Here is a 55,927-nt window from a genome sequence, read left to right on the forward strand (position 1 = left end):
GCCCGTGGCCGCACGGACGTGCCGAAGATCGTCGACTGGTACATGGACGGCAAGATCGAGATCGATCCGATGATCACCCACACCATGCCGCTCGACGACATCAACAAGGCCTTCGACCTCATGCATGCCGGAGAATCCATCCGCTCCGTCATCGTTTACTGAGATCATGGCTGACCTCGTGATCCGTCCCTTCGCCCCATCCGATTCGGATGGGGTCTGGGACATGCTGCAGCCGGTGTTTTCCGCAGGGGAGACCTATGCGATCGACCCTGCTATCTCCCGCGAGGGGGCGCTGGCCTATTGGCTGACTGGCCACGAGGTCTTCGTGGTCGAGGAGGAAGGTGTCTTTCTGGGCACCTATTTCCTGTGCCCGAACCAGAAGGGCGGCGGCTCCCATGTTTGCAATTGCGGCTTTGTCACGGCTCAGGCCGCGACCGGCAAGGGCGTTGCCCGGCGAATGCTGGCACACTCTCTGGAAGCCGCGCCTCAGCGCGGCTTCCGGGCGATGCAGTTCAACTTCGTCGTTTCAACAAATTCCCGCGCTGTCGCCATCTGGCAAAGCCATGGCTTCGATATTGTCGGGCGCCTGCCGGGGGCCTTCAAACATCCGGTCCATGGCTATGTGGACGCGCTTGTGATGTACAGGGATCTGACCGGTCCAGCTCCGGAAGCAAAGTGAAGGACGTTTCGTGATGCAAACCATTTCCGAAAACCGCTGCTATGGCGGTGTTCAGGGCGTCTACTCCCATGCCTCCAAGGTTTGCGGTGTGGACATGACCTTTGCGGTCTACATGCCGCCTCAGGCCAAGGATGGCCCGGTGCCGGTGCTCTGGTACCTGTCCGGCCTGACATGCACCCATGAGAACGCCATGACCAAGGCTGGCCTTCAGGAGCATGCAGCCGAATTCGGCATTGCGGTCGTGTTCCCGGATACCAGCCCGCGCGGAGAGGGCGTCGCCAATGACGACGCCTATGATCTGGGGCAGGGCGCCGGCTTCTACGTCAACGCCACCCAGGCCCCCTGGGCACCGCATTTCCGCATGTATGACTACGTGACGAAGGAACTGCGCGATCTGGTGCAGAAGAATTTCGCCGTCAACAGCCGTCATGGCATCACTGGCCATTCCATGGGCGGTCACGGTGCCTTGACGCTGGCGATGAACGAGCCGGATCTCTATCAGTCCCTGTCCGCCTTCGCACCGATTGCGCATCCGAGCCAGTCCGACTGGGGCCGCAAGCAGTTGTCGGCCTATCTTGGCGACGATGAAAGCCTCTGGGCTGCGCATGATGCGACCCTGTTGGTCAAGTCCAAGGGTTGGAAGGGCGACATCCTGATCGATCAGGGGGCAAGCGACCAGTTTCTTGATCTCCTGAAACCGGAAGCCCTGGCCGGGGCGCTGGCAGAGGCCCGCATCCCCTCGACCTTCCGGATGCAGGAAGGCTATGACCACTCCTACTATTTCGTCTCCACGTTTGGCTGGGACCACATGGCCTGGCACGCGGAACGTCTTCTGGGGTGATCCTGTCTCAGTGCAAGTCCCGGCTCATGTGCCGGGGCTTGCTCTTCAAGGCCCAACTTTCAATTCAGCATCTTCTCCGCAATAGAATCTCGCGGTTGTCTTGATCCAGTTACAGCTGAACCCGTTCGCAAGTCTCTGGCAATGAGTGGGCCCCGGATCTCCGCTGCGCTGCGTCCGGGGTGACATCCCTAGCTGGCTCACCGGTCACCCCGGGCGAGCCTTGCGAGACCCGGGGCCCAATCATTGCCAGAGCCTTGCAGCACCTGCTGTTCCGGTACAGCGTCCCGCGCAAGTTTGATCTGTTTCCGCTGAATTGTAGCAGGGCGTCTGGGCGATGGGGCGTCCCTATCTCTCGTCCGCTCTTGCCCGCAGCCGGGCAATGTGATCCTGCCGGGCCTGATCGTTTTCAAACCCTTCTGGCAATCGCAGTTCGGAGAGCATGTACCAGTGCTCGATATCCCGGAGCACCACTGGTTCAAAGACATCGTTCAGCCGATGGAGCGTCTCTTCGACCGGATACCGGGTCTTGGCATCGCTGGAAGGCGCAAGCGGGGGCTCGATAATCAGGTCAAAGCGGGAGCCCTTGCGGCGCAGATAGACAGGCAGGATCGTGCCGCCCGCCGCATTGGCAAGCTTGATTGCCACGACCCCGTTTCCCGCGTCTGGAACCGGGCGGCCGAAGAGCGGCAGATAGATCTGATTGTCCCGCATTTCATCGATGAAGATCATCAGGTTGGCCGCACCGCCCGTCAGCAGCCTGTGCAGGCGAAAGGCGCTCTTTTGTCCGGGCGGGAACAGATACTGGTTCCGTTTCCTGCGCAGGTTATAGACGATGCGGTTCTTGAAGCGGCAGGGCTCGGGCTGGAACGGGCCGGTGCAGGGGGGAGCAAGATCCAGATGAAAGGCGGTGAAGGCTGCTTCCCAGGTTCCCAGATGCATGGAGACGATGACCAGCGGTCCGCCAAGGGCCTTGGCAGCCTCCAGATGCTCGCGGCCGTGAACGGTTATCCGGCCCCGTGTCCAGATCGTGTTGGCCTTGGCGAACTCGGCCAGGGTGCTGCTGATGTTCTGCCACCAGCGGACCAGCGACTTTCGCTGCTCAGCCGGATTGTTTTTCAGCTCTGGCTGAAGCGCGAAGAGATTGCGGGCAATCCGTTTTGCAAAAATCCGGTTCTGAAACCGGATCCGGGCTGCATGAGACAAATGACGGCCGAAGGCCGTCACGAAACCGAACGGGGATGCCGCAAGCAACTGGTGTGTGCCGGTGTTGATCAGGCCCTGAAGGCTTGAGGCACCCCAGTACTTCCAGGCTCCCTTGCGCTTGACCGGGGTCTTGCCGAAGAGGTCCGCCAGCGCAGGTGCAGGCGGTTCTTCCGGCAGGGTTTCCTCAAACGGGATGTCTTGAAATTGCAGGGGCTTTTTCAAGATATGTGCTCAGGACCTTGCGCGCAGGATCATGGGCAGATCGTTGCCGGGCCGCAGGGTCAGACGGCAAACCGGCTGGATGTCTTCGCCCGGCTTGAGTTCCAGCGAGAATTTCGAGGCAAGGGTCGCCAGCGACAGGATCGATTCCGTCATGCCGAACTGCAGGCCGGCACAGATGCGCGGTCCGATGGAGAAGGGCACATAGCCGTATTTGTTCGGCCGCTTGCTGTCTTCCAGGAATCGCTCCGGCCAGAAGGCGTCCGGCTTGTCCCAGAGGTTCGGGTTGCGGTGCATGAGCCATGGCACCACCATGACGATCGACCCCTTCGGCACATGGGTACCGGACAGGGTGGCGTCTTCCATGGCCTGGCGCGCAAGGATCGGAACCGGCGGATAAAGACGCAAGGCTTCTTCGATGATCGCCTTGGTGTAGGGCAGGTTGGCGACGTCCGAGAAGGTCGGGATCCGGCCATCATCCAGCACCCGGTCCAGCTCCTCATGGAGCTTTGCGGCAACGCGCGGCGACTTGGACAGCAGAAACCAGGTCCAGGCCAGGGTGTTGGCGGTGGTCTCGTGGCCTGCCATGAAGATCACGGCTGCCTCGCTGCGGATGGCTTCACGCGAAAGCGGACGGCCATCTTCGTCGCGTGCTTCCAGCAGGCCGCCGATCACCGAGGCCTCGCCGCTTTCCTTCTGGGCGTGATAGCTGTCGATGATCTCGTCGAGGACGGAGAGGATCCGGTTGACCGACTGCTTGATGGCGCTGCCCCGGAAACGGGGCATCCAGTCCGGCAGGCCCAGCATGGACTGAATGTCGATCTGGTCGATGTGGCGCTGATAATCCGAAAAGCCCTGAACCACTTCCGAGGCGTAGTTGCCACCGAGGTTCCGGCCAAAGATCGTCCGGCAGATGATCTCTGCGGTCAGATGCGCCATTTCCTCCAGCGCATCGACTTCCGCGCCATCGCCCTTTTGCTCCCAGGCGGTCCGCGTCTCGGCGATGGTGTCGACCATGATTGGCGCAAAGCCCGGAACCCGGGAGCCGTGAATGATCGGAGCGACCACCTTGCGGCGCTTGCGCCAGGTTTCCGTGTCGCTGATGAACAGGCCGTCGCCCAGAAGCGGTTCCAGCGCATGGCGCATTTGCGGGCTCTTGCGCTGGAATGCCTGATGGTTCGACTGGAAGGCCTCATGCACCACATCCGGCTGATTGCAGATGAAGAGATGGGTGCGCAGCACCCGCTGGCTCATGAACCTTCGGGCAAAGTCCCGCTGCGACCAGATGGAGAGGAAATTCTTCCGCGCCAGGCCGATCAGCTTGATGATCGATGGCTGGGTTTCATGCCGGAACGGATAGGGCGGAATGAAATCTTCTTCGTCCGTGGGAATGGTCGCGTGGGCGGTCAAGGCTGGCCTCGTCAATCAGTATTCAAAAACACCCTCTCATAGCGTTTCCCGGGTGTCTTTGCATCCTTTCAAATAATCAGGGCCCTTTTCAGATCAGCGGGGGCGGACCCAGAAGGCGCTTGAGAGCGTGGCCAGCCAGGACAGGATCATCAGGCTGCCACCTGTCGGGGCTGCCATGGAGAAGAGCCTGTCGCCGAGCATCGCCCGCGACGTGAGATCTCCGCAAAAGAGAATGAGGCCACAGGTCATCAGGATGGCTGCGACCGGCAGGAGTGGGGCCTTCCGCATCTGGGACAGGGCGCCGATCGCCAGAAGGGCCGGGGCATGGAAGAGTAGCATTTCTGCCGCCAGGCGCAGGAGGCCGGTGTCGTCGAGATGGGCGGAGGCGGCCATCAGGGCAACGCCTGCGGCACCGGCCAGTCCGCCGAGGAACAGGCCGGCCCGGAAGAGCGGAGCCGTGAAGGATGTGTCTTGAGTCATGGAAGGAGAACCTCGGGAAAGAATGGTCCATCCCGCTAGAATGGGATGGAGCTGAGCATGATTACAAACCCCTCATTTCGTCATCCCGGACGCAGCGAAGCGGAGATCCGGGACCGGCGGGCCGAGGTGTTGCGGTCGTCAACTATTTGTAACCGGTAACCTTCGGGCTCACCGGTCCCGGGTCGCGCTACGCTTGCCCGGGATGACTATCGAACGGTTTTACCTTTGTCAGCAGTCTGTGGCCCACCCCGGTCATCGGGATGGGCCCTGGATATGTCTCAGGCTGCGAGGCCGCGGCGCTCCAGAAGCGCGTCGATCTTGGGCGCCCGTCCGCGGAAAGCCTCATAGGCTTCTGCCGGATCCGGCTTGCCGCCTGCAGAGTAGATGTTGGTGTAGAGCCGTTCTGCGGCCGCCGGGTCGAAGACGTTGCCGACTTCCTCGAAGGCCCCGAAGGCATCCGCATCCATCACTTCCGACCACATATAGCTGTAGTAGCCGGCCGAGTAGCCTTCCCCTGCAAAGGCATGGGCAAAATGCGGGATCCGGTGGCGCATGGTGATGGAGGACGGCATGTCCAGTTCGTCCAGCGCCTTGCGTTCATACTCAGTCACATCAAGGCCTTCCGGCTTTTCGATGAGATGGAGATTCAGGTCGATCAGGGCGCAGGAAGTGTATTCCACCGTGGCAAAACCCTGATTGAAATTCTCTGCCGCCTTCAGCTTGTCGAGCAGCGCCTTGGGCATTGGCTCGCCGGTCTTGTAGTGGGTCGCAAAGCGCGACAGCACTTCCGGCTGGCCCAGCCAATGCTCATAGAGCTGGGAGGGAAGTTCCACGAAATCACGGGCAACGGAAGTGCCGGAGATCATCGGATAGGTCACATTCGACAAGAGCCCGTGCAGGCCATGGCCGAACTCATGGAAGAGGGTGCGGGCATCGTCAAAGGTCAAAAGGGTCGCTTCACCAGGCGCGCCCTTGGAGAAATTCATCACGTTGACGATGATCGGGGTCACGTTGCCTTTCAGCTTGTGCTGCGAGCGGAAGGCGCTCATCCATGCGCCGGAGCGCTTGGAGGGGCGGGCAAAGTAGTCGCCGAGGAAAAGCCCGGCGTGATTGCCGTCCCGGTCCTTCATTTCAAAGACGCGCACATCCGGATGGTAGACGGGAATGTCCTTGCGCTCTTCAAAGGTGACGCCGAACAGCTTCGTCGCCGTATCGAAGGCGGCGTCGATGATCCGGTCGAGCTGCAGATAGGGCTTCAGCTCAGCTTCATCGAGGTCGAACTCCGCCTTGCGGACCTTCTCCGCATAATGGCGCCAGTCCCAGGGGGCAATCTGGAAGTTGCCGCCTTCAGCGCGGGCTGCTTCCGTCAGCTTGGCTTCTTCTTCCCTGGCGCGGGCGAGGGCAGGCGTCCACACCTTGGTCAGAAGCTCGCGAACGGCTTCGGGCGTCTTGGCCATGGTGTCGTCGAGCTTGTAATGGGCATAGCTGGCAAAGCCCAGCAGATGGGCCTTTTCGTTGCGCAAGGAAAGCGTCTTTTCGACAGTCTCGCGGTTGTCCGTTTCCCCGCCGCCTTCGCCGCGCGCGCTCCAGGCCCGGAAAGCGGTCTCGCGCAAGGGGCGGTTGGTGGAGAACTGCAGGAAGGGTTCGATCAGGGATCGGGACAGGGTGATGACGTGTTTGCCGTCCAGTCCACGCTCGCGGGCGGCCTCCGCAGCGGCAGCAATCAGAAAGTCCGGCAGACCTGCAAGATCTGCTTCGCCTTCCAGAACCAGTTTGTAATCTGCTTCGTCCTTCAGGACGTTCTGGGCAAAGCTGGTGCCGAGGGTCGCCAGCTCCTGCGAGATCTCGGCAATCCGGGTCTTGCCGTCTGCATCGAGCCCTGCGCCAGCGCGTTGGAACATCTTGTGGTACCGCTCAAGCACCTTCAGGGCTTCTGTGTCGAGGCCAAGGGTCTCCCGGGCGTCCCAAAGCGCATCGACACGCTTGAACAGGGCTGCATTCAGCACGGTTTCCGATCCATGCTTGGCGAATTTCGGCGCCATTTCCCGCTCCAGAGCCTGTAGCTCCGGATTGGTGTGCGCACCGGTGAGATTGTAGAATGTCCGTGCCGCGCGGGACAGGCGCTCACCAGCGGTCTCCAATGCCAGGATCGTGTTCTCGAAGGTCGGTGCTTCAAGGCTGTCCGCGATTGCATCGATCTCTGCCCGGGACTCGGTCATGCCAATGTCGAAGGCTTCCTTGAAATGGGAAGGCGTGATCTCGGCGAAGGGGGGAACTTCGAAGGGCGTGGACCAGTCAGCGAGAAGCGGATTGTGAGACATGTGGTGTCTTTAGCCTTGTTCGTTCGGGCCCAAGGGAAAGGGCCGCGAGGGTTTGACGATGTCTTTGTCCGGTCGGAAAACCGGTCTGCCCATCAAGATAGAGGCTCGTGCCGGGCTCTCCAACTGCCTGTTTCGGTTTGCCGCAGTCTTTCAAGGGTTTCCATCACGAAAGCGACGCGCTCCGAGACGGGCGCTGCTGGAATGAGCTGTAAGCGGTAGCCGAGAGAGCTGTAGGCTGCGGTCAGGGCTTCGTATTCCCGGAGGGCTTCTGAAAAGTCCTTCTGCCTCTCGCCATCATCCTCGTAGATCTCGGGCCATGGTGGGGTCATCAGGACCACGGGGCAATACCTGTAGATCTCAAGCATCCTCAGAAGATGCGCCGGCGTCTCCAAACTCCGGTAGGCAAGGTAAGACACCACGTCGACCAGAGACCGGTCGAAAAGTACAGGCTGTCCGTTTGCGGGCAGGGTGTCCGGGGAAAGGCTGTTGAAGTGAAAGGCATAGCGGGAGGCCGCGAGTTCGACGAAACGCATGGGGTCGACCCAGGGCAGGCCGGTTCCGCCGATGGCCTCTTCTTCGCGGACGATCTGCCGGCCTGCTTCCGGTATGACATGGCAGCCAGCCTCGGACAGAGCCGACAGGAGTGTTGATTTTCCCGAGCCGGAACATCCTGACAAGACGACCATGCGGTTACTGCCGCTCAGGGAAGGATTGCCTGCAATATATTGATCTTCGTGCATGGGGTTCCGGGGGGATAAGGTTCGAAAGATGGGCCGCTTGCTTCAACAGGTCAGGCCGTGACCCAGCCATTTTCTGTTTTGCCCGAGGGCGACGGATCGCGCTTTCACGCTCCGAACAGCACCTGATGCATGATCCGGCCGGGCAGGAGCGTGAAGATCCCGGCGACGATCAGCGCCCAGAAATACAGGGAGCGCATGAGGGCCCGGTGAGTTGCGATCTTGCCGGACCGGGCAGCCAGGATGGCTCTGGGAACGGCTATAAGCGTTGCGATCGACAGTATGTGGATGGGGCTGAAAGGCCCGATCAGGCGGATTTCGTGAATGAACAGGCTGGATGCGGCTGTCCAGAACATCAAGACGATCCAGAGATAGCCCGAGGTCTTGTGAAGCAGTGTTCCCTTCGGCAAGGCGAGCTGAATGGCGCCGAAGAGGAGTGCTGCCACTGCTGCGGCCGCATGGGTTGCGATGACAGGGCCCGCCTCGAGCAAGGGTGTCAATGTCATCGCTGCCTCCTACCACATGGTCTTGGCGGCCCGGCCCGGCCATTCATCGTCATAAGACTTGCCGTTCACTTCACCGGAGGACATGTCTTCCAGGATCTGTCCGGGGGTGGGCAGAGTGGCAGGGTCGATATGTTTCGATGTGTCCCAGAGACCGGCTCGTAGAACGGCCCGTCCGCACTGGAAATAGATTTCTTCGACGGTGATGATGGTGACGCTGCGAGGGGATTTGCCGTCCATGGCGAGGCTTTCGAGCAAGTCCGGATCGGCTGAGAGCTTCGCCTTGCCGTTGATGCGCAGGGTCGAATGGGATCCGGGGATGAGCATCATCAGCGCGACCCGCGGGTCCCGCACGATGTTTCGCAAGGAATCGATCCGGTTGTTGCCGCGCCGGTCCGGCATCAGAAGTGTCTTCTCATCCTGGATCACGAGGCAGGTGCCGGCATCCCCGCGTGGAGAGCAATCGAGCCCTTCCGGTCCGCTGGTGGCAAGAGCGCAAAATGGCGAGGCTTCAATCATCCGGCGGTAGGCAGGAGTGACCCGGTCGGCCACCTTGGCTGTGGAGGCGATGCCTGGGTGGCCATAGAGAGCTTCGAGCTGGTCGAGAGAGTCGATCAAGACTGGGGAGGGCAATGTCATCTCCGGGATTCGGGAGGAAGTCAAGCAGGGCGTGAAGGGTATCCCCGTGACCGGGGCGTGCCAAGGTCGTGCCTATGTGAAGTCAGGACTGATTGTGAAGGGAAATCTGTCTCAACCTATAGAAGTTTAGTCTAATAGACTTTAGAATAATAAGAGAATTTTGCGTTGCGGAACTTATGTAGTTTGTATGTTGCGATGCGTTACGTGGTTGCTTGAAAGTCAATGTTTTATTCGGTTTTGAAAATTTTGCGCTGCGAAGATAGGTCTATTTATTTCATTCTCCATCTATTTTTTGAAGAAAATGCGACAAAAATCCGGATGAAGCACGTCGATAGTCGTATTGCGATGATGAAGTCCTCCTTTCTACAGTAATGGCAGCTTGCATTCCTTGTGGCTGAGGGACCGGTTTCCGGTTGGGAAAGTTGCCATGGGGTGCGCTGGCGGCCTGCGGATGTGCCGCAGGTATCCATGTAGGCTACGGGCCTTTCTGGGAGGAAAGCATGACCCTTATTCGTAAACCGCTTAGCCGTCGTTCCATTCTGCGTTCCGGCGCAGCTGGCGGCCTTGTTCTTGCCACCCCGACCATCTTTACCAGCCGCGCCTGGTCCGCTGGCTATTTGAACGAGCCGACGGGCGACACCGTGACTTTCGGCTTCAACGTGCCGCAGACCGGCGCCTATGCCGATGAAGGCGCAGACGAGCTGCGCGCCTATCAGCTGGCCGTCAAGCATCTGAACGGTGAAGGCGACGGCGGCATGCTGAGCACCTTCTCGTCCAAGGCCCTGGGCGGAAACGGCATCAACGGCAAGAAGGTCGCCTTTGTGACCGGTGATACCCAGACCAAGTCTGATGCTGCCCGTGCGTCTGCCAAGCGCATGATCGAGAAGGACGGCGCAGTGATGATCACCGGCGGGTCGTCCTCCGGCGTGGCAATCGCTGTTCAGTCCCTGTGCCAGGAAGCTGGCGTGATCTTCATGGCGGGTCTGACCCACTCCAACGACACCACCGGCAAGGACAAGCGGGCCAACGGTTTCCGTCACTTCTTCAACACGGAAATGACCGGCGCTGCACTGGCTCCGGTGCTCAAGAACGTCATGGGTGCCGACCGCCGTGCCTATCACCTGACCGCCGACTACACCTGGGGCTGGTCCCAGGAAGAGTCGATCAAGAAGTACACCGAACAGCTCGGCTGGGAGACGGTGGCTGCCGTCCGCACCCCGCTCGGCGCCGGCGACTTCTCCCAGTACATCACGCCGGTTCTCAACTCCGGTGCGGACGTGCTGGTCCTGAACCACTACGGCAAGGACATGGTCAACTCGCTGACCCAGGCGGTTCAGTTCGGTCTGCGCGACAAGATGGTGAACGGCAAGCAGTTCGAAATCGTTGTCCCGCTCTATTCCGAGCTGATGGCTCAGGGCGCCGGTGAGAACGTCAAGGGCATCCTTGGCTCTTCCAACTGGGACTGGAAGCTTTCCGACGCAGGCACCCAGGCCTTCACCAAGTCCTTCGGCCAGGAATATGGCTTCCCGCCGAGCCAGGCAGCTCACACCTGCTATGTGCAGACCCTGCTTTATGCAGACGCCTGCCAGCGGGCCGGCACCTTCATGCCGAGCGAAGTGGGCAAGGCGCTCGAGGGCTTCGAGTTCGATGGCCTGGGCAACGGCCCGACCCTCTACCGGGCTGCCGATCACCAGTGCTTCAAGGACGTTCTGGTGGTGAAGGGCAAGGAAAACCCGTCTTCCCAGTACGATCTGCTGGAAGTGGTGGAAGTCACGCCGCGCGCTCAGGTCGAGTATCCGGCCGAACTGCTGGGTGGTGAGCTGGGCTCCTACAACAACGGCGTCTGATCGCCCTTTTACCCTGACGGCCGCCCGGCAGGGCGGCCGTTCCTTATTCCCGGTGTGAAAGTGCCGGGGTGGTCTCTGGTCAGCAAATGGCGGCAGATCCGATGGATGTCTTTCTTCTTCAATTGCTAAACGGGCTGGACAAGGGCGGCGCCTATGCGCTGATCGCCCTCGGCCTCACTCTCATCTTCGGCACGCTCGGCGTGGTGAACTTCGCCCACGGGGCCTTGTTCATGCTGGGCGCCTTCTGCGCGGTCTCCTTCAACAAGCTGATCACGCTGCAGAAAATCATCATCGACCCGACAAAGACCACTGCCTGGGGGACGCCGCTGGAAGTGCGCACGCCTTATGCGGAAGCGATGTTCGGAGACTTCGGCCAATGGCTGGTGAACTATTCCGTTCCCGTGTCCATCGTTCTGGCAATTCCGGTCATGCTGATCATCGGTTTTGTCATGGAACGCGGCCTGATCAAACATTTCTACAACCGGCCCCATGCGGATCAGATCCTGGTGACTTTCGGGCTCGCGATCGTCCTGCAGGAGGTCATCAAGACCTTGTTCGGTGCAAATCCGATCCCGCAGTCCGCACCCGATGCGGTGCGCGGTGCAGCTGACATCGGTGCGATGCTTGGCTTCCAGGCCGGCGCGATCGTCTATCCCTGGTGGCGCATGGTCTATCTGCTGTTCTCCGCCGCGATCATTGCGGGCGTCTTCGCCTTCCTGCAGTTCACAACCTTCGGCATGGTGGTTCGTGCCGGCATGGCCGACCGTGAGACAGTTGGGCTGCTGGGCATCAACATCGAGCGCCGTTTCACCATCGTCTTTGCGATTGCCGCGGTCGTCGCAGGCCTTGCCGGGGTGATGTATACGCCGATCCTGCCGCCGGACTATCACATCGGCATGGAGTTCCTGGTGCTTTCCTTCGTCGTGGTCGTCGTCGGCGGGATGGGCTCGCTGCCGGGCGCGGTTGCCGCCGGGTTCCTTCTCGGCATCCTGCAGTCCTTTGCCTCCATGAATGAGGTCAAGGATGTCCTGCCGGGTATCGACCAGATCATCATCTATCTTGTTGCTGTGGTTATTCTTCTCGTGCGTCCGCGCGGGCTGATGGGCCGCAGGGGTGTCATGGAGAACTAAGAACAATGAGCGCGACACCAACTCCCACCCGCGATCTGCTGATGTTTGTGGTCTTTGCCGCAGCTGTGCTGACCATGCCGATGTGGCTTGCCCCGATTGGGGCAGGCTATCCGGATCTGCTGCAGAAGTTTGCGATCTACGGCCTGTTTGCCACCGGCTTCAACCTCCTCTTCGGCCTGACCGGCTACCTGTCCTTCGGCCACGCGGCCTTTCTCGGGGTCGGATCCTATACGGCGGTCTGGACGTTCAAGCTCCTGGGCATGAACCCAATTCCGGCAGCCATCATGGCTATTGCAGCTTCCGGTATTTTCGCAGTTGCCATCGGTTTCGTCTCGCTGCGCCGTTCGGGCATCTACTTCTCGATCCTGACGCTCGCCTTTGCGCAGATGTCCTATAACCTTGCCTATTCGGTGCTGACCCCGATCACCAACGGTGAAACGGGCCTCAGGGTTCTGCGCAGCGATCCGCGTCTGTTTGATGCGGCCGGGCAGGGCGATGGTCCGCTGGTTTCGACCCTCTTCGGCATCGAGATGAGCGGCTATCCGGGCTTCTACTTCTGCGCCGTTCTGCTGATCATCGGCTTCTTCATTGCACAGCGGATCTTCCGCTCGCCCTTCGGCACCATGCTCCGGGCCGTGAAGTCCAACCAGAACCGGATGAACTACACCGGCTTGAACCCGCGTCCCTACACCCTGGCCGCCTTCGTCATTTCCGGCATGTATGCCGGTCTGGCAGGCGCGCTGCTTTGCATCACCGATCCGCTGGCCGGTGCCGAGCGCATGCAGTGGACCGCGTCGGGTGAAGTGGTTCTGATGACCATCCTTGGCGGCATGGGCACCTTGCTTGGGCCCATCCTCGGCGCCGGCCTCATCAAGTATTTCGAGAACATCTTCTCCGCGTTCAACGAGCAGACCCTGCACAGAATCTTCGGCTTCCTTCCGGACTTTTTGGAAACGCCCGTGGTTGCGATCACCAGTCTGTTCGTTGGGGAAGGCTGGCAACTGACACTTGGCGTGCTCTTCATGCTGATCGTCATCTTCCTGCCGGGCGGCATCATGGAAGGCTTCAGCCGGATCGGGCGGATGTTCCGCCGGTCCTCCGGCGCGAAGGGCTCCCATCAGACTGCACCTGCCGAATAACGCCGGGAAAGGGAACGACAATGGAAATTCTCAAGGTCCAGGGCGTCAACAAGGCCTTCGGTGGTCTCAGAGCCCTCAACGACGTGAACCTCTCCGTGGAAGAGGGAACCGTTCACGCCATTATCGGCCCGAACGGGGCGGGCAAGTCTACCTTGCTCAACTGTTTCGTCGGCCGACTGATCCCGGATACCGGATCGGTCATGTTCGGCAACACCTCTCTCATCGGCCTCAAGGCGCATGAGATCAACCAGGCCGGTGTGTCGCGGGTGTTCCAGACGCCGGAGATCTTCGGCGATCTGACGCTTCTGGAAAACATCATGATCCCGACCATGGCCCGGCGGGATGGCGAGTTTGCGCTGAAGGCGTGGGGCAGAGTGGATCAGGATGCGGAGATCCGCGACCGTTCCATGCACATGCTGGAAGATGTCGGCCTTGCCTCCAAGAAGGATATGATCGCCGGCAGCCTGTCGCGTGGTGACAAGCGGCGGCTGGAACTGGCCATGTGCCTGGTCCAGGATCCAAAGCTGCTGCTTCTGGACGAGCCCACCGCCGGCATGTCCCGTGCCGACACCAACAACACCATCGATCTCCTGAAGCGGATCGGTGAGCGGGGCATCACCAAGATCGTGATCGAGCACGACATGCATGTGGTGTTCTCTCTGGCAAACAAGATCAGCGTTCTGGCTCAAGGCACTGTCATCGCTGAAGGAACACCACAGGAAATCAAGGGCGATCCGCGCGTTCAGGAAGCCTATCTCGGAGGAGCGCATCTATGACCCTATTGGATGACAAGCTGGCTGGCCGCTCCGCTCCGGGCGTGGCGCCGGTGAAGCCTCAGGGCGGCGCGCCCGCCTTCTTCTCTGCCTGGGATCTTCACGCCTATTACGGCGAGAGCTACATCGTTCAGGGCGTGCGTTTCGATGTCCGGGAAGGCGAGATCCTTGCGCTTCTTGGCCGCAACGGGGCAGGAAAGACCTCAACCCTGCGCACTATCGCGCGGATGGACAATCCGCGTCTGACCCATGGCGAGATCTGGCTGGATCATCAGCCGCTCCATGAGATGAAGAGCTTTCAGGCAGCCCGTTGCGGGGTTGGCCTGGTGCCTGAAGACCGGCGGATCATTCCGGGACTGACGGTGCAGGAAAATCTTGAACTGTCCCAGATTGCCGAGCCCAAGGGCTGGTCGATCGAGCGGATCTACGATCACTTTCCGCGACTGGCTGAACGGCGCAACCAGGAAGGCATCACCATGTCGGGCGGCGAGCAGCAGATGCTCGCCATTGCCCGGGTGCTGGCGCGGGACATCAAGCTGCTGCTGCTGGATGAACCTTATGAAGGTCTGGCTCCGGTCATCGTGCACGAGATCGAACGTATTCTCGAAGGGGTGAAGGAACTCGGCATCACCACCATCATCGTGGAGCAGAACGCCATCGCCGCCCTGCATCTGGCGGATCGTGCCGTCATTCTCGACATGGGCGAGGTCGTCTTTGACGGCGCTGCCCAGGAAGTGCTCGATAATGCGGAACTGCGCCAGGAGTATCTGGCGATCTGATCCGGCGGTTTGCGCGAGTTCCCCGCAGCACGGCCTGCGGGAACTGGACGCGACTCACCAACAAGACGTGCTAAGGAAAGCCGGTACCTTCAGGTGCCGGCTTTTCTGTTTCCGATTGCAATCCGGAGTTCCGTCCCATGCTGACCCTTTCTGCCGAAGAGACCCGCAATGCCTTGCCGTATGACCGGCTGATCGAGGCCTTGCGGTCCATGTTCAAGGCAGGATGCGTGATGCCCTTGCGCCACCATCACCAGATGGAGGTCCCAGGCGAGGCCGAGGCGACCTTGTTGCTCATGCCCGCATGGGTTCCGGGCGCTTACTCCGGGGTCAAGATCGTCAATGTCATGCCGGGGAATTCCGAAAGGGGATTGCCTGCGGTGGCCGCTCAATATCTGCTGTCCCACGGCCGGACCGGCGAAATGCTGGCTCTTGTGGATGGGGGGGAACTGACGGCCCGGCGGACGGCGGCTGCCTCCGCCCTTGCTGCGGACTATCTTGCCCGCAAGGATGCTTCCCATCTCGTGATTGCCGGAACGGGCCGTGTTGCCGTCAGCCTGGCTGCTGCTCACAAGGCCGTCCGGCCGATCAGCAAGGTAACGGTCTGGGGCCGGTCCCTGGCCAAGGCGGAACTTGCAGCATCTGACATTGCGCAGACCTGCGGCGTCGAGGCACTGGCCAGCACCGATCTTCAGAGTGCTGTTCAGGCCGCGGATATCGTCAGCGCGGCGACGCTTTCGCAAGACCCCTTGATCCAAGGCTCCTGGCTGCAGCCGGGCACCCATGTCGATCTGATCGGAGCCTTCCGCCCGGACATGCGCGAGAGTGACGATGAAGCCGTGCGCCGCAGCTCGGTCTTTGCCGACACCCGCGAGGGGGCGAGCAAGGAAGGCGGGGATCTGGCGCAGCCCCTGAAATCCGGTGTCTTGCAGCCAAAGGATGTTTTGGCAGATCTTTACGACTTGTGCCGCAATGATCACCTGGGGCGCCGTTCCGGCGATGAAATCACCCTGTTCAAGTCGGTCGGGGCAGCGCTTGAGGACCTTGCCGGCGCAGTGCTTGCCTATGAAACAGTGGTGTCGGAGCGGGGCCAGTTGGGATTGAACATGCGCGGGGCCAAGGCGCATTAAAGGGGGAATGATGAGCACCTTCCGGTATGAGCTGCCTTCTGTCGTCGGCTTTCTGCTCTTCGGTGTCTTTCACATCTTTGCCGATCGGCTTCATCCGGAGACGGTCGGTCTGACCGTGTCTCTGCTTTTGCTGGGTGTGCTGTTTTTGGTGATGATGTGGTGCTCCTTCTCCGTCGTGCGCCATGCGGGCGGTCTTGCGACGCTTCTCGGCGAGCCCTATGGCACGCTGATCCTGACCCTGGCGGTTACGGGCATCGAGGTGGCGCTGATTTCGGCGGTGATGCTGTCCGGCGACGCCAAGCCGACCCTTGCCCGGGAAACGATGTTCTCGGTTGTCATGATTGTTCTCACCGGGCTTGTGGGGCTGTGTCTTCTGCTCGGCGGATTGCGCCAGAAGGCGATGGAATACAATCTTCAGGGCGCCAACGCCTTCCTGTCGGTGCTGATCCCGTTGGCCGTCATTGCCCTGGTGCTGCCGCGCGTGACACCATCAGCCCCGGGCGGCGAACTCTCCACCCTGCAGACCATCTTCGATATTGCCATGTCAGTGGTGCTTTACGGGGTGTTTCTGATCATCCTGACCAAGACCCACAGCGATCTCTTCCAGCAGCCGGGGGCGAACCCTGGCGAGGAAGATCATCACGGCGGCGCGGTGCGCTCCGTCGGCTATCATGTGGCCGGTCTCTTCGGCGCCTTGCTGCCGATTATCCTGCTGGCGGAAACCCTGGCCGAATACGCGGAGCATGGCATTCACGAGATCGGGGCCCCCGTCGCTCTTGGCGGCTTCCTGGTTGCCGTTCTGATCCTGATGCCGGAAGGCGTGAGTGCCATCAAGGCGGCACGGGAGAACAAGCTGCAGCGGGCGGTCAACATCTGCCTTGGCGCAGCGCTTGCCACCATTGGCCTGACAGTGCCTGCGGTACTTGCCATCGGCTGGTTGACGAACAAGACCGTCGAACTTGGCCTCGATATCGAGGACATTGTTCTTCTGATCCTGACCTTGTTCCTGAGCTCGGTGACCTTCGGCAGCCGCCAGACCAACTACCTGCAGGGCGCGGTCCATCTGGCCCTGTTCGGGGCCTATGTGATGATGATCTTCGATCTGGCCTGATCTTGTGTCTTGGTTTGCAACTGTTGTAAACGGAGCTCCGGAATCCTGGAGCCGTGGCCTGAATGTTCAAAAGTATTCTCGAGATTGTCCTTGGAAAATTCTCCGTAATCCACATCAATGGCGGATTGGGTAATCAGCTTTTCCAGTATGCAATGGGCCGCAAATTCGCCTTGGAGAATGACGTCGATCTATATCTTGACTTGATGGAGTTCGAGAGAAAAAAGAAGAAATCGCGCAAAGGTCCCGGCGGGCGCGATTTTAATCTGTCTAAGTTCAGAATTGTGGCTGAGCCGTGCGATCAGGTCGTTTTGACACGCACCCTTTTTCCGGCGAACAAGTTCGGGAAAAAGGCTCTGAAGCTGAGGGAGCGCCATTCTTCCTACAGGCGTCGTTTGGTTCTTGAGAATGTGTCTGAGGGACTTCCAAACCTCGAGAACGCCGCTCTGCCTCTCTATCTCAGTGGATACTTTCAGAACTACCGGGTTCCTTTTGCCATCCGCGAGCATTTGCTCGAAGAACTCAGCCTGAAGGAGCAGTTTGCGCCATCGGGAGCTCATTTGGCGCGTATCCAGAACGAACAAAGCGTTTCGGTTCATATTCGTCGTGGGGATTATCTCACGAGCAATTTGCCGGATGAATTCGGTGTCTTGTCCGTGGACTATTACTTGTCTGCGATGGAGTTGGTCAGACAGCGCCTGGAAAAGCCGAGCTTCTTTGTTTTCTGCGAGGACGTCGACTGGGCACAGGACGTTCTGGGAGGCTTCAGCGACGTGACGATCATGGATCCTCAGGCCCCGGAGCACGACATGGCAATAATGTCGTATTGCAGGCACCAGATCATTGCGAATAGCAGCTTTAGCTGGTGGGGAGCGTTTCTAAACCGAAACCTTGGTCAGATCGTCATTGGTCCTTCAACCTGGTTCCGGAATGGATCAATCCCGATTGACGTCATTCTCCATCCAAACTGGATTCGGCACATGCCGGAGAATGGGCGGCTCTTTACTTGAAACGGGCTGGGTCTTAGGCCTAGCCCAGCTCGAAAGTCGTGATGCCATAGGTGCGCTCCAGAGGCAGGGCAGGGGCTGGGCCCTTGTACATCCGGGCGGTTTCGAATTCCGCCGAAAGCTCATGGCGCTCCGCAAGTTCCTGCGCATGCGGGTTGGGCTCGGGAATATCCAGATAGATCGACTGTCCCTTCACCTGGCCGGCGAGCGCTCGGAACAGGCTGTCGGCGATTTCCGGCGTGTCGGCAAAGAGCGGGCCGATCTTGAAACCGGCCTGGCATTGGCGGATCACGCCATAGCCTTTCAGCTTGCCATCTTCCACGAACACGAAACCCCTGCGGGTCGCAGCATTTGGCGCACACCAGAGTTTCAGGAACTCCGTACGCTCTTCCGGGAACAGGTTCCGGTCATACTCACGGACAGAGGCAAAGATGCCTAGGCCGAGGGGCGCGATGCGTGGATCCATGGGCGCGTCCACTGTCGCAACGCCGCCCATGCGGATGTTGCGGTGGGCGAACTCGAAGCCGGACTTGCGGTAATTGTCCTGCTGGGCAATGACACCATCGAGGCCGATGGTCCGGCCTTCCAGATGGCGGATCGCGTGTGACCAGGTCTCAAGCCCGTAGCCCTTGCCGCGCAGGTTTTCCTGGCAGATATAGAAACCAATGAAGCCGTAGCTGTCGCCATAGCGCACGGCGGAAATGGATGTGACAGGCTCGCCGTTCAATGTGCCGGTGAAAAAGCCCTCCGGATCTGCAGCCAGAAAAGCGCTCAGATCGTCCAGTCCCGGATTCCAGCCCTCATCAGCGGCCCAGCCAATGGCTTGTTCAAGATCGGCAGCGCGCATTGTGCGGATGTCAAAGACGTCGGGCAAGGAAGCCTCCAGATCAGATGAATCAGGAGGTTATCTAACCTGCCGGCACAGGTCAGCGTCAATGGCGCGGGCGACCGAACGTGATCAAACGTCAGAGCCCAAAAGCCGGTCTTCGCCTGGTGAAAAACCCACAAGACAAACACGATGAATTTTAAGGGGAGGGGAAGAGTGGTACGCCCAAGGGGAATCGAACCCCTGTTTTCGCCGTGAAAGGGCGACGTCCTGACCGCTAGACGATGGGCGCACGGTCGACGCGGCTGCGTCGTGGGGAGGCTTATAGGCATAAATTCCGGAGCCTGCAAGCCTGTTTTGTCACAAAAAGAAAAGGGCCGGCAGAACCGGCCCTTCCTGTGGATGAGTGAGGCTTACCACTCGCCGGTGTTGGGCATGGAAACCCACGGTTCTGCGGGTTCGAGCGAGCCGCCCTTCTGCAAGATTTCAAAGGAGATGTTGTCCGGAGAGCGGACGAAAGCCATGCGGCCATCACGCGGCGGGCGGTTGATGACGATGCCTTTTTCCTGCAGCGATGCGCAGTATTCGTAGACATTGTCCACTTCATAGGCCAGGTGGCCGAAGTTGCGGCCGCCGGTGTAGGTTTCCGGATCCCAGTTGTAGGTCAGCTCCAGAAGCGGAGCGGCATTGGCCTTGCCCGATTCAATGTCTTCGGAGGCGGCAAGGAAGACCAGAGTGAAACGGCCACCTTCGTTTTCGATCCGGCGAACTTCGGTCAGACCCATCTTGTTGCAATAGAAGTCGAGCGACTCATCCAGATTGGTGACGCGGACCATTGTGTGCAGATAACGCATGTTGTGTCCCTCAAAGGGTTTGAGTGAAATGAAGCCCGGATAGCTGAAGGCAACCGGAGTGTCGCGTGACGAAGCAGGAGGCTGCTCCGTAAAACTGGCGGGGACCGCACTATGACAGAAATAACGGATGTTTCCACCGCATGGGCGGAGCTGCGGGCGATCCTCGGGGAAAAGGATAGGGCGGGCCGCCCCTTGCGGCTAGTGGTGATGACCGGTGCCGGAATTTCCACCCCGTCCGGCATCCCGGACTTCCGCTCGCCCGGTGGGATCTGGTCCAAGATGGAGCCGGTGACTTATCAGGATTTCGTTCGCTCCGAAGCGGCGCGGCGGGAAGACTGGCGCAGGCGGTTCGAGATGAAGCGGATCTTTGAAGCGGCGGAGCCCAATGCCGCGCACCGGGTTCTGGCAGCGCTCGCCCGCTCCGGCCGGCTGGATCTGTTGATCACCCAGAATGTCGACGGTCTGCACCAGCGGAGCGGCGTGCCGGAAGAGCGGCTGGTGGAGTTGCATGGCAACAGCACCTATGCCTCCTGTCTCGATTGTGGCGCACGGGCTGAGTTGGGAGAGGCGGAAAAGGCCCATGAGGCCGGGCAGACGCCGGTCTGTAGGGCCTGCGGCGGTTTGCTCAAGGCAGCTGTGATCAGTTTCGGTCAGGCCATGCCGGAGGACAAGTTGAACCGGGCGGCGAACGCAGCTGCCAATGCGGAGATCTTTCTGGTCATCGGATCTTCCCTTGTCGTTCAACCAGCTGCCCAGTTGCCGGTGATTGCGGTGCGCAGTGGTGCTGATCTGATCATAATCAACGGTCAGGAGACCCCGCTGGATGATCTTGCAAGCACTCTCATTCGCCCCGGAATTGCGGAGGTTTTTGCGGAAATGGATGATTCCAGCTAGACGATTTCCCCAATTGGTTTGGGATTACTGCGACAAACACCCTTCTCGCTATGGGGCAGGGTGTTATCCTTTCGTTAGGAATCAATCCGTGCGTGAGTCGCAATTGTGTCTCTTTCGCGCTCTGGATTGTATGTATGCGGACCAGATGCGAGGCAATTGGCTATGGGGGGAAAGACGTTCACGGATCCCCGTGCGATCGAGACGGTCGAAGCGGTTGATGATCTGTCACTCGACGTGATCGAAGTCGCTGGCTCGATCAAATGGTTCGATGTTGCCAAGGGCTATGGCTTCATCGTTCCCGATAGCGGCGAGGGCGACATCCTTCTGCATGTGACCTGCCTGCGACGGGACGGTTTCCAGACCGCCTATGAAGGTGCGCGGGTCGTTTGCGAAGTGCTGGACAGGCCCCGTGGCCTTCAGGCATTCCGCATCCTGTCCATGGACGAAACCACAGCGTTGCATCCTTCCCAACTTCCGCCGTCGCGCACGCACGTGCAGGTCGTGGCCGAAAGCGGGTTCGAGAAGGCAACCGTCAAGTGGTTCAACCGGGTCAAGGGCTTCGGTTTCCTTACCCAGGGCGAAGGCAGCGAGGACATTTTCATTCATATGGAAACCCTGCGCCGGTTCGGTATTGCCGAGCTGCGTCCCGGGCAGGATGTGATGGTTCGCTTCGGTGCTGGCCCCAAGGGCCGCATGGCTGCGGAAATCCGCCCGCTTGGCAGCGGCACGCATATTCCGTCGTCTCATTGATCCCTGCGATGGCCAGGGGCCATTGCAGAGTTGCATTTCACAGGGACTGGCCGGATGGCCGGTCCTTTTTCATGTCCGGCTTTTGCCCATGCGGCGCAGGCGCAAGCCGTCCATATCTGTGCCATGAAGCTGGCCGATCTTGCTGGCCTTGAACCGGGCGGGCAGATATAGAAATTGCTCGGCAAACGATCGGTTTTGTCAGATCAGGAGCATGAGGCGTCTCGGTCTCGTGCGGCAGGGAGAAATCAGCATGGCAGGTGTGTTTCAGGCGTTTCAGGGAACAGTCTCCCGGACATTTCTCCTGTCCTTCTCCCGGCGCCTTCTGCCCGCCTTGAGCCTGTGTCTTGCCCTGATCTTCGGCCTGGCCGCTGGATCTGTCAGTGTCACTCCGGTTCTTGCCCAGGAACTGAAGCTGCCGGTCGAAACTCTGACCGCATCTGCTTCCGGACAGGATCATGTGTTCCAGGTGGAAGTTGCCGATACGGATGAGGAGCGGGCTCTCGGGCTGATGTACCGTGAGGAAATGCCGGAAGATCATGGCATGCTTTTCGTCTTTCCGGAGGCGGGGGACCGTTATTTCTGGATGAAGAACACGCCGCTGCCGCTTGATATCATTTTTGCTTCGGAAACCGGCAAGGTCGTGCATGTTGCCGCCAATACCACGCCGTTTTCAGAGCGGATCATTCCATCCAGGGGCGCTGCAAAATATGTTCTGGAGCTGAATGCCGGCATGGCGGAACGTCTGGGCATCGGTCCGGGCAGCAAGCTGGCCTCGGCCTCAATTACGGCGCCCTGATCCCTTTTCTCAGGGGCGGGCCTTGGCACAGGAGAGGCTGCTCATGCCTTTGCTGTCAGGTCTTCCAGTTTCAAGGGCCGGAATGCTCCGGTCTTTGCCTCGGTCAGGATCAGCTCGACAAGCGCAGGAAACCGCTGCCGCAATTCTTCCAGCCGCAGGGTGTTGGAGCGGCCATTGCCGTGATCGACCTGCCGGATGAGGCCGGATTCCCGCAGGACGCGGAAATGATAGGTCCGGGTTGCCTTGGCGACGGGCAGCTCGAACGAACCGCACATGCGGGCGTCTGCCGGGTCGGCAGCCAGTGCCAGGACCACCTTCAGGCGCAGGGGATCGCCAAGCGCTGAGAAGATTGCACCTAACTCCATTTCCTCAACACTCGGGTGGCCATTTTTATCGGGCAAGCGGTCTTCCTTCCTTCCGGAAAGTTGGTACTATAATATTCGTACCTATTGTGATGAAGCCTCATCACGCAGGATTCTGGGAGCGAATATACCATGAGCATGAATCGTGTAGTGGAACTGACCGCCTTTGGCGAGCCTGATGTCATGCAGGTCGTGTCCCGCGAGATCCCGGCGCCGCTAGCGGGGGAAGTGCAGGTCCGCCACACGGCCATCGGTTTCAATTTCATCGACATTTATCAGCGCAAGGGCATCTATCCGCTCCCCCTGCCGACCGGTCTGGGCTTCGAGGCAGCAGGCATTGTCGAAGCGGTGGGTGAGGGCGTTACCGGCCTGTCCGAAGGGGACAGGGTCGCCTACATGAATGCAGGCGTTGGTGCATATTCTGAACGCCGCAATGTTGCCGCCGACAAGCTCCTGAAACTGCCAGATACTGTCAGTGATGAAGCCGCCGCCACGGTGCTTTTCAAGGGCATGACGGCGCAGTACCTGCTGCGGCGGACCTATGAAGTGAAGGCCGGCGACTTGCTGCTGGTTCATTCTGCGGCCGGTGGGGTCGGCCAGATCCTGACCCGCTGGGCAACCGCCCTGGGCGCAAGGGTGATCGGAACCACCGGCTCGCCGGAAAAACGCGACGTTGCGCTTGCGGCCGGCTGCGAGGCGGTCATTGATCTGCGTGATCCTGACTGGCCGTCTGCCTTCCTGACGGCGACCGGCGGCGAGAAGGCGAGGGTTGCCTATGATGCGGTGGGCAAGGACACATTGCTGCAGACGCTGGACTGTGTCGCGCCCTTCGGCCTGGTGGTTTCCTATGGGGCGGCTTCCGGAAAGGCGCCGGCAATTGATCCGGATCTTCTCAACAAGAAGGGCTGCCTGTTCTTCACGCGCCCTTCTGTCTTTCCCCATAATTCTGATCCGGACACCTTCCGTGCGAATGCTGCTGACCTCTTCGACGCCATCGCCAAGGGGCATGTCGGCGTAGACATCGGCGCCAGATTCCCGCTTGAAGACATTGCCGGCGTTCACAGAGCGGCCGAAGCCAGAAGCGTCAAGGGCGCCATTCTCATCCAGCCAGCGTGAAGGAAGTCCCAGGGGGGCAGTGTCATTTCCGGCAGCGCAACTGATTTGGTTGTTCTCTGAGAGAGGCAGACAACGTGCCATCGATCGTGAGCCGATCTATTGTGCGCTTAGCTACCTGATTTTATTTGGAGTTGGTGTGGCTTTGAAATCATGATTGCAATGCCAATGCGCTGAAATCTTGGGGTTGGATTTGATCTGGAAACTTTTTCTCGATGATGATGCGGACAATTTCCGGAGGCCAGAAATCTCGATTGAGAATCCAGAATGGCGAAAGGCGATGGATTTGCCGACGGCACCTCCGAATACAGAGCCGCGCCTGCTTGGAAGCTGGAAAATTGCTAGATCCTACAAGGAAGCGATTGACCTGTTTTCTCAGTTTGGGTTGCCTCTGTTCGCATCATTTGATCACGACCTTGCCGACGGAAGAGATGGCATTTCAGTTGCCAAACGAATGATCGAACTTGATCTGGACGCCGATGGATCTTTGTTGTCGCGCTTCTTTTGTTATGAGGTCCATTCAGGGAACAGAGTTGGCCGCGAAAACATAAGTGGCCTGCTAAATGGGTACTTGGTGCATAGGGCTTCTGAAGCCGACTTGTCCGGTTTGAGGCCGGGAGATCTCCTGGCAGGCTCTTCGAAGGAAAAGGACGCAGAAGAGTTTCGAGTTGCAAACGCGCTTGGATGGATTGAAGGAGTTTGATGGTGCTCCCGCATGGTGGCCTTGTCGGGCTCTTCGCACCGAGGGAACCTCGCGTGAAAGGCCGGAAGCATTGGGGAGAGCTGTCCGGGACTATTCCGGGTTACTTTCCCCGGAAAGTTCGTGGAATGCTGAATATTCGAGTTTTGTTCGGCCTTGACGAACCTCTGCCGGGTGGATAAACCCAAGCCCACAACGTCGGGGCATAGCGCAGCCTGGTAGCGCATCTGGTTTGGGACCAGAGGGTCGCAAGTTCGAATCTTGCTGCCCCGACCAACTCTCCCTTTCTGCATTAGTGATTTGGGCGACGCTGTTTCAGCGTGAGTGCCTTGTGCTGTCTGCCGTCATCTTTTTCATGCCTGCTGTGCGCCTTGGCGCCGTTGCTAGACCTTCTTTCGAGCCGCGGGCAGGGGATCGCCCCGGACGGGCCCATACGAATCTGCAAGCGGGATATGTCCCATGGGTTGTGCAGCTCCTGGGAGACTCGGGCCGGAACTTCCCTTCAGATGAACAAATGCCCCTCTTGTTTGCAGGGGATATGTGTCGGTGACGGCCACCGGCCCTGATTGTTATGAAGTTTTCCCATTTTTGCGATTTTCTCCTGACTGGACGCGGGAAAAAGGAATTGATTCCAATCGCTTGCGACGGTGTGCTCTTAAATCGAGCCGGGGTACGTGCGTTCCGGTTTGCGGGAGTGCGGCTGCCTCCCGATTGGTCAGGAGTGCCGAGAGAATCGTCAATATTTTCATTGGAGAAAATGACGATAGCCGTTTCCGGTCTTTCATTAAGACCAGAAGTTGAGCAGGATGCCCGCAACGACTTGAAACCATGAAAGAAAACTGGTTGGGGGCCATGCAGGCGGATCAGATCGGTGATGAGACACTGGATGTCGCAAGGGCGGCCGGGCTGCTGCAGCAGCAGATTCGTTCGGCTGGGCTGAAGCTGCGCGAGAGCACCGATTTCACCCTGTTCGAGGACACGATCCGGGCGACCGAAGACAAGTATCTGATGGAGGACTTCTCCACCCGCTTCTTCGACCTGCACGGCACGTCCGCCTTCTGGATCGGAGCCTGGGACAGTGCGGGCGAGCCGGTCTCTGTGCAGGCGGCCAAGCTTGAGGATCTGCGTGACCGGAGCCTTGGTCAATACTGGCAGCAGCAGCACCGGCGTATCTTCGTGGATCCGGGCGCGCACGCGGAACTTGGCGAGGATCACGCCCATGATGCCTTCTTCATGCGCGGCAAGATTGTCTATCATGGAAACCTGTGGCTTCGCCGGGACGCAAGGGGCAAGGGGCTGGCAGAGGCGCTCACCCAGCTCGGTTTCCTGATTTCATTGCTGAAATGGTCACCCGACTATCTTTATGGCCTGATGGCGGCCCAGAATGCCAAGAAGGGTTTTGGCATCCGGGTCGGCTATCGCCGCTTCGTGCCCCGTGGCACACACTGGATCACGCCGCCAGGTCATATCCGACCTGACGACTGGCTGGTCTATTCAAACCACAATGATCTTGTGACGCTGGCGCGGACTATAATTGCTGAAGATCTTGAATGACGCCGAAATAGGCGCAGAACCGGCGCTCTGACGTCGGTGTGGGCCGCAGGGCCACGATCAGCCGCTCGAAGGCGATGTCCACCACCTTGCCACCCAAGTTCAGCCGCGTGCGGGCATAGCCATAGTAAGGCTGTTCTTCCAGGGCATAGCGATAGGCCTCTGCAGAGGCCTGCTCGAGTTCCGGATCCGGTGTCCGCAGTTCTTCGTCATGCTGCATAGCCCATTCCTCACCGAACAGGATGCGCTGGCTTGCACGGCGCCCGACGTAGAAGATCGGAGGTGGGGCGAGCGGAGTAATCTTGTCGGAGCAAAGGCTTAGGTAAGGCATGTGTTCACGCAGCTTCTCGGAGACCAGTCCGGAAGACGACATCATGCTATCGTAAAAGGCTGAAAGCTGCGGATCAGCCAAGCCTTTCTCTATCGCATCCGTGCCCAGCTGAGTGAACACTGTCCTGTTGCGTGTCAGCAAATTAGCCGCGATCCTTACGCATGCGGTTTGTCTACTTGGAAAAAGCCTTTAACAGCAAGGAAACAATACCGCAGAATTCTTCTCGTGTCTCCCGGCTTAACTCCCGAACGTTATTAACTTCATAATCCAGGGTGAGGATCATGTCCCACATCTCGGAAAGATTGTGCTTATCCACTTCCCTTTTGAGGTCCGCCAGGGATTTGTCCTCAGGCTGAACATGTTCGTGGATATAGTCCGCACTGCTGAAATAAGGCGACATCTGCATGGGATTCGATCTTCTTCCGCGCATCTCAGGATTCGTGGGCGACATCCTAAGAGTTGTCAGCCTCTGGGAAAACCAATTGCACATTACACCTTGGGTTGCAATTTTTTTGATGGCGTTACCTTGCCAGCTGGTTAACTTCGGGTAATTGCTGCAGGAGATAGTGGGCATATGCGGCTGCGGTGTTGACTTCGCGATCAAAGGCGGGAAAAACCTAGCCATGGAAAATGCCGGGACTGGGTTGATCAAGGGTCCCGTGCGCATTGAAGAGGAACGAGCAGCCATGGTTGCGCGCATCTATCGTCCGGCCAAGACGGCCATGCAGTCGGGCAAGGGCAAGACCCAGCGCTGGGTCCTTGACTATGAGCCGGAAGTTGCACGTTCGGTCGAGCCCCTCATGGGCTATACATCCTCCTCTGACATGAAGCAGCAGATCCGTCTGTTCTTCGAAGACAAGGACGATGCTGTCGCCTACGCGAAGCGCAACGGCATTCCCTTCCGCGTGGAAGAGCCGCGCGAGCGCACGGTTCGCGGTGCGTCTTATTCCGACAACTTCAAGTTCACCCGGAACGCCCCCTGGACCCACTGAGGTCTGCGCTTCCTGGTAAACTCTCCGGGCAAAGTTTCCTTGCCCGGCCTACGGCCCCGTAGCTCAGCTGGATAGAGCACTCGCCTTCTAAGCGAATGGTCACAGGTTCGAATCCTGTCGGGGTCGCCACCTCCCTTTGAACTGTTGTTAATTCCAATTACTTAACCGCAGGTGCGGCGAAATATTTCGCTTACGCGGATTCATCCACTCGGTGTGACCTGCTCCCCTGACAAGTCCGCGGTTTGAGGTTAGCCTGTTCTCCAAACGAGGAGACCAAGCTCTTCGGGACCAATAGATTTCTGCATTTTCGGACCTACTGTGTAAGGCAAATCGAAAAGCTATCAGATTGATCCTTTATGCTCCGCAGGTCATTTATCAGCGACCTTCGGAAGTCTGCGCTATATGTTAGAATGCCAGCACTGCTGTTAAGAGTGCACTGAGGATTTGTGATGTGACCAATTTCCTTATTGCAAACAACTATTCCTTCGACCCTTCCATTTACTTTTAGGACAAAGTAATCATCTCTATCTTTCCAGTTTTTTGGCATCTCTGAAGATGTAAATTCTTCCAAGCCATTGTCCGTGTGGTTCATGAAATTCAATTCCGGCCGAGGCTTTTTCAAACCGATCCCCGCGGTTATGTAAATTCGCTCCCATACATCCAGGGAGTGGAGCTGGTTGACCAGCAGCCTGAAATGGGTCTCCATTCCTGGTCCAATGTTCTTGGCCTTATAGGTTTCGCGACCTACTGGACGTCCTGTAAATACGTCGATGTCAAACAGTTCACTCGTTTTCACCCGCTGCTTTTGTGTCTCGCGCGCAACAGGCATGCCAAAAATCATCAGTTCGTTCAGATACGCAGGATCGAACCGAATTTTGGTCCTCTTGGAACCGTATGGCTCATTCGAAATTATCGTTTCGAACAACTGACCGTGGCGATAGCGGTTGCAGTCAATTTGTCCAGCAAAAGAATGGCTCGAAAAGACTGTTGCAACGATCCAAATCACTACGAGATGGTTGGAGTAATAACGAATGTAACAAAGCGAAAATTTAAGAAATTTATAATGTTTCTTTTTCCAAAGCTCATAATATAGTTTCATCCGATCGCCTTTATGCCGCATCTTCGGAAAAAACAATCACTTTGGGCGGCCTTATGACCAATAGTGACCGGTTTCATCAGATTGCGCAACTTCGGGTTATGTATCAGTGTTCCGGGTCGTTTCGTTCGGCGAAGTGCGACCCTGCCTGATTGTCTTCTCAGTTATATCCTGGAGGTGAAGCTTGGCATTCTTGATCAGGATATCCTCTATGATGTTTGCACGAGCGCGTTGAGTGCCGAGCGCCAGAGCTTTGAACTTGGCGCTCTGCTGGTAGAGGTTGAGAACCGGCCAAGTGAACCGCATTGGGTATGCCCGAGGCCGTTTGGTCTAAGTTATGCAGCCCTGGCTGAATTGGTCTGATTCTGAAGAGACTGATACGCCAAAGGAGCATTTGCTTCTGACATTGCTATCGCCAGTTCGAAATGATTTCAGAGAAATTCGTTGAGATATTATAACTCATAATGCCTTCTGGAAAACCTCTCTGGTGTTTGAATGCAACTACGTTAAAGAAAATAATTCCTTTTTGATTCTTTAATTCAAATAAATATCTATCAATGACGCTTGAAATATTAGTTGATGCTATCAATCTGCATTGATTAAAACCGCTTGATGAGATATTTTTTAGGCCGTTGATGAGATTGTTCTTTTCATCATCTGAAAGGTGTATGTTCTTATCTGAGATTTTTAAAAATTTCTCATATTCCCCGCTCGTTAAATTGGCTATCGCCTGAGATACATCCGTATGTTCATGTCCGTCTAATCCCAAGCAATTAGATTGCGCTTGCAACGCAGTGTTTGAATAAGGCGTGATAAGTGCAGCAAGTGTGATCGCTATAATTAAGTTAACCGGCTTCAGGCGTCCCATTTCATTTTATCCCTTTGTCAATCTTATAGATAATTGCCACCCAAAGGCTTCATCTCAAATCGGCGGAAGAGGAAAACACTTTGGATGGCCTCCAAGTCGTTGGTGATGGGCATAACTAGCTTGGTGCAACTCCTGTTCCTGATCCGGTGTGCCAATCCTTGCAAAAGGCAAAATGCGACTATCCTGCTAGCATGCTTATTCCACGTTCTGGGGCGAAGTGTAGACCTTGAACATTGGTCTGAAAGACGCCCTCGCAAAGGCCGCACTCTCCAGTAAGACCATAGAGTCAGTTGGGTGGACAGGTGCAGCTCTCAGTCGTTACTTCTGTGAACGGCATCTTAGTCCATGCTGGATCCGTCATTGCTTTCTCGAAAGAACTTTCACCCTCTTCTCTGAAAACAGAATGTCCTTGAAGAAAGTGCATTCGTGGGAGGTGTGGACGAGATCTGGGGCGGGGGGGGCTATTTATTGGGCTTTAATCAAAATTTATACCTCCTGAGGTGCTGATTTCGCAGCTGCGGGAGGGAGGTCATCGCGATGAAGCAGGGGGTATCTGCCGTTCCAGATTTTCGCAATGGAGGTCTTCAGGAAGATCCGGACCTTTGCCTTCGGAGCATGGAGGCTGCGAGCGCCAATCTTGAAACTACCAAAAGAGCTTACCCTGATCCTGAGATGATCGCTCAGGAGGAGTGCATCACGATCATTACGGCCTGATTGGGCTTGTGAAGCCGTTGGGCAAAGAGGGCGTCGGCGATCTTCCTTGGCATCGGGTTCCTGGATGACAGCTTTTTGCGTCAGGGGAACGAGACTTCAGTGCCGATCGGACTTGTCAGGGGTGCGCGAGGTATCTCCTAGGTGTTGTGCCTTTTTGCACCGTCGGACTGAGAACAGGGTGCGGATAATAGATATTGGTGGAAGGAGTATAATCATGAGTAGCATCGTTTGCGTGTATCTTGTCTGGTCAAGTTCCTTAATGAACGTAAGGTAGAAAAGAGAGGTAAATATCCAGAGGTATAATTCTGATCTGTGTATCTTCCAGGCGTCTTTCAGCAGATATTGTATTCCCTCGTTATAGATTTTCCTTTATTTTTATAGTGAGGCGTTCTGGAAATATTTTCCGTCCATGGATGTCACTCCACCTCGGCCAAAATAATCAATTTGGGAAGGGCGTGACCATTAGTGACCGGTTTCATCAGATGGGCTCAACTTCGGGTTCTGGATCAGTGTTCCGGTCGCTTCTTTCGGCGTAGTGCGACCCTGCCGCAGAAATGTGATCCGATAGCTCTTGAGGCGATATTCAGTGAACAAAACTGCATACATGCAAATGTTTTCGTCACAGTTCTGGTGGGTTTATTGGGGAGGGCAATTATTTTGGTTTGCGCCTGAGAATTCTAAGTCTGTCGTATTTATTTGTTTCCATTGTAAATATTTCTTCCAATTTTGAATAGGTGGTAAAACATAATCGATGTTGATATCGGTAAAATAGTTAAGAATACAATCGCATTGTAAGGGTGATTTAATAGGAAAAATGATATGGATGAGGCTATCGCGCAAACCACGATGTTGGTAAAAAATTTTATCATTAGTTCAAGATTCATAGTTTAACCTATGATGTGTTTGTGGTTATGCTTCAGGAGTGAATTATTTTTTATCTGGATGGGGAAATATTATTATTACATTTGTTTTTTTCAGGCGAGCAGGTCAGTCTCTCCAGATAATTGGATTTCCTTTTAATTTTTCAATATCGTTTCCTTTTACCGCTATGCGAATAACTATATTTACCATCGTAAATGATATTCCGAATAGGAATGTCGGAAATAGTGTAATTAGCATAATCCAAAGCACTGATTCTGGTATTTTTATGTAATTTATAAAATTTTGTCCTGAGGATATTGTGATAACTGCGGCGAAATCGACAAGAAAAACACAAGATAATATTAATGAGGTCTTCTTTTTCATGTTTTCTCTTTTGATTTTTTCGTTCGTTGATGATTTAAATTATTAGTTGTTTATGGCTTGGTATACTAGCACTGAAAATTATATGTGTGTTGGCTAGTTGATGTGTCGATAGGTTTTGTGGACTATTCCCTAGTCGTTGACCTGAAAAACCTGCATCCAAGCTTTTCACTAATTTCCCTCTTTACATCAGGGAAACTGACGGGCGCCGCGCTGGAAGGTGAGGGAAGGCTTGCCAAAATCAACGTTGCCATTGCCCGTGAACAGCTACGTCGCCATCTGGATATTGGCCAGATGCTGGGCAACGGGATCGATACCCGCCTCTCAAAACCTGCGAGCTCGGGAAGATCTTCGAAACCCAAGTCTGGAGCCTTTGCACAACCTCCTGAAAGCTTCCTTTCTTCAGGAGGCCCAAACTTGGAGCCGGTCGAAGATCAGCTCAAGCGTGAGCGCCTGTTTCAGGTGCAGATCAGAAGCCGGAAGGCGGCTGAAGATGAGCAGGCCCGGAAGGGGCGCTTCACTGACACGGAAGAGGTGCGGGCCGCAAACATGCGGATCGCCGGGGAAATGATCCAGACCTTTGGGGGCGCCTTGCCGACAATGGCGGCGGCAGTCGCTTCAAGGTTTGAGGTGCCTGTGCGCGAATTTCTGCATCTGCTCCGGACCGAGTTCACAAACATTCGGGCAAAGGAGGCTGAACAGTTGAGGGAGAGGGCCTGGGAGCATACGTTAATCGATGACGTCGTCGGGCAGGCCTATGAGGCAGCTGGGGAGTCTCCTCCTTGGAGGGAGTTGCGCGATTGCGCATTAGGTTCGGACTATGCGAGAGGCCAGATCCCCGCGGGAGCGGTGATCCTGACACTTGGTGTCGACGTACAGGATGAACGGTGTGAGTGGCATCTGGATGGCTGGGATCAGGACCTTCGACGCTATGTCGTCGATTATGGTGTTGTGCCTTGCTACATCGGGGAGAAGGAAACCCACAAAGAGCTTGATGCTGTAGTCAATCAAACATGGGTCAATGCCTACGTGTATCGGCTCGAGCTGGACATGACGCGATCGACGGAAATGCATACGCGGCTGAAGTCCTGGGGCTGGGTAAAGCGGTATGCCAAGCATCTTTTATCGCGAGCTGAGGTGGGAATTCAAAATGCTCTCATTTGTTTCCTTTTTGTTCCTGTTGTTGAAGGCATGTTGATTGTTCGCTGATTTTTCTCCACAGGTCCAAAAACGTCTTGATCTGTGGGCCTTTGCCGCGTAAACGAAAGTCACCGGAGAGGTGGCCGAGTGGTCGAAGGCGCTCCCCTGCTAAGGGAGTAGACGGGGAACCGTCTCGAGGGTTCGAATCCCTTCCTCTCCGCCACTTTCCTCTCTAGAATGTTATTTTATCCGGCAATCGCCGGATTTTGTCGTTTTAAAAACCTGTATCCTTGCCCGCCAAGTGACCCGTTTCGTAGATTTTACGATCAAGTGCAAAATGGGCGATGGCTTCCCGCGGTCCATGCCTTTGCTGACAGGTTGGGCTGTTTTGAGGTGAAGAAGTTCCACTCGAATTGCCACATGAATGGCAAGTCTGGCCTTGCTCATTGAGCTAACTGCGGGGTCTTGGACTGTGGCGGCGCCCGGAGTGGGAGGGGCGCCCACACGATGTGATGGATCGCATGGTTGCGCCAGTCGTTTCAGTTTCCGCAAGCCAGTCCCTTACCCAGCATTGAAATTGCCCTTTGTCCGCCGGTCGGGCTCCTCATGCCGACAGGATGCAGGAGGGACCTGGCTTCAACGTCCTTTCCGGGAGAGCAGCCAGAGGAAGTAGGGGCCGCCGATGAGGGCGGCGAGAACGCCGGCCGGGATCTCGTAGGGAAAGTGGATGCTGCGGCCCAGCCAGTCGGCCGAAACCATTAGGGCAGCTCCAATCGCGGTGGCGCAGAAGGCCCGGCTGAGAGTTTTGGGCGGCGTTGTCATCGCGGCAATGTGAGGTGCTATCAGGCCGACGAAGCTCAACGGGCCGACGATGAGGGTTGCCGCTGCCGTCAGGGTTGCCGCCAGGGACAGGAGCGTTACGCGCGCCTTCCAGGGCACGATCCCGAGCCCGCGTGCGGCCTGATCGCCCAGGGGAAGGATCTGCAGCCAGCGGGCAAAGAACGGCACGACGACAAGAGCCAGCATCAGCACGCCAGTCGCGGCAATCCCTGTTATGGCTGTGGCCCGGTAGGTCGGCCCCATGGACCAGACCAGCACATACACCGCGCGGGGATCCCCGCTCGCCAGAACAAGCGCAATCAATGTTGCGGCGAAGGTGCCGATAGCAGCCCCTGCCAGAAGCACGGGGCCCGGAGCATGAGCCGTGTTGCGGGTGATCACCATCATCACGGCAAAGCTTGCAAGTGCCCCTCCGATCCCGCCCATGAGAAGCGCCCCGGGAGAAAAGGTGCCGGCAAGCATCATCGTTCCGACAATGCCGAGCGCTGCGCCGGAACTGACACCGAGTCCCTCCGGGCTGGCGAGGGGGTTCCCGGTCACGGATTGCATGATGGATCCGGCCAGAGCCAGCATTGCCCCCGCGCATAGGGAAGCCAGAATCCGTGGCCAGCGGCCGGACATCAGCTCCGAAAGAGGCAGTGTGCCGATAAACAGGTGCTCGGTCAGGGAGAAGAGCGCCACGCAAAGCAGCAGCAATACGGCCACGCCCAGCATGAAATGCGCCGGGACCTTGCTGCGAGATGAGGTTGACCGGTCGCTCGCCGAAGGAACCGATGCAGGCACTTTCTTCAAGAGAAGCAAAAGCATGAATGCGCCGAAGAAGGCGGTGGCGGCTCCGGTCGGAACTTCGGCAATGTAGCGCGAGAGTACCATGACCGAACCGTCGGCCAAGAGAAGCAGAGACGCGCCAAGGACGGGCGACCAGATGAGCCGCTGCGGGAAAGTCCTGGCTCCCGCCAGACGGGCAAGGTGGGGTGCGGCCAGCCCGACAAACGCAATCACGCCGACCCTGGCCACCACTGTTGCCGCAAGAAGCGTGGCAAGGGACAGGGCTGCCAGCCGCAATGTGCGCACCGGAATGCCGAGACTCCGTCCGCTGGCCTCGTCCAGACCGGCAATCGTCAGCGGGCGGACCAGCAGGAGGAGCAAAGGCACATAGAAAAGGAGGCGCAGGGTCAGGGCTTGAGCATTTGAGAAATCATTCTGGATCAGTGACCCACTCGCCCAGATGAAGACCGAGCGCAGATACTCGTGATTGAAAAGCGCCAGAACCACCGAGGCTGTCCCGGCAAAGAAGCTCACGATCATGCCGGCAAGCAGCATGGTGACGGGGGAAAATCCTTGCCTTGAGGCCAGCAGGAACACGAGCCCGAGCGTTCCGAACCCTCCGGCGATGGCTGCCAGTTCGCGCAATCCCATGGAAAGTGCAGGAGCGACAAGAACAGCAATCATGATCGCCAGTTGCGCACCGGACAGAAGGCCAAGCGTGCTCGGCTCGGCCAGAGGGTTTTTCAGGATCTGCTGGAAAACGGCACCGGACAGGGCAAGGGCCGCCCCGGCAAGGATTGCAACGAAAAAGCGCGGCAGGAGTGAGTGGTGCAGATAAATTTCGCCAAAGACGGCCGTATCCGGGTCAAGGAGCGCGGCCCCCATGCGCGATAAGGGCACATGAGCACTGTAGCCGATCAGGGTGAAGGCCACGGCGGGAAGGGTCAGAAGAGTGAGAAGGAATGCGAGACGTTTGGTCATGCTGATGCCAGCGCTTTCCCGAGAACAGCCGCAAAGCGCCGGGCAGAGGGCATTCCTCCGAATACCCATGTCGGCGGAATGGTGACGACCCTATCCGCACGAACAGCCGGAAGAGCCTTCCACAGGTCGCTGGAGGCCAGGGAAGAAGAGGGGCCCGGCTCGATGATGACGAGACGGGCTTCCGGGGCTCTGGCGATGGCATCAAGACCCGCGGTGGAAAATCCCCAATGATTGCCGGACTGTATCCAGGCATTCGCAAGGCCCAGCCGATCCAGCACGTCCTGAAACAGGCTGCCGGGGCCATAGATGTCAAGCATGCGGTCATCCGCGAACTTGGCGATGAGCAGCGGCCGGCCGTCATAGCCAGAGAGGCTCTGGCGAATGTCTTCAAGCTCGGCGTTGAAAGAGGCGAGGAATGCCTCCGCCTGCGGCTCGCGCGCCAGTCTCGTGGCGATGTCGAGCAAGCCAGCCTCCGCGAAATGAAGCGGGCGCCGCTCCGGGGTGAACAGGGGCAGCGCCAGCGTCGGAGCAATCGGTTCCAGTATGGCTGCAGAGATCCCATAGTTTGCCTGGGTCAGGATCAAGTCAGGACGAAGGGATTTCAGCAATTCGATGTTTGGCCAGGACCGCAGTCCGAGATCGATCGTCCCGTCCGGCAGAGCGGGTGTGACGACCCTTTTCCGGTAGAGACCGGCCTCAGCGACGGCCAGAGGCGCAATCTTCAACGCCAGAAGGGTTTCTGCCCAGGGCCAGTCCAGAACGGCAATGCGGTCACTACCGGTCTGAGCCATCGCGGATCTGGGCATTGCCAGCATGGCAAGCATCGCGGCGGAAAAGCTCCGCCGCGACAGGCCCAGTCTTTCAACATGTGCCATCTTTGCCTTACCAGGTGTATTTCAGCGTGCCATAGATCGTCCGGCCTTCGCCCCAGTAGCAGCCAGTCGAGCCGATACAGGAAGAGACGTATTTCTTGTCGAAGATATTGCTGAAATTCACGGAAGCCTTGAGGCCTTCCAGCCTCGGCTCCGCCTTGCCGAAGTCATAGCGCACAGCGGCATCGAAGAGCGTGTAGCCAGGAACATCGAAGACATTGGCATTGTCGCCGAAAGTCTGGCCGACGTAGCGTGTCCCGGCACCAAAGCTCAAACCGCCCCAGGGGGTGTCGGACAGGACGCTATAATCAAGCCAGAGTGCGGCCTGATGTTCGGGAACGAAGGCAAGGCGGTTGCCCTTGTTGCTGACACCGCTGGCGTTGGCGTTGTCGCTGGTGATTTCACTGTCCGTATAGGCGTAGGAGGCAATAACCGAGAATGCATCGGTGATTTCAGCCTTGCCTTCAAACTCCAGTCCACGCATGCGCACTTCGCCGGTCTGCACCTTGAAGCTGGTATTGGCCGGGTCCGGCGTCAGGACATTCTGTTGGGTCAGTTGGTAGGCGGACAGCGTCACGAAGCTGTTCATGCCTTCCGGCTGGAACTTCACACCGACTTCAAACTGTTCCCCCGTTGTCGGATCGAAGGCAACGCCGTTTCTGTCGGTTCCGCTCGCGGGATTGAACGAGGTGGAGTAGCTGGCATAGGGGGAAATGCCGTTGTCGAAATTGTAGACCAGTCCCGCGCGCCAGGTGAACTTGCCGTCGGTCTGATTGACGCTGGTGTCTGCGCTACTGGTGCGATTACGGGTATCTGTGTTGGCCCAGTCGTAGCGGCCGCCGAAGGTGAAGACCAGCTTGTCCCACTCGATCTGGTCCTGCGCATAGATGCCGATCTGTGACCGTTCCTGATCGATCCGCAACGCGGTTGCCGGCCGGGTGATGCTGGTCGCGCCATAGACCGGATTATAGACGTTGAACGGCGTATAGATCACCGAAAGGGCGGATTCCTCGAACTGGCTGTCCTCAAAGGAATAGTCCACTCCGAGGAGGGCCGTATGGGCCGCAGATCCGGTCGAGAACCGGGCAATTGCCTGATTGTCGACGGTGAAAAGGCGCGAGCTCTCCGGGAAGGCCCAGGCGTAGCGGTACAGGGAGGAAGGATCGCAGGACGCCGCGGACAGGCAAAAGGCCTGAACGCGCTGGGTGTCCGTATCGACATAGCCGTAACGCAGGTTCTGCTTCACGGTCCATACCTCGTCGAATTCATGGCTGAATTCATATCCAAGGAAGGCCTGCTCATTCTGGAACCGGTCATAATCCGGTTCGCCGAGAAACGCATTGCGCGGCAATTCGCCAAAAACGCTCGTGTAGAGCGTACCGTTTGCCGTCAGGGCCGGTGCACCGCCACCGCCCGGTGAATCGATGTTCTGATATTCGCCGAGAACTGTCAGAGAGGTGCTGTCATTCGGCTTGTAGGTGAAGGATGGGGCAATGTAGCCTTTCTTCTCCTCGACATAGTCGTATTGTGTGTCGCTCAGGCGGCCGACGCCCACCAGACGGTAGAGCAGCGTGCCTTCCTCATTGACCTTCCCACCCAGGTCAAAGGCGGCCTGGAACCGGTTGTGGCTGCCGTATTGCAGCTCGATTTCCCGGATTTCCTCTTCCTGCGGGCGCTTGCTGACCATGTTCAGCATGCCGCCGGGGAGCCCCTGACCGTAGAGGACCGAAGCTGGACCCTTCATCACTTCCGCGCGCTCGAGGCCATAGGGCTCGATTTTGGGCTGGGCATATCCGCGTGCGCCGAAGGGAAGACGGAGACCATTGAGATAGCGTCCGGGCACGAACCCGCGGACGGTCAGCCAGTCATGACGGACATCCGTGTCAGAATACTGGGCAACAACGCCTGGAGTATAGCGAAGAACCTGCGTGACTGTGGCAGCTCCCTGGGCTTCCATCTGGTCGCGGGTCACCACATTGACGGCCTGCGGCGTGTTCTTCAGCGAAGTGCCGGTTTTGGAAGCTGTCGCGCTTTGTGTGGCGATGATGCCGTCCACCGGTCCCCAGGCGTTCTCGCCCTGAACCGCGATGGCATCCAGCTGGGTGGATCCATCATCCGGAACCGCGCCATTTGCAGCATGCGGAGCCGATATCGCGACTGTGGTTGCATTGGGGAACGAAAAGGTGAGGCCGGAACCTGCGAGAATTTCCGCCAGCGCCTGCTCGCGGGTCGCGGACCCGGAGAAGCCGGGAGAGGTCTTTCCGGAGGCCGCAGAAGACAGGTAGGTCACCTGCAAGCCGGCCTGGCGACCGAAAGCGGTCAAGGCACGATGGAGAGGCCCTGCAGGCACGGAATAGGCTGCCACCGCCTGGCTTTGCGCCAAAGCGGGAGCCGAAATCATAACCAGGCTGGAGCCCAAGCTGCTCGACAGGACCAGCGCCGATGCCAGCGCTTTGCTCTTGCGATTGAAAACTGAAGTGCGTTTGCGGTGCCCCATTGCCCTATGACCTTCCAAAACTTTGTATTTCCTGAGGGGAGCAGGCCGCGATGCGTGCCGCGTTTTCTCTGTCCCTGGTTCTGTTACAAACGGGGCAGAGGAATTTTCACTTTTTAACTCAAGTTTTTTGGAGGGTTTTTTCAGAGAGGCGAAATCACCGTGATCAGCGACGCGACCTTGCGGACGTGTGCTCCTGTCGGATGCACGACCGCTTCCAATGTCCGCATCGGATCGGTGAGATCGAAAATGCCGCTGACGCGCAGATTGGCCACTGTCGGGTCCGCAAAGATGATGCGTCCGGGCAGCCAGCGTCCAATCCGTGCCACAAGCGCAGCAACGGTCAGATCGTCGGCGATGATCAGCTTGTCGCGCCATGAGCCGATCTGTCCGCTTTCCCGCTCGCCCCGGTCAACACGGCCCGTTGAGGTGTCAACGGCAACCCATTGCCCCTGGTCCAGTGCCACATTGTCGGACAGCAGGGCCTGAGAGGCACTGACCTCAACCGATCCGCGGTCGACTGCCACAGTCACAAGACCGGCATCATTCGAGACATCGAAAGCCGTCCCGACGGCCCTTGCACTGACAGTGCCGCAGGAGACGGCAAAGGGGCGGGCCGTGTCCTTGGCCACTTCAAAGAACGCCATTCCGGAGAGCAGACTGACTTGCCGGAATGCCTCCTGAAAATGGAGGGCGATGGCACTGTCGGGTCCCAGCGTTGCAATGCTTCCATCCGGCAGGGGGATCCTTCGGATCTCGCCCTTTCCGGTCCGGTGGTCGGCGCGGGCGTCCAGGATCATCCCCGGACCAAAGGCATATCCCGCAGTCCCGATCCCCAGTACCGACACACCACCGACCAGCAGCTTGCGCCGTGTGAGGCCAAGGCTGTCCCGCCGTTCGAGGCGCCGCTGTTCATTCAGGATCTTGCCCGAAGCACCATGGGCGCGCGACACGCGGGTCCAGATTTGCTCATGCAAGGGGCTGCGGCCGCGCCAGGCGCGGATCAGTTCATCCGACACGGGATTGTCGGGGTCGCCCTGGAACCGGATGATCAGATCGATCGCTTCATCCAGCAAACGCGCCTGATCTGATGGGGTTTCGTTCATCTCATCTCATCTTGAGGACCTGGTGACGTCACCCGCCTCTGGTAGGTACTACAATCTGGCTGCCAGAATTTTCACCTTCCGGCGCCGGAAATCAGGAAACGTCCACGTGCAGGACCAGGTGACGATAGGCGTCGCGGATGAGTGCCCAGGCCCGTGTGGTGGAAATTCCGAGTTCTTCGGCCACTTCGGCAATGGTCCGCTCTCCCAGCCGGTGCATCTCGAAGGCCCGCCGCGTGCGATCGGGAAGCTCGGACAGAACCTTGTGGGTCTGAACCAGACATTGCCGGGAATAGACGATTTTTTCCGGCGAAGGCGCAGGATCAGCCAGATTGATGGCTGCCTCGTCGTCAAGCGGAACGGTCTTGATGAGGGCTTCACGCCGCTGGTGATTGATCCCGTGATTGCGGGCTGCCCGGTACAGATAGGCCTTGGGATTGTGCGTTTCGGACGCCTGCCCAGGGGGAGAGGCGATCACCCGCACGAAAACGTCCTGAGTGAGATCCGCTGCCGTTTCCGCGCTGAGGCCATTGCGGCGCAAGGACTTAGCAATGCCAAGGGAATGCCGCCGGAAGAGCTTTTGTATGTCCCAGGTCATGAGGCGCTGCTGTTCCGCACAGAGTTCGCGCCGTGATCTGGAACCTGGACTTGCCAAGCAGGGCGATCGGAGAAAGGGATTGAACGGCACACGGCAACGAACTCGCAACAGTCAAGGCGACAGAATAAAACTTGTATATAAAACTCATATTAATGTCTCGCCGCATGCGCAAGCTGAAACAGAAGGAAATGCGGACGCGCGCCGCCGATCGCGGTTTGCGAAAGGTCCAAGGTCACCAGGGTGTTGAAGGTTTGAGGAAACCCAAGGGGGCAGCTCTAACCGTGGCTTTCGGGAAAAGTCTCTTGGAATGTCCGATACACAAAGGGCCGGCCAATGCATTGGCCAGCCCTTCGATGCCGTCAGGTGGAAACTCGCTAAAATAAAACTAAAATATGAAATAGTGCGGCAGCCATGTGCGGGGTGGCGGCTACCGGCCGTTGAAATGCCCTAAAATTCAGTCCTGAGCCGGCATACCGACGGTCAGGGGAGTGATCTTGGCCTTGAGGGCCATGTTCATCTCCTTTGAATCTTCATCCAGCGCGTTCAGGGCCAGATCAAGCAGATAGGCACAGAACACCCGTCCGTCTTTTTCAGCCTCGCGCTTGGTGAAGAAAATCATGCGCTTCAGCGTCTCATCCGCAGATTCGATGTCGCCGGTTTTGATCGTATCGCTAGCAGGCGAATTGGACATGAAAGACACCCATCTTTTTCAAGTTCTTTGAAAACACCCGGATATTTCCGGTTGTATAAATTTGCGTCGGAGTTCGAAAATGGCCTCGTTTCGATCTCCAGCATTAAACGCATTGTCAAACATCGGTACAGTGCGTGAAAATAGCGTGATAAACAGAGTCTGAAATCAAGCCCGGACTGGTATACTAGGTTAACAGACAGGCAAAATCATGTCCCTGTCTTTCTGGGGTTCAGCATGGCCGAGGCCTTCAAACTCAAGACATTCGGCGTTCCGGAGCTGACATTGGCTTGCGGCCGGCCAATGCCGATGGCTACGCGCAAGTCATTGGCAATTCTTGCTTTTCTGTCAAGGTGCCAAGGCGGGGTCGCGACCCGGGAAAAGCTTGCTGATCTCTTCTGGAGTGCGGCGGAAAGAGAGAAGGCTGCCCAGTCGCTGCGGCAGGCGCTCCGGCAGATCAAGGTGGTCGCTCCAAGGGAAACTCCACTCGTTGTTCCAGCGGATAAAAATCACCTTGCTCTAAACTCCGGGGTCATTTCGACGGATGTGGCGAGAGTAGAGGAATTGCTCCGTTCTGGCCGCGCCTCTGATTTCCAGCAGGCGAGTAAACTCGTTACCGGGCCGTTCCTCAGCGGATTCGAGACGATCGATTCCCACTTTGCCGACTGGTTGCTGATCGAGCGGCGGCGTGTCGAGGACCATCTGATTGCCCAGACGCTGAAGGTTCTCAATGACGCCCGGCTGGCGGAGCCCTCTCCCCGGATTGAAGCGGGAGCCCGTTTCATTCTTCAGATCGATGCCAGCAACGAACAGGCCCATCAGATTCTGATTCAGGCCTTGCTGGTTGGCGGGCGGCGGACCGAGGCGGAACAGCAGCTTGAGATCTGCAAGGCGGAACTCAAGGCAGCCCTGGATGCAGTGCCGGAGGCGGCGACCCTTGCCTTGCTGGAGATTGGTTCCGGCGCCTTGCAGCAGTCTCAGCCCTCAGAGCGGCCCTATGCCATGGCGGGAGCGCTGATTGGCGAGAGCGCCGATGCGGTGCAATTGCCGGAACTGACAATCGTGCAACTGGGGAATGGGGCAAGCCAGTCGCCGTATGCCCTGTCGGCGCTAGATGAAATCCGGACCTCTCTGGCTGCCTACCGAAACCTTGATCTTTATGATCAGTCTCTTGTCGGGGGCAATGGTGCCAATGTGGAACTGACGCGGGTTGAGGCGGGGGAGTTGGGAAGTTTCCTCCTGCGCTTCCGGCACGATCCCTTCACGGACTGCCTCTATCTGCAGCTTGAGCGCCGGGATACTGGTCGTGTCCAGTTCAATGAGGTGATTGATCTGGAGCGCATCCGATCCATCGATGATTTGAAATCATCGTGCTTCCAGGCGGTTGACCGGATTCAGGGGCATATTATCGGCCGGTTGCGCTCCCGCCCGGGCGTTACCCCTTTCAGCCGCTGGTGTCAGGCTGAAGCCCTGCTGTGGGAGTTCAGTCTCAGCTCGGATCAACGGGCCTTGAAGATCCTGGATGAACTGATGTCGGAACATCCATCCTTCTCCTTGCCCCATGCAGGCAAGACCTCCGTCCTTCTCAAGCGGCTGATGTATTATCCGCTCGCTGCCGGCGGTGTGGTTTGCCCGGAAGATGCGGTGGACAGTGGCTCGCGGGCCGTGCTGCTTGATCCGTGGCAGGTTCTTGCCCAGCGGATCAGCGGGTGGGCGCTGACAGTGGCGGGCAGGGCGAGCGAGGCGCGGAAGTCCTTCGCGGAAGCGGAGCGGCTCAATCCGCGCGATCCTTTCAATCTCATGTCGGTTGCGGAAGGCTATGGCTTCATCGGAGATCTGGACCGGGCGCGGCAGCTTGCCGACAGCGCCCTGTCAAAGGTTTCCGCTGCGCCGCGTGTCTTTTACGAATATATGGGCAACATCCATTTCTCGACCGGCGACTATGGTCAGGCAGCAGATTTGCTGAGCCGGGCGCCAAGCGACAGCATTGTCGCTCTGGTGACGCGTATTTCCGCCTTGCTGAAACAGGGGAACGGTTCAGAGGCCCAGCGGGTTCTGGAGCAATTGAAGTCCCGAGCCCTTTCCAGATTGCCCAATGCCGTTCCGGCAAACCATGAAATCGTCCGGACCTGGCTCCATCACACGAACATGTATCAGGATCCGGCAGCAAGAGCGGCCTATGCTGCTGGTGGCAGTTTTGTCTTGTCCAATCTCAATTTCAATTGAGCTGCCTGGGATGGCGCTCCTCCCGCAAGCTCTCCAAATGCGTAGAGTTTGGCCGCGTGACATCTCCCATGAATGTCTCTGCAATGGATAGCAGATAGTCCGGGTCCTGACGGGTGAGCTTTTCCTGGTTCAGGCGCCAGGGCAGGACCACCGGTTCCTTTTCGCCAGCTTTTGTAACCGAGACCTTGAAGGTGAAGAGGCTGACTGTCTCTTCTGGCAGGCCTGCCCGGCGCAACTCCCCTGCAGGATCTGACTTCAGGCGGCGCTGTGCCTCCGGATCTGTTGCGGCCTTCGCAAGCAGTTGTCCAAGGGCAAGGATGTTCTTCTGATAGGCAGGAAAACGGGCCATCACATTTACTCCCGGCGGAAGATTGATCCGGCGCACGCCGGAAGAGCGGCAGAGCCCGAGTTTTTCGGGCGCTGCCGTTCTGGAGAGCAGAAAGTTATTCCGGCAGGATGTCGTACATGCAGTTGCCGAGGGCGCGGCGGCCGATTTCGAGCAGATAGTCTTCGTCGCCGCTGGCAATGCGGGCATCATCCAGATCAGCCGGAACGACCAGGTGGACTGTGTCTGCAGTGTCTGCCAGAACAGTGAGGCGGCCGTCAGCCGAAAGATGGTCAACCAGAGCAGCGCGTTCTGAACTGTCCTGGATCATCGCGCCCATGGTGGCTGCAAACTCAAGCTTTTCGGTGGTGGAATGAACCGTAGACATGATGATACCTCGCATAAACTGTGTGAAATTGGTTGTATTTTATTAAAAAGATGAATTTCTGCGCTTTCTAAACTTTCGGCAGAAAGTCATTCTTTTGAGAAGCGATGTTTTTAGTTTTGAAAACTTCTAAATAAGCATCGTTTCGTCACTTAAATACTTTGATCGCCGGTTGTGAAAATCAATGAATTTATGGGAGCCAACTGGGGGTGCAATCCAGAGTGGTTGCCGGGTGTGGACAAGGAAAAGAGGTGATTTTGGGGGCATTTGAAGAGCTGGCGCGGGAACTGGCGGAAGGCGGTGAGACATCCCAAGGGGGGCGAGTTCAGCCGGACCAGAAACGGGCCTCTGACAAGCTTGTTGAATTGGGCGCAGCACGCTGGAACGATGCCGGTTTGACGCTCGTTCCGCCTTTCGATCTGACGGCACTTTGCCTTTTCGCGCCGCTTCTGGATGCGCTGCGGCCTGAGCTTTTCGACATCTCCCTTGATGATTTTCCCTATGTGTTGATGGCTGCCTTTCCAGGTGCTGGAAGCCGGCTGGATGGCGTGCCGGAGGCTGCCATGCGGTCCGTTGTGAGTGGCGGGCAGGGACGGGCGAAGGCTAAAGCCGTTCTCTCCTGCCTGGGGGAACTTGCGGAAAGAGCAACGCTTTTGCGCCGGCGTCCGGAGGACGGGCGTGTCGTGGGCCGCTCCGGGGGCTGTGTGGACCTCAACCTCGGTGAGGTGCTGGGCTTCAGCCGGCAGCAGGAAGCGGTTCTTCTGGCGGCCCGCCCTCATCTTGAAGCCTTCACGGGCGAGGGGGGGCGGATCGATTGGAATTCGGTCTCAGTGGACCGTTTGCGCGGGCTTGATCTTTCGACTGGAGAGCCTGTCAGCGTGCCTGCCTGCGGCGTCTTTGTCGAAACGGACCGGACTTCGCCCTTCGCTGGACTTGGGCTTGGATCAACGGTCGGCGCTGCCGTCTGGAGGGATCTGGAAGGGGCGCGGCAAAGGGCACTTCTTGAGCTGGTGGAGCGTGATGCTGTTGCCCGTGCCTGGTACAACCGCCTGGGGATAACCCGGCTTTGCGAGGCGAGTTGGTCACAGGTTTTCGATGTCGAGGTGGCGCAATTTATCAAGGATCGGGCGCGTACCACCTGGATCCTGACCCTGGATTGCGAATTTTCCGCGCATGTAGTTGTCGCCTTGTCGCACACAGACGGGGGGCTTGAGGCGGCTTTCGGTTCGTCCGCAGGGCTGACCTATGCTCAGGCGGCGGAAAGTGCTCTGAGTGAAATGCTGCAGAGCGAGCGCTCCCATGCCTTTGCCCTGAGGTCCTGGCAAGTGGAGCAGGTCAAGAATGCCGGTGCTTCCGCACGTCCCTTGCCGCCTCCGCTTGCCTATGGCGCCAGCGTGGATGTCCGGCAGGATCTCGGTTTGCTTGAGGCCAGGATGATGGATGAGATCCCATCGGAGATTTTTTCTCCGGAAGATGTGCTTGAAAGCTGCCTTGCGGACGGGATCCGTCTCTATGAGGTTGATGTGACCGAGCCCGGTCTCAAGATCCCTTGCGTCAAGATCCTCTCGCCTGATCTGGCAAGCTGGCAGCCTCGTTTCGGCAAGCGCAGACTGTTTCTTGGGGGGCGGAGTGAGGCCGAATTTGCAGCCCGGCCATTCCCGTTCTAGGGCGGTTGACAGGTGCCGGATGAGCGGCTAGAAAAAACTTGAGAATAATACTCCACTTTGGAGCGGCGTTCTCACTGGCGATTGCCGGTGCCCCTTTCGGGGTCTCTGGAAACTCACTTCAGGCGGGTCTTTTGGACCCGCCTTTTTTCTTTTGAATGCCTTGCAGATTTCCGCCTAGCGGACGACCGGCCTGCCGTCTTCCTGCGGACGCGACAGGGTCATGACCCAAAAATTGCGCCACTTTCCGTTGTTGCGGGACATGCGGGCGATGCCGACGCGGGTCACATAGATGTTCAGCAGGTTCTTGTTGTGATCCGGTGATTTCTGCCAGCCGGCGAAGGCTGCCTGCAGACTGGCATAGCCAGCCCCCAGGTTTTCCGCGCCCGCATAATTGGCATAGCCAGCCTTGTCGAGCCGCTGGGACAGACCGAACGGGCTGTGGGCCCAGGTGTCCATGCTGTCCTTCTCCGCGATGTGGCGGGCCATGTCCGCGGAGACGAGATCAAGCCTGCGGTCATGAAGCAGCGGTGACTTGCCCTTTTGCGCCCGGTAGGCGTTGAGCATGGCCAGCATGGCATCCTGGTCGACGGCAACCGGTGTGATCACCGTTTCCTCTTCCAGTTCCTTGCTGAAGTTCAGCATGCCGCAACCGGACAGGCTGGTTGCAAGCAGGCCTGCACCGGTCAGCCCGGTCAGAAAGCGGCGACGGTCTGTGGCATAACCACTCATACCTTTTCATCTCCGGGCCAGGTGACGCCTTCATCGGCCCAGAACGGGAAGGGGCCGGGGTGCTGTTCCACATAGGCAAGATGGCTGACAAGGCCTGTTGCCGGGGTGTGGCGATGGATGAAATAGGCGGCCGGTTCGAAATTGAACTGGCCCGGCGCATCCTCGGAGAATTCCAGAACAAGCTGGTGGGCTGTCGAGGGGGCAAGGGTCATGATCTTGCCTGCGAAGGACGTCACCAGCGGCCGGTGCACATGGCCGCAGATGATCCGCTCCACATGGGCATGCGGCCGGACGACGTCTGCCAGAGCCTCGCCATCGGCCAGGCCAATGCCGTCCATATGCGGAATGCCGGTCAGGCAGGGCGGATGGTGGATGGCCAGAATCGTCGGCTTGTCGCTCTCGCTCAAGGTTCTGGACAGCCAGTCCAGCTGCTCCTGGCCAAGATGACCGTGAGGCTTGCCGGGGACGTTGGAATCAAGGGCGATCAGCCGGAGGCTGCCGATGTCGGCAGCGTAATAGATCTTGCCGCTGGCGGTGTCGCGGATGCCCGGATAGTCGGAAAAGGCAGCCTTCATCCCGTCGGATTGATCATGGTTGCCGGGCAGCAGATAGACCGGCATGGGCAGCTTCGACAGCATGCGGCGGGCCTGGGCATATTCACGCGGATCGTTGTTGTCGGTCAGGTCACCGGTGACCACGACCGCGTCCGGACGCGGCTCGAGCGCCAGCAGTGCCTTGACCGCGCGCTCTGCGCGCATGTTGGTGTCGCTGACCCGGTAGCAGGTCAGACCGCTCGGCCGGAGATGCAAGTCGGTAATCTGGGCAATCAGTGTCATGATAGGTCCAAGAAATGGATAGGCTTAACGTCCGGGAGACGATACCGGAGGCTGGCTCTCAGGCAAGCGCCTGTTTCCCTTTTCCTCCGTCTCATGTAGGAGGAAGCGGAATGCGGCGAGAGCCCGACCGGACAAAAGCCGGACCGAAAAGTCCGGCAAAGAGCAGGAACCTGATCGACATGAGTGATGGCATGGACGCTGTGCGCCGCCCCCTCTGGATGCGTCTCTTTGCCCATGATGTCAGTGCGCCATTGCTGCTTTTGCTGCTGGCACTCGCGATTTTCATTCCGGGCCAATGGACCATTCCACCGCTCGACAGGGACGAACCGCGCTTCACCCAGGCCACCAAGCAAATGCTTGAGACGGATAACTATGTCGATATCCGCTTTCAGGAAGAAGCCCGTCACAAGAAACCTGTGGGCATCTACTGGATCCAGGCAGCTGCGGTGAAGATGACCGGCTTTGGGGCGGATGCGCCGCTCTGGGCCTACCGTCTTCCCTCTCTTATTGCTGCCTGCCTGACGGTGCTCTTTGTCTACTGGACGGCGAGGGCTTTTGTCGGTCCACCTGCCGCTCTTGTTGCAGGGCTGTTCTGCCTGGCCGCGATCATTCTGGGCGTCGAGGCAAGACTGGCCAAAACCGATGCCGTGCTCTTTGCCAGTATTGCGCTCGCGCAGGGGGCATTGGCCCGCATCTGGCTGAATGGCGGCGAAGAGCGCCGCTGGGGTCTGGCCTTCCTGTTCTGGACAGGGCTTGCAGTCGGCGTTCTGGTCAAGGGGCCGGTCGCGTTGATGGTGCTCGGCTTCACCATTGCCGGGATCATGGTGCTGACCCGCAAATTCGCCTGGTTCAAGTCGGCAGCTCCCCTTGCCGGGTTGCTCTGGTTCGTCGCGCTGGTTCTGCCCTGGTTCGTTGCGATCTACATCGCCACCGATGGCGCCTTTTTCCAGGAGGCTGTCGGCAAGGATCTGCTCGGCAAGGTCGGGCAGGGGCAGGAGGGGCATGGTGCGCCGCCGCTGACCCATCTGGGCGTGATGTTCGGCGTGTTCTGGCCGCTGCCCGCCTTCGTGCTGCTGGCGCTTGGCGCTATCTGGCGTGGCCGGGCAAGCCCGCTGGTGGTCTTCTGTGCCGCCTGGTTCCTGCCGTCCTGGGTCGTGTTTGAACTGGTCGCGACCAAACTGCCCCATTACACCATGCCCTTGCTGCCAGCCTTGGCCATTCCGGTGGGCGCGGCGCTGATGGAAGGGGTGGGCCGGCAGTCCAACCGGGCGCTGCGCTGGATTGCTGCCGTTCTTCTGGCCATACCCGCCCTGGCTCTGGCCGTGGCCAGCTTTGCTGGTCCGCTCTATCTCGGCGACTGGCCCTCGCCCCCTGGGGCCGTTTTGGCTGTCTTCGGCGCGCTTCTGGCAATTGGTGCTGCTTCCCGTCTGGTGCAGGGGCGCCCCCTTGATGGAGTTCCTCTGGCTGTTGCTGCCTCCGTCGTGCTCACCATTGGGATCTGGGGCTTTACCGGACCGGCTCTCAAGACGATCTGGATCAGCCCGCGTCTGACGGATGCGATCACCGAGAGCGCCACCTGTACGGATCCGGCGGTTGCATCTGCCGGGTTCAACGAGCCGAGCTTCATTTTCCTGCAGGGAACTCAAACGGCGCTCGTCAGCGGCAAGGACGCGGCAGACTTCCTTGCGGGCAAGACAAATGCGGGGATAACGCCTGAGAAGGCCGGGGCCTGCCGTATTGCCGTCGTCGAAAGCCGTCAGGAACAGGCGTTTCTTGAAGCTGCCAATGCGAACGGACTTGTGCCTGAGCTGCGAAAGAGAGTAGACGGCCTCAATATCAACGGCGGAAAACGGATGGATATCGGACTTTATGTCCATCCGTGAGCCTGACGGATGTCCTGAACGCAGACCCGAGAGCTGGCTGGAGTTTATGAGCGAAACCGGATTGCAAGCGAAGCTGAAGCGCATTGTTGGCCGCATGGACGGAAATTTCCGTCAGGTCCGCCAGCTGATCGCGGGCAGGGCAGAGCGTGCGGAGCGCTTTCGTGACCCCTTGCGCCCCGGTCAGAGGCCGCAGGACATTTTTGCAGTTCTTCTGTTCACAGTTGGTCTGGCCGTGGTGGTTCTGGATATTCCGACCTACCCCTGGATCCGCTCTCTGCCGCCAGCCTATCTGAATACTTTTGCCACCTTCACGGATCTGGGCAAGGCGCACTGGATCTTGTGGACCTCGGGCGTCATCTGTCTGGCATTGCTTGCCCAGGAAACCGGAAAGTGGCGGTTCCGTCTGCGCATGGCGGCAGGCGCCGCCTTCACCTATGGTGGGTTTATCTTCTTCACTGTTGCTGCAAGCGGTGTCCTGTCCGTGATCCTGAAATGGTCTCTCGGGCGCGCGCGCCCGAAGCTTTATGATCAGGTGGGGCCGGTCGAGTTCGATTTCTTTGCCTTCCACGGCAGCTACACAAGCTTCCCCTCCGGCCATTCCACTACGGTAGGGGCGTTTGCTGCCGCGCTGGCGCTGATTTTCCCGTCCTGGCGCTGGCTGATCCTGGTTGCCGCCTTCTGGGTGGCCTTCAGCCGCTGCTTTGTCGGGGCCCATTATCCCTCCGACGTGATCGCCGGAACGCTTCTGGGCGTCACCTTCACCTTCTTCACAGCGCGGGCACTTGCCCGCCGCAGGCTCGGATTCCACATCACGCCGGAAGGCCGGATCGAGCCGATCATGAGCGCCCGTTCTGCAAAGGCCTGCGTCCGGGAAATCTGGCGCACCTGGCTTGGCCGTCAGACGGCACGGCGCGCTGAACCAATGCGAGAGAGCCATGACCAGCAGCCACAATGAGGCGATGAGCGCCGCCAAGGGGCATCTAGCGGTGACCGTGGTTGTTCCGGCCAAGGATGAAGCCGAGAACCTGCCGATCCTGCTGGACGAAATCCGCGAAGCCCTGACCGGCCGGAATTTCGAAGTCATCGTTGTCGACGATGGCTCGGGGGACAACACCGGTGAGGTGCTGGCCGCCTATCAGACCGCAAATCCGTGGCTGCGGGTGTTCCGTCATGAAACCGCTTGCGGCCAGAGCTGTGCGGTGCGCACCGGCGTTCTGAATGCCCGTGGCGACGTGGTCGCGACCATCGATGGGGATGGCGAGAACAATCCGGCCTATATCCCGGAACTGCTGGATGCGCTGGCAGCCGGTGGTCCGCAGGTCGCCCTTGCCGCCGGGCAGCGTCTTGGCCGCAAGGCGAGCCTTGCCAAGCGCTATGCTTCCAAGTTTGCCAACAAGCTGCGCGGCGCGATCCTGAAGGACAAGACCCGCGACAGTGGCTGCGGCCTGAAGGCCCTGCGGCGCGAGGTGTTCCTGCAGCTTCCCTATTTCGACAGCTGGCACCGCTTCCTGCCCGCGCTGGTCATCCGCGAAGGCTATGACGTGGTGCATGTCGACGTGCTGGATCGTCAGCGCCGCCATGGCACGTCCAAATACGGCATTTTCGACCGGGCGCTGGTGGGCGTGCTCGACCTTTTCGGTGTCTGGTGGCTTCTGCGCCGCCGGAAGCGGATTGCCCGTGTGCGGCAGACCGCCGGCTCCTAACCCCGATCACCCAACGTTCAAGGAACGGATCAAATCATGTCCGCGCTTCTCGACTGGCTTCACAGCGTATTTGTGGTGCAGTTTGATTTCTGGATCATCCTGGGCTTCTTCGCTCAAGGGATGTTCATGATGCGCTTTGTTATCCAGTGGATCGCTTCCGAGCGGGTCGGCCGGTCGATCGTGCCGGTTGCCTTCTGGTTCTTCTCCATCGGCGGCGGCGTCTTGCTGCTGATTTACGCGATCCAGCGCAAGGATCCAGTGTTCATTGCGGGCCAGGGGCTTGGCCTGATCATCTATTTCCGGAACCTCTGGCTGATTTTCAGGGAAAAGCGGCGCGATCCGGCAATCTGACCGCGCCGATTTCTCTTTCGATCAGCCGAAGGCGGCCTTGAATGCCGCGTCCAGATCCGCCTTCAGATCACGCGGATCTTCCAGGCCAATGTGCAGACGGCCCGAAACCACGGAGCTGTCAGGGGTCGTGGCCGTGCGCGCGCCCTTGAGGTGTACCGGAATGGCCAGGCTCTCGTAGCCCCCCCAGGAATAGCCAAGTCCAAAGAGCGTCAGCGCGTTGAAGAAGGCGGTGGACTGCTCCTTGGTGGTGCCTGCCTTGAAGTCGAAGGCGAAGAGGCCGCAGGCACCGGTGAAGTCCCGCTTCCAGATCGCATGGCCCGGATCGCTTTCCAGGGCCGGATAATGCACGCGGCTCACGTCGTCGCGGGCCTCCAGCCAGGTTGCGATCTCGAGCGAACTGCGCATGTGCCGTTCAAGGCGCACAGACAGGGTCCTGAGGCCGCGCAGGGCCAGATAGACGTCATCTGGCGCAACATGGACACCGAGGGCGCCATGCAGCGCTTCGAGTGCCGGCCAGGCCTTTTCAGAGGCGGCAACCGTGCCCATCATCGTGTCCGAGTGCCCGACGATGTATTTCGTGCCCGCCTGAATGGACAGGTCCACGCCCAGATCCAGCGGCTTGCAGAACAGGGGGCTGGCCCAGGTGTTGTCCATCAGAACGGTGGCGCCGATGGTTCTGGCGGCTTCCGCGATGGCTGGAATATCCTGCATTTCGAAGGTGAGCGAGCCGGGAGCCTCGGTGAAGACGGCTGCGGTGTTCGGCTGGAACAGGCTCTTGATGCCGCCGCCGACGGCCGGGTCATAGTAGGTGACCTCGATGCCGTATTTCGGCAGCACCGTATCGGCAAAATGCCGGGTCGGGCCGTAGGCCGTGTCGGCAATCAGGATGTGGTCGCCAGCCTTCAGGCAGGACAGGCAGGCCAGCGCCACCGCATTCAGGCCGGAATTGGCAAGCTTTACCCCCTTGGCGCCTTCCATCTGGCGGATGGCTTCTTCCAGCGCGTCGCTGGTCGGGGTTCCCCTGCGCCCGTAGTAATACCGCTTCTTGCCCCCCTCCATGGTTTCCACGTCCGGAAACAGAACTGTCGAGGCATGAACGACCGGAGGGTTCACGAATCCATGGAAATTTTGCGGATCATTGCCAGCATGCGTAAGGACGGTGTCTAAAAAATAGGCGTCAGTTGGCTTGTTCGTGGTCATGTTCACCTTCTGTGCATTCACTTGCTAACCATTCCCAGGGCCACTAGGGAAAAAGTCGTAATTGTGAGACTGCAACCCCTTGACCCTTCGCGTCAAATGCCATCGAATGGATACATTGGGATGGTCTAAAGAGGGCTTGGAGGGAAAACCGGTCGCACCGGGACAATGTGAAGAGCTTTCCAGCCTGAGCACTGTCAATCGTGGGCCCGCAGCACCATCCCGATAAAACAAAAAAATGTATGGGTAACATAAAGGCTGCATTCTTATGTCCAAGAATATCCTTCCGCTGGCCCTTGGGGCCGCAATGGGAATCGTTGCGTCCGCCGCTGCTGCGCAGGCCGGCACGCTCGACGATGTCAAAGCCAAGGGGTTCATTCAGTGCGGTGTTAGCCAGGGTCTGCCGGGCTTCTCCAATCCGGATGCACAGGGGAACTGGACTGGTCTCGATGTTGATCTCTGCCGCGCGGTTTCCGCAGCAGTGTTCGGCACTCCGGACAACGTCAAGTATTCGCCGCTGAGCGCTAAGGAGCGTTTCACTGCTCTGCAGTCCGGCGAAATCGACATCCTGTCGCGTAACACCACCTGGACGCTGTCTCGCGACACCTCGCTCGGTCTGAACTTTGCTGGCGTCAACTACTACGACGGCCAGGGCTTCATGGTCCGCAAGGATCTCGGCGTTGCCTCCGCCCTGGAACTGTCAGGCGCGTCCGTCTGCACGCAGACCGGCACCACCACCGAGCTGAACATCGCCGACTACTTCCGCTCCAACAACATGCCGTACGAAGTCGTTGCCTTCGAAAAGCTGGAAGAAGTGGTCAAGGCCTATGATGCCGGCCGTTGCGACGTGTTCTCGAACGATGCTTCGGGCCTCTACGCAACCCGTCTGACGCTGACCAACCCGGGCGATCACATCGTTCTGCCGGAAATCATCTCCAAGGAGCCGCTCGGCCCGGTCGTTCGTCATGGCGACGATCAGTGGTTCGACGTGGTCAAGTGGACCCACAACGCCATGCTCAACGCTGAAGAGCTGGGCGTGACCTCTGCCAACGTTGAAGAGATGAAGTCTTCCGATAACCCGGAAGTGAAGCGTCTGCTCGGTGTTGAAGGTGCGTTCGGCGAAATGCTCGGCCTGCCGAATGACTGGGTCGTGGCCATCGTCAAGAACGTCGGCAACTACGGTGAGTCCTTCGATCGCAACGTCGGTCCGAACACCCCGCTGGCGATCTCCCGCGGTCTGAACGCTCTGTGGAAAGACGGCGGCATCCAGTACGCTGCGCCGATCCGCTAATCGTCAGAACAGATTGAATCCGGATTAACCGGATCACTCTTGGCGTCCCGATCGGTAACCACCGGTCGGGACGCTTGCTTAAAGGGCATGTGCCGGCGCAAACACGCGACACCTGTGCCGGCTCCCAGGGGACAATCAAGCCGCTTTCTCGCGTCGACAGGGAAGGGGAAGCGGTGCGCAAACAGGCGAAAATGCCGTTGCGCTTATGGTTGGCGAGGACAAATGACAACGCGTGACAAAGGGGTGGCGCAGCCAGAGGCTCGTTCGTCACTGATAAATGATCCGCAAGTAAGAGCGGTTTTCTTCCAGGTGCTGCTGGTCGCGGTGGTCGCGTTCGTGGGCTATGTGATCGTGAGCAACACGATTGCCAACCTTCAACGCCAGAACATCGCGTCAGGCTACGGCTTCCTGAGCAACATTGCCGGTTTCGGCATTTCACTGACCCTGATCGACTATGCGGAAACCTCCTCCTATGGCACGGCCATTCTGGTGGGGCTTTTGAACACCATTCTGGTCGCCGTCGTGGGCATCGTCTGTGCCTCGACACTTGGCTTCCTGATTGGCGTGGCCCGTCTGTCGAAGAACTGGGTCATCTCCCGTCTTGCCTATTGCTATGTCGAGGCAATCCGGAACGTGCCGCTGCTGCTGCAGATCGTGTTCTGGTACTTCCTGCTGCTGAATGCGGTGCCCAATGCCCGCAACAGCCTGGAATTCGGCGGTTCTCTGTTCCTGAACAACCGCGGGTTCTTCCTGCCCAAGCCGGTGTTCGGCGACGGCGCTGAACTCGCCTTCTGGGGACTGATCCTCTCGGTAGTCGCCAGCATTGCGGTGAAGGTCTGGGCCAAGAAGCGTCAGATGAGCACCGGTCAGCAATTTCCCGTCGGTCTGACCGCGCTGGGGCTGATCGTTCTCGTGCCGCTGCTGTGCCTTGCAGTGGCCGGTTTCCCGGTCACCTTTGACTATCCGGCACTGAAGGGCTTCAACTTCACGGGTGGTCAGCGGGTCATTCCGGAATTGATTGCCCTGGTGACCGCGCTGTCGATCTACACCTCTGCGTTTATCGCCGAGATCGTGCGTGCGGGCATTCAGGCCGTCAGCCATGGACAGACGGAGGCAGCCCATGCCCTCGGCCTGCGTCATGGTCCGACCCTGCGCCTGGTCATCATCCCCCAGGCGATGCGCGTCATCATTCCACCGCTGACAAGCCAGTATCTGAACCTGACCAAGAACTCCTCGCTCGCGGTGGCCATTGCCTTCCCCGATCTGGTGTCTCTCGGCGGGACCGTGCTGAACCAGACGGGTCAGGCAATCGAGGTCATTTCGATCTGGATGCTGGTCTATCTGTCGCTCAGCCTGATCACGTCGGCCTTCATGAACTGGTACAACCAGAAAATGGCCCTGGTGGAGCGGTGAGGTAGAACCCATGTCGCAAACAAGCACTTTTCAGATCCGGACCGAGGAGGCACCGCGCCTTCCGGCTCCGGTCGCCACATCGGGCTTCATCGGCTGGGCGAGACAGAACCTGTTCTCCTCCGCCGGAAACACGATCCTGACCATCCTCGGCCTTTTGCTTGCCTTCTTCATCTTCGAGCCGTTGATCAAGTTTGCCCTGATCGACGCCGTGTGGACGGGCGAGAACCGTGATGCCTGTCTGGCTGCGGAAGGCAGCGGGCAGTCGGTTGGGGCCTGCTGGGCCTTCGTGAAAGCCTATTTCCCGCAGTTCATCTACGGGCGCTATCCCGCAGCTGAAATTTACCGGGTCAACATCGTCTATGCGATGTTTGCCGCCCTCCTGATCCCGATGGCGATCCCGAGCGTGCCGTTCAAGAAACTGAACGCCATCCTGCTCCTGGTCGTCTTCCCGATCATTTCCTACTATCTGCTGACAGGCCTCGTCATCGGCGACGCTGTCATCCTGCCGATCGTGGAAACCCCATATTGGGGCGGGCTGCTGGTGACCCTGGTGATTGCGGTCACGGGCATCACGGCATCGCTGCCGCTGGGCATCCTCTTTGCTCTCGGCCGCCGGTCGCACATGCCGATCGTCAAGCTGGTCTCGGTGATCTTCATCGAGTTCTGGCGCGGCGTTCCGCTGATCACCGTGCTGTTCATGTCCTCGGTCATGCTGCCGCTGTTCCTGCCGGACGGTGTGACCTTCGACAAGCTCCTGCGCGTGCTGATCGGGGTGGCTCTCTTCTCCGCAGCCTATATGGCGGAAGTGGTCCGTGGTGGTCTCCAGGCCATTCCGAAGGGACAGTATGAAGGAGCAATGGCTCTCGGCCTGCGCTTCTGGCCCATGATGGGTCTGATCATCCTGCCACAAGCGCTCAAACTGGTGATCCCGGGTATCGTGAACACCTTCATCGGTCTCTTCAAGGACACGACGCTGGTCATGATTGTCGGCATGTTCGATCTGCTTGGCCAGATCAACACGTCGACCACGGATCCGAACTGGGCCAGCCCGACCACGGGCGTGACCGGCTACCTGTTCGCCGCGATGGTCTTCTTCTGCTTCTGCTTCGGCATGTCGCGCTACTCGATCTTCATCGAGAAGAAGCTGCACACCGGGCACAAACGCTAAACGGCACCAGCGCCAGCGGAGCGGCCACGGCCGCTCCCGAGACAAGATATTGGAGATAAAACCATGACTGACATCGCTGCGACCGCCGAAGAACAGGCGATCAACCGCTCCAAGATGCAAATTTCGGAGACGGAAGTCGCCGTTGAACTGAAGGGCATGAACAAGTGGTACGGTGACTTCCACGTTCTGCGCGACATCAACCTGACTGTGATGAAGGGCGAGCGGATCGTTATCTGCG

54 protein-coding genes, 4 tRNA genes and 1 pseudogene (1 of these 59 cut by a window edge) are annotated in these 55,927 nt (G+C 58.4%); 32 read left to right on the forward strand and 27 right to left on the reverse strand.

Annotation, left to right across the window (positions count from 1 at the left end):
• From BUA94_RS23435 to fghA, 3 genes and pseudogenes are all read left to right on the forward strand, one after another.
• Positions 1-162 (forward strand): annotated as a pseudogene (locus BUA94_RS23435) (S-(hydroxymethyl)glutathione dehydrogenase); the annotation flags it as partial.
• A 4-nt stretch (positions 163-166) separates the two neighbouring features.
• A complete protein-coding gene (locus BUA94_RS21305) occupies positions 167-679 on the forward strand; it encodes a GNAT family N-acetyltransferase (protein WP_073015408.1) in 513 nt (170 codons plus the stop codon).
• A 13-nt stretch (positions 680-692) separates the two neighbouring features.
• Positions 693-1,520, forward strand: a complete 828-nt coding sequence (gene fghA, locus BUA94_RS21310) for an S-formylglutathione hydrolase (RefSeq protein WP_073015409.1) — start codon at positions 693-695, stop codon at positions 1,518-1,520.
• A 345-nt stretch (positions 1,521-1,865) separates the two neighbouring features.
• On the opposite strand, the gene BUA94_RS21315 is transcribed toward fghA, so the two are convergent.
• The 7 genes from BUA94_RS21315 to BUA94_RS21345 all read right to left on the reverse strand — a co-directional run bounded on the left by BUA94_RS21315 (position 1,866) and on the right by BUA94_RS21345 (position 9,032).
• Entirely contained in the window at positions 1,866-2,945 is a 1,080-nt protein-coding gene (locus tag BUA94_RS21315; protein WP_073015410.1) for a lysophospholipid acyltransferase family protein, read from the reverse strand.
• A 9-nt stretch (positions 2,946-2,954) separates the two neighbouring features.
• Positions 2,955-4,352, reverse strand: a complete 1,398-nt coding sequence (locus BUA94_RS21320; protein ID WP_073015411.1) for a cytochrome P450 — start codon at positions 4,350-4,352, stop codon at positions 2,955-2,957.
• A 93-nt stretch (positions 4,353-4,445) separates the two neighbouring features.
• Positions 4,446-4,832 (reverse strand): DUF423 domain-containing protein, encoded by a 387-nt coding sequence (locus tag BUA94_RS21325; RefSeq protein WP_073015412.1) that lies wholly within the window; start codon positions 4,830-4,832, stop codon positions 4,446-4,448.
• A gap of 278 nt (positions 4,833-5,110) precedes the next feature.
• A complete protein-coding gene (locus BUA94_RS21330) occupies positions 5,111-7,153 on the reverse strand; it encodes a M3 family metallopeptidase (RefSeq protein WP_073015413.1) in 2,043 nt (680 codons plus the stop codon).
• Between the two features lie 92 nt (positions 7,154-7,245).
• Entirely contained in the window at positions 7,246-7,893 is a 648-nt protein-coding gene (locus BUA94_RS21335) for an AAA family ATPase (protein WP_073015414.1), read from the reverse strand.
• 104 nt (positions 7,894-7,997) lie between these two features.
• Positions 7,998-8,396, reverse strand: a complete 399-nt coding sequence (locus tag BUA94_RS21340; protein WP_073015415.1) for a DUF2306 domain-containing protein — start codon at positions 8,394-8,396, stop codon at positions 7,998-8,000.
• Positions 8,397-8,405: 9 nt separating this feature from the next.
• Entirely contained in the window at positions 8,406-9,032 is a 627-nt protein-coding gene (locus BUA94_RS21345) for a pyridoxamine 5'-phosphate oxidase family protein (protein ID WP_073015416.1), read from the reverse strand.
• A 500-nt stretch (positions 9,033-9,532) separates the two neighbouring features.
• On the opposite strand from BUA94_RS21345, the gene BUA94_RS21350 reads away from it, so the two are divergent.
• The 8 genes from BUA94_RS21350 (at position 9,533) to BUA94_RS21385 (ending at position 17,945) form a co-directional block, all read left to right on the forward strand.
• A complete protein-coding gene (locus BUA94_RS21350; protein WP_175558100.1) occupies positions 9,533-10,879 on the forward strand; it encodes a substrate-binding protein in 1,347 nt (448 codons plus the stop codon).
• 101 nt (positions 10,880-10,980) lie between these two features.
• Positions 10,981-12,009 (forward strand): branched-chain amino acid ABC transporter permease, encoded by a 1,029-nt coding sequence (locus BUA94_RS21355; protein ID WP_073015506.1) that lies wholly within the window; start codon positions 10,981-10,983, stop codon positions 12,007-12,009.
• A 5-nt stretch (positions 12,010-12,014) separates the two neighbouring features.
• Entirely contained in the window at positions 12,015-13,148 is a 1,134-nt protein-coding gene (locus tag BUA94_RS21360) for a branched-chain amino acid ABC transporter permease (RefSeq protein ID WP_073015417.1), read from the forward strand.
• 20 nt (positions 13,149-13,168) lie between these two features.
• Positions 13,169-13,924 carry an ABC transporter ATP-binding protein gene (locus BUA94_RS21365; protein WP_073015418.1) on the forward strand — a complete coding sequence of 252 codons (756 nt, stop codon included), beginning with the start codon at positions 13,169-13,171 and terminating at the stop codon, positions 13,922-13,924.
• Positions 13,921-14,700, forward strand: a complete 780-nt coding sequence (locus BUA94_RS21370) for an ABC transporter ATP-binding protein (protein ID WP_073015419.1) — start codon at positions 13,921-13,923, stop codon at positions 14,698-14,700. The genes BUA94_RS21365 and BUA94_RS21370 overlap by 4 nt, the downstream gene beginning before the upstream one ends.
• Positions 14,701-14,837: 137 nt before the next feature.
• Positions 14,838-15,827, forward strand: a complete 990-nt coding sequence (lhpI, locus tag BUA94_RS21375; RefSeq protein ID WP_073015420.1) for a bifunctional Delta(1)-pyrroline-2-carboxylate/Delta(1)-piperideine-2-carboxylate reductase — start codon at positions 14,838-14,840, stop codon at positions 15,825-15,827.
• Between the two features lie 7 nt (positions 15,828-15,834).
• Positions 15,835-16,938: a calcium:cation antiporter gene (locus BUA94_RS21380; protein WP_208980191.1), complete on the forward strand. Its 1,104-nt coding sequence runs from the start codon at positions 15,835-15,837 to the stop codon at positions 16,936-16,938.
• Positions 16,939-17,000: 62 nt separating this feature from the next.
• Positions 17,001-17,945 (forward strand): alpha-1,2-fucosyltransferase, encoded by a 945-nt coding sequence (locus BUA94_RS21385; protein WP_073015421.1) that lies wholly within the window; start codon positions 17,001-17,003, stop codon positions 17,943-17,945.
• A gap of 19 nt (positions 17,946-17,964) precedes the next feature.
• Here the strand turns inward: BUA94_RS21385 and BUA94_RS21390 are convergent, their stop codons facing one another.
• The 3 genes from BUA94_RS21390 to BUA94_RS21400 all read right to left on the reverse strand — a co-directional run bounded on the left by BUA94_RS21390 (position 17,965) and on the right by BUA94_RS21400 (position 19,622).
• Positions 17,965-18,789, reverse strand: coding sequence for a GNAT family N-acetyltransferase (locus tag BUA94_RS21390; RefSeq protein WP_073015508.1), 825 nt, complete (start codon positions 18,787-18,789; stop codon positions 17,965-17,967).
• 196 nt (positions 18,790-18,985) lie between these two features.
• Positions 18,986-19,060: transfer RNA gene (locus tag BUA94_RS21395), tRNA-Glu, on the reverse strand.
• Between the two features lie 121 nt (positions 19,061-19,181).
• A complete protein-coding gene (locus BUA94_RS21400) occupies positions 19,182-19,622 on the reverse strand; it encodes a VOC family protein (protein ID WP_073015422.1) in 441 nt (146 codons plus the stop codon).
• 111 nt (positions 19,623-19,733) lie between these two features.
• Here BUA94_RS21400 and BUA94_RS21405 point away from each other — a divergent pair, with 111 nt between their 5' ends.
• The 3 genes from BUA94_RS21405 (at position 19,734) to BUA94_RS21415 (ending at position 22,062) form a co-directional block, all read left to right on the forward strand.
• Positions 19,734-20,516 (forward strand): SIR2 family NAD-dependent protein deacylase, encoded by a 783-nt coding sequence (locus BUA94_RS21405; RefSeq protein WP_073015423.1) that lies wholly within the window; start codon positions 19,734-19,736, stop codon positions 20,514-20,516.
• 162 nt (positions 20,517-20,678) lie between these two features.
• The gene (locus tag BUA94_RS21410; protein ID WP_073015424.1) at positions 20,679-21,266 is read left to right on the forward strand and encodes a cold-shock protein; all 588 of its coding nucleotides are present in this window, start codon (positions 20,679-20,681) and stop codon (positions 21,264-21,266) included.
• 250 nt (positions 21,267-21,516) lie between these two features.
• Complete coding sequence (locus tag BUA94_RS21415) at positions 21,517-22,062, forward strand: DUF192 domain-containing protein (protein WP_084082191.1); 546 nt, start codon at positions 21,517-21,519, stop codon at positions 22,060-22,062.
• 41 nt (positions 22,063-22,103) lie between these two features.
• On the opposite strand, the gene BUA94_RS21420 is transcribed toward BUA94_RS21415, so the two are convergent.
• Positions 22,104-22,463, reverse strand: a complete 360-nt coding sequence (locus BUA94_RS21420) for an ArsR/SmtB family transcription factor (protein ID WP_175558101.1) — start codon at positions 22,461-22,463, stop codon at positions 22,104-22,106.
• Between the two features lie 93 nt (positions 22,464-22,556).
• Here BUA94_RS21420 and BUA94_RS21425 point away from each other — a divergent pair, with 93 nt between their 5' ends.
• From BUA94_RS21425 to BUA94_RS21440, 4 genes are all read left to right on the forward strand, one after another.
• Positions 22,557-23,540, forward strand: coding sequence for a quinone oxidoreductase family protein (locus BUA94_RS21425; RefSeq protein ID WP_073015426.1), 984 nt, complete (start codon positions 22,557-22,559; stop codon positions 23,538-23,540).
• A gap of 190 nt (positions 23,541-23,730) precedes the next feature.
• Complete coding sequence (locus tag BUA94_RS21430) at positions 23,731-24,240, forward strand: cyclic-phosphate processing receiver domain-containing protein (RefSeq protein ID WP_139251244.1); 510 nt, start codon at positions 23,731-23,733, stop codon at positions 24,238-24,240.
• A 196-nt stretch (positions 24,241-24,436) separates the two neighbouring features.
• Positions 24,437-24,513: transfer RNA gene (locus BUA94_RS21435), tRNA-Pro, on the forward strand.
• A 552-nt stretch (positions 24,514-25,065) separates the two neighbouring features.
• Positions 25,066-25,791 carry a hypothetical protein gene (locus tag BUA94_RS21440; RefSeq protein WP_208980192.1) on the forward strand — a complete coding sequence of 242 codons (726 nt, stop codon included), beginning with the start codon at positions 25,066-25,068 and terminating at the stop codon, positions 25,789-25,791.
• On the opposite strand, the gene BUA94_RS21445 is transcribed toward BUA94_RS21440, so the two are convergent.
• Together BUA94_RS21445 and BUA94_RS23440 are read right to left on the reverse strand one after the other, a co-directional pair.
• A complete protein-coding gene (locus tag BUA94_RS21445) occupies positions 25,766-26,200 on the reverse strand; it encodes a hypothetical protein (protein WP_208980193.1) in 435 nt (144 codons plus the stop codon). The genes BUA94_RS21440 and BUA94_RS21445 overlap by 26 nt on opposite strands.
• Before the next feature lie 91 nt (positions 26,201-26,291).
• Entirely contained in the window at positions 26,292-26,819 is a 528-nt protein-coding gene (locus BUA94_RS23440) for a hypothetical protein (RefSeq protein WP_139251245.1), read from the reverse strand.
• Here BUA94_RS23440 and BUA94_RS21455 point away from each other — a divergent pair.
• Together BUA94_RS21455 and BUA94_RS21460 are read left to right on the forward strand one after the other, a co-directional pair.
• On the forward strand, positions 26,806-27,111 hold the full coding sequence (locus BUA94_RS21455) for an ETC complex I subunit (RefSeq protein WP_073015511.1): 306 nt from the start codon (positions 26,806-26,808) through the stop codon (positions 27,109-27,111). The genes BUA94_RS23440 and BUA94_RS21455 overlap by 14 nt on opposite strands.
• Positions 27,112-27,163: 52 nt before the next feature.
• Positions 27,164-27,240, forward strand: a tRNA-Arg gene (locus BUA94_RS21460).
• Between the two features lie 184 nt (positions 27,241-27,424).
• Here BUA94_RS21460 and BUA94_RS21465 read toward each other — a convergent pair.
• The 3 genes from BUA94_RS21465 to BUA94_RS23720 all read right to left on the reverse strand — a co-directional run bounded on the left by BUA94_RS21465 (position 27,425) and on the right by BUA94_RS23720 (position 31,034).
• Positions 27,425-28,210: a hypothetical protein gene (locus BUA94_RS21465; protein WP_073015430.1), complete on the reverse strand. Its 786-nt coding sequence runs from the start codon at positions 28,208-28,210 to the stop codon at positions 27,425-27,427.
• Between the two features lie 406 nt (positions 28,211-28,616).
• Entirely contained in the window at positions 28,617-29,075 is a 459-nt protein-coding gene (locus BUA94_RS23445) for a hypothetical protein (protein ID WP_139251246.1), read from the reverse strand.
• Positions 29,076-30,776: 1,701 nt separating this feature from the next.
• Positions 30,777-31,034 (reverse strand): hypothetical protein, encoded by a 258-nt coding sequence (locus tag BUA94_RS23720; RefSeq protein ID WP_208980194.1) that lies wholly within the window; start codon positions 31,032-31,034, stop codon positions 30,777-30,779.
• 117 nt (positions 31,035-31,151) lie between these two features.
• Between BUA94_RS23720 and BUA94_RS21475 the strand changes: the two genes are divergently transcribed.
• Positions 31,152-32,240, forward strand: a complete 1,089-nt coding sequence (locus BUA94_RS21475; RefSeq protein ID WP_139251247.1) for a terminase gpA endonuclease subunit — start codon at positions 31,152-31,154, stop codon at positions 32,238-32,240.
• 64 nt (positions 32,241-32,304) lie between these two features.
• A tRNA-Ser gene (locus BUA94_RS21480) sits at positions 32,305-32,394 on the forward strand.
• Between the two features lie 413 nt (positions 32,395-32,807).
• On the opposite strand, the gene fhuB is transcribed toward BUA94_RS21480, so the two are convergent.
• The 6 genes from fhuB to BUA94_RS21510 all read right to left on the reverse strand — a co-directional run bounded on the left by fhuB (position 32,808) and on the right by BUA94_RS21510 (position 40,518).
• Entirely contained in the window at positions 32,808-34,760 is a 1,953-nt protein-coding gene (gene fhuB, locus BUA94_RS21485; RefSeq protein ID WP_073015433.1) for a Fe(3+)-hydroxamate ABC transporter permease FhuB, read from the reverse strand.
• A complete protein-coding gene (locus tag BUA94_RS21490) occupies positions 34,757-35,635 on the reverse strand; it encodes an ABC transporter substrate-binding protein (RefSeq protein ID WP_073015434.1) in 879 nt (292 codons plus the stop codon). Before BUA94_RS21490 ends, fhuB begins: the two co-directional genes overlap by 4 nt.
• Positions 35,636-35,642: 7 nt before the next feature.
• On the reverse strand, positions 35,643-38,129 hold the full coding sequence (locus BUA94_RS21495) for a TonB-dependent siderophore receptor (protein WP_073015435.1): 2,487 nt from the start codon (positions 38,127-38,129) through the stop codon (positions 35,643-35,645).
• 140 nt (positions 38,130-38,269) lie between these two features.
• The gene (locus BUA94_RS21500; protein ID WP_073015436.1) at positions 38,270-39,232 is read right to left on the reverse strand and encodes a FecR family protein; all 963 of its coding nucleotides are present in this window, start codon (positions 39,230-39,232) and stop codon (positions 38,270-38,272) included.
• A 91-nt stretch (positions 39,233-39,323) separates the two neighbouring features.
• Positions 39,324-39,827 (reverse strand): sigma-70 family RNA polymerase sigma factor, encoded by a 504-nt coding sequence (locus tag BUA94_RS21505; protein WP_073015437.1) that lies wholly within the window; start codon positions 39,825-39,827, stop codon positions 39,324-39,326.
• Between the two features lie 454 nt (positions 39,828-40,281).
• A complete protein-coding gene (locus BUA94_RS21510; protein ID WP_139251248.1) occupies positions 40,282-40,518 on the reverse strand; it encodes a hypothetical protein in 237 nt (78 codons plus the stop codon).
• 561 nt (positions 40,519-41,079) lie between these two features.
• Here BUA94_RS21510 and BUA94_RS21515 point away from each other — a divergent pair.
• The gene (locus BUA94_RS21515) at positions 41,080-42,741 is read left to right on the forward strand and encodes a BTAD domain-containing putative transcriptional regulator (RefSeq protein WP_175558102.1); all 1,662 of its coding nucleotides are present in this window, start codon (positions 41,080-41,082) and stop codon (positions 42,739-42,741) included.
• Here BUA94_RS21515 and BUA94_RS21520 read toward each other — a convergent pair.
• Together BUA94_RS21520 and BUA94_RS21525 are read right to left on the reverse strand one after the other, a co-directional pair.
• On the reverse strand, positions 42,734-43,090 hold the full coding sequence (locus tag BUA94_RS21520) for a hypothetical protein (protein ID WP_073015440.1): 357 nt from the start codon (positions 43,088-43,090) through the stop codon (positions 42,734-42,736). The genes BUA94_RS21515 and BUA94_RS21520 overlap by 8 nt on opposite strands.
• Positions 43,091-43,184: 94 nt before the next feature.
• Positions 43,185-43,454, reverse strand: coding sequence for a hypothetical protein (locus BUA94_RS21525; RefSeq protein WP_073015441.1), 270 nt, complete (start codon positions 43,452-43,454; stop codon positions 43,185-43,187).
• Between the two features lie 254 nt (positions 43,455-43,708).
• On the opposite strand from BUA94_RS21525, the gene BUA94_RS21530 reads away from it, so the two are divergent.
• Positions 43,709-45,118, forward strand: a complete 1,410-nt coding sequence (locus BUA94_RS21530; protein ID WP_139251249.1) for a YcaO-like family protein — start codon at positions 43,709-43,711, stop codon at positions 45,116-45,118.
• Between the two features lie 174 nt (positions 45,119-45,292).
• On the opposite strand, the gene BUA94_RS21535 is transcribed toward BUA94_RS21530, so the two are convergent.
• Complete coding sequence (locus BUA94_RS21535; RefSeq protein ID WP_073015443.1) at positions 45,293-45,847, reverse strand: CAP domain-containing protein; 555 nt, start codon at positions 45,845-45,847, stop codon at positions 45,293-45,295.
• Complete coding sequence (locus BUA94_RS21540) at positions 45,844-46,683, reverse strand: phosphodiesterase (RefSeq protein WP_073015444.1); 840 nt, start codon at positions 46,681-46,683, stop codon at positions 45,844-45,846. Before BUA94_RS21540 ends, BUA94_RS21535 begins: the two co-directional genes overlap by 4 nt.
• 110 nt (positions 46,684-46,793) lie before the next feature.
• On the opposite strand from BUA94_RS21540, the gene BUA94_RS21545 reads away from it, so the two are divergent.
• Genes BUA94_RS21545 through BUA94_RS21560 form a run of 4 tightly spaced genes read left to right on the forward strand, consistent with a single transcriptional unit; the run spans position 46,794 to position 50,620 of the window.
• Positions 46,794-48,566, forward strand: coding sequence for an ArnT family glycosyltransferase (locus BUA94_RS21545; RefSeq protein WP_084082180.1), 1,773 nt, complete (start codon positions 46,794-46,796; stop codon positions 48,564-48,566).
• 46 nt (positions 48,567-48,612) lie between these two features.
• A complete protein-coding gene (locus BUA94_RS21550; protein ID WP_073015445.1) occupies positions 48,613-49,521 on the forward strand; it encodes a phosphatase PAP2 family protein in 909 nt (302 codons plus the stop codon).
• Positions 49,502-50,269 (forward strand): glycosyltransferase family 2 protein, encoded by a 768-nt coding sequence (locus BUA94_RS21555; protein ID WP_073015446.1) that lies wholly within the window; start codon positions 49,502-49,504, stop codon positions 50,267-50,269. The genes BUA94_RS21550 and BUA94_RS21555 overlap by 20 nt, the downstream gene beginning before the upstream one ends.
• Before the next feature lie 36 nt (positions 50,270-50,305).
• Complete coding sequence (locus BUA94_RS21560; RefSeq protein WP_073015447.1) at positions 50,306-50,620, forward strand: lipid-A-disaccharide synthase N-terminal domain-containing protein; 315 nt, start codon at positions 50,306-50,308, stop codon at positions 50,618-50,620.
• Between the two features lie 21 nt (positions 50,621-50,641).
• Here BUA94_RS21560 and metC read toward each other — a convergent pair whose 3' ends face one another.
• Complete coding sequence (gene metC, locus BUA94_RS21565) at positions 50,642-51,820, reverse strand: cystathionine beta-lyase (protein WP_073015448.1); 1,179 nt, start codon at positions 51,818-51,820, stop codon at positions 50,642-50,644.
• Positions 51,821-52,085: 265 nt separating this feature from the next.
• Here metC and BUA94_RS21570 point away from each other — a divergent pair, with 265 nt between their 5' ends.
• The 4 genes from BUA94_RS21570 to BUA94_RS21585 form a co-directional block, all read left to right on the forward strand.
• Positions 52,086-53,108 carry an amino acid ABC transporter substrate-binding protein gene (locus BUA94_RS21570; protein WP_073015449.1) on the forward strand — a complete coding sequence of 341 codons (1,023 nt, stop codon included), beginning with the start codon at positions 52,086-52,088 and terminating at the stop codon, positions 53,106-53,108.
• A gap of 222 nt (positions 53,109-53,330) precedes the next feature.
• Positions 53,331-54,521 (forward strand): amino acid ABC transporter permease, encoded by a 1,191-nt coding sequence (locus BUA94_RS21575; RefSeq protein ID WP_073015450.1) that lies wholly within the window; start codon positions 53,331-53,333, stop codon positions 54,519-54,521.
• A 10-nt stretch (positions 54,522-54,531) separates the two neighbouring features.
• The gene (locus BUA94_RS21580) at positions 54,532-55,689 is read left to right on the forward strand and encodes an amino acid ABC transporter permease (RefSeq protein ID WP_073015451.1); all 1,158 of its coding nucleotides are present in this window, start codon (positions 54,532-54,534) and stop codon (positions 55,687-55,689) included.
• Between the two features lie 63 nt (positions 55,690-55,752).
• Positions 55,753-55,927: the 5' portion of an amino acid ABC transporter ATP-binding protein gene (locus BUA94_RS21585; protein WP_073015452.1), read on the forward strand. It continues 629 nt past the right edge of the window; 175 of the gene's 804 nt are visible here — the first part of the coding sequence; its start codon is at positions 55,753-55,755; the stop codon falls past the right edge of the window.

This window comes from Roseibium suaedae, assembly GCF_900142725.1.
Taxonomy (GTDB): Bacteria; Pseudomonadota; Alphaproteobacteria; order Rhizobiales; family Stappiaceae; genus Roseibium; species Roseibium suaedae.

Bases quoted from the DNA above. Each gene is read 5' to 3' on its own strand.
- BUA94_RS21505 (WP_073015437.1), bottom strand. From the start codon at position 39,827: ATGACCTGGGACATACAAAAGCTCTTCCGGCGGCATTCCCTTGGCATT.
- BUA94_RS21380 (WP_208980191.1), top strand. From the start codon at position 15,835: ATGATGAGCACCTTCCGGTATGAGCTGCCTTCTGTCGTCGGCTTTCTG.
- metC (WP_073015448.1), bottom strand. From the start codon at position 51,820: ATGACCACGAACAAGCCAACTGACGCCTATTTTTTAGACACCGTCCTT.
- BUA94_RS21305 (WP_073015408.1), top strand. From the start codon at position 167: ATGGCTGACCTCGTGATCCGTCCCTTCGCCCCATCCGATTCGGATGGG.
- BUA94_RS21405 (WP_073015423.1), top strand. From the start codon at position 19,734: ATGACAGAAATAACGGATGTTTCCACCGCATGGGCGGAGCTGCGGGCG.
- BUA94_RS21440 (WP_208980192.1), top strand. From the start codon at position 25,066: ATGAAAGAAAACTGGTTGGGGGCCATGCAGGCGGATCAGATCGGTGAT.
- BUA94_RS21355 (WP_073015506.1), top strand. From the start codon at position 10,981: ATGGATGTCTTTCTTCTTCAATTGCTAAACGGGCTGGACAAGGGCGGC.
- BUA94_RS21545 (WP_084082180.1), top strand. From the start codon at position 46,794: ATGCGGCGAGAGCCCGACCGGACAAAAGCCGGACCGAAAAGTCCGGCA.
- BUA94_RS21410 (WP_073015424.1), top strand. From the start codon at position 20,679: ATGGGGGGAAAGACGTTCACGGATCCCCGTGCGATCGAGACGGTCGAA.
- BUA94_RS21385 (WP_073015421.1), top strand. From the start codon at position 17,001: ATGTTCAAAAGTATTCTCGAGATTGTCCTTGGAAAATTCTCCGTAATC.
- BUA94_RS21510 (WP_139251248.1), bottom strand. From the start codon at position 40,518: ATGTCCAATTCGCCTGCTAGCGATACGATCAAAACCGGCGACATCGAA.
- BUA94_RS23445 (WP_139251246.1), bottom strand. From the start codon at position 29,075: ATGGGACGCCTGAAGCCGGTTAACTTAATTATAGCGATCACACTTGCT.
- BUA94_RS21490 (WP_073015434.1), bottom strand. From the start codon at position 35,635: ATGGCACATGTTGAAAGACTGGGCCTGTCGCGGCGGAGCTTTTCCGCC.
- BUA94_RS21535 (WP_073015443.1), bottom strand. From the start codon at position 45,847: ATGAGTGGTTATGCCACAGACCGTCGCCGCTTTCTGACCGGGCTGACC.
- BUA94_RS21335 (WP_073015414.1), bottom strand. From the start codon at position 7,893: ATGCACGAAGATCAATATATTGCAGGCAATCCTTCCCTGAGCGGCAGT.
- BUA94_RS23720 (WP_208980194.1), bottom strand. From the start codon at position 31,034: ATGAAAAAGAAGACCTCATTAATATTATCTTGTGTTTTTCTTGTCGAT.
- BUA94_RS21425 (WP_073015426.1), top strand. From the start codon at position 22,557: ATGAGCATGAATCGTGTAGTGGAACTGACCGCCTTTGGCGAGCCTGAT.
- fghA (WP_073015409.1), top strand. From the start codon at position 693: ATGCAAACCATTTCCGAAAACCGCTGCTATGGCGGTGTTCAGGGCGTC.
- BUA94_RS21550 (WP_073015445.1), top strand. From the start codon at position 48,613: ATGAGCGAAACCGGATTGCAAGCGAAGCTGAAGCGCATTGTTGGCCGC.
- BUA94_RS21580 (WP_073015451.1), top strand. From the start codon at position 54,532: ATGTCGCAAACAAGCACTTTTCAGATCCGGACCGAGGAGGCACCGCGC.
- BUA94_RS21570 (WP_073015449.1), top strand. From the start codon at position 52,086: ATGTCCAAGAATATCCTTCCGCTGGCCCTTGGGGCCGCAATGGGAATC.
- BUA94_RS21350 (WP_175558100.1), top strand. From the start codon at position 9,533: ATGACCCTTATTCGTAAACCGCTTAGCCGTCGTTCCATTCTGCGTTCC.
- BUA94_RS21525 (WP_073015441.1), bottom strand. From the start codon at position 43,454: ATGTCTACGGTTCATTCCACCACCGAAAAGCTTGAGTTTGCAGCCACC.
- BUA94_RS21370 (WP_073015419.1), top strand. From the start codon at position 13,921: ATGACCCTATTGGATGACAAGCTGGCTGGCCGCTCCGCTCCGGGCGTG.
- fhuB (WP_073015433.1), bottom strand. From the start codon at position 34,760: ATGACCAAACGTCTCGCATTCCTTCTCACTCTTCTGACCCTTCCCGCC.
- BUA94_RS21415 (WP_084082191.1), top strand. From the start codon at position 21,517: ATGGCAGGTGTGTTTCAGGCGTTTCAGGGAACAGTCTCCCGGACATTT.
- BUA94_RS21520 (WP_073015440.1), bottom strand. From the start codon at position 43,090: ATGGCCCGTTTTCCTGCCTATCAGAAGAACATCCTTGCCCTTGGACAA.
- BUA94_RS21540 (WP_073015444.1), bottom strand. From the start codon at position 46,683: ATGACACTGATTGCCCAGATTACCGACTTGCATCTCCGGCCGAGCGGT.
- BUA94_RS21325 (WP_073015412.1), bottom strand. From the start codon at position 4,832: ATGACTCAAGACACATCCTTCACGGCTCCGCTCTTCCGGGCCGGCCTG.
- BUA94_RS23440 (WP_139251245.1), bottom strand. From the start codon at position 26,819: ATGCGCGCAACCATGGCTGCTCGTTCCTCTTCAATGCGCACGGGACCC.
- BUA94_RS21575 (WP_073015450.1), top strand. From the start codon at position 53,331: ATGACAACGCGTGACAAAGGGGTGGCGCAGCCAGAGGCTCGTTCGTCA.
- BUA94_RS21390 (WP_073015508.1), bottom strand. From the start codon at position 18,789: ATGCGCGCTGCCGATCTTGAACAAGCCATTGGCTGGGCCGCTGATGAG.
- BUA94_RS21455 (WP_073015511.1), top strand. From the start codon at position 26,806: ATGGTTGCGCGCATCTATCGTCCGGCCAAGACGGCCATGCAGTCGGGC.
- BUA94_RS21330 (WP_073015413.1), bottom strand. From the start codon at position 7,153: ATGTCTCACAATCCGCTTCTCGCTGACTGGTCCACGCCCTTCGAAGTT.
- BUA94_RS21360 (WP_073015417.1), top strand. From the start codon at position 12,015: ATGAGCGCGACACCAACTCCCACCCGCGATCTGCTGATGTTTGTGGTC.
- BUA94_RS21400 (WP_073015422.1), bottom strand. From the start codon at position 19,622: ATGCGTTATCTGCACACAATGGTCCGCGTCACCAATCTGGATGAGTCG.
- BUA94_RS21345 (WP_073015416.1), bottom strand. From the start codon at position 9,032: ATGACATTGCCCTCCCCAGTCTTGATCGACTCTCTCGACCAGCTCGAA.
- BUA94_RS21340 (WP_073015415.1), bottom strand. From the start codon at position 8,396: ATGACATTGACACCCTTGCTCGAGGCGGGCCCTGTCATCGCAACCCAT.
- BUA94_RS21555 (WP_073015446.1), top strand. From the start codon at position 49,502: ATGACCAGCAGCCACAATGAGGCGATGAGCGCCGCCAAGGGGCATCTA.
- BUA94_RS21500 (WP_073015436.1), bottom strand. From the start codon at position 39,232: ATGAACGAAACCCCATCAGATCAGGCGCGTTTGCTGGATGAAGCGATC.
- BUA94_RS21495 (WP_073015435.1), bottom strand. From the start codon at position 38,129: ATGGGGCACCGCAAACGCACTTCAGTTTTCAATCGCAAGAGCAAAGCG.
- BUA94_RS21465 (WP_073015430.1), bottom strand. From the start codon at position 28,210: ATGAAACTATATTATGAGCTTTGGAAAAAGAAACATTATAAATTTCTT.
- BUA94_RS21560 (WP_073015447.1), top strand. From the start codon at position 50,306: ATGTCCGCGCTTCTCGACTGGCTTCACAGCGTATTTGTGGTGCAGTTT.
- BUA94_RS21365 (WP_073015418.1), top strand. From the start codon at position 13,169: ATGGAAATTCTCAAGGTCCAGGGCGTCAACAAGGCCTTCGGTGGTCTC.
- lhpI (WP_073015420.1), top strand. From the start codon at position 14,838: ATGCTGACCCTTTCTGCCGAAGAGACCCGCAATGCCTTGCCGTATGAC.